The organism is Pseudomonas xantholysinigenes (assembly GCF_014268885.2).
GTDB classification, from domain to species: Bacteria; Pseudomonadota; Gammaproteobacteria; order Pseudomonadales; family Pseudomonadaceae; genus Aquipseudomonas; species Aquipseudomonas xantholysinigenes.
Window position 1 is genome coordinate 1,151,966 of the sequence record NZ_CP077095.1, and the last position, 56,739, is coordinate 1,208,704.

Consider the following 56,739-nt stretch of genomic DNA (forward strand, 5'->3'; position numbering starts at 1 on the left):
CCAGGCCAGTCGCTGGAAGCCATGGTGCATGCCCTGGCGCATGAATCGGGTGTGGCGATCGCCGCCGACAGCCGTCTGTTGGCAGGGCGCAGCGCGCCGGCCCTGCACGGCCGCTACACCGTGCTGCAGGCCCTGCGCCTGCTATTGGCCGGCAGCGAGCTGGTGGCGGTGGAGGAGAATGGCGTGATCATCCTGCGCGGCCCCGGCGATGACGGTGCGCTGACCCTGGGCGCGACCACGGTCAATGCCGCCGGCTTCAACAGCGACCTGCCGGAGAGCTATAGCGGTGGCCAGGTGGCCCGCGGCGCGCGCGTCGGCATGCTCGGCAACCGCGACCTCATGGATACCCCGTTCAGCGTCACCGCCTACACCGCCAAGACCATCGAGAACCAGCAGAGCGGCACGGTCGGCGCAGTGTTGCGCAATGACCCGTCGATCCGTTTCAGCACCGGTGAAGGGCATGCCTACGAGAACTTCATGATCCGTGGCTACGCCCTGGACTCCACCGAACTGGCGTTGGGCGGCCTGTACGGCCTGGCTCCCGATGGCCACGTGCCGACCGAATTCCTCGAGCGGGTCGAGGTACTCAAGGGCCCGGGCGCGCTGCTCAATGGCATGGCGCCCAACGGCGGTGTGGGCGGGGTGGTCAACCTGGTGCCCAAGCGCGCCGGCGAGGCGCCGTTGACCCGGCTGACCACCAGCTATGTGTCCGACGGCTATGTGGCCGAGCACATCGATATTGGCCGGCGTTTCGCCGATGGCCGTTTCGGCGTGCGCTTCAACGGCGTGTACGGCAGTGGCGACACCGGCGTGAACGAGCAGTCCAAGGACCGGACCCTGGCGTCATTGGGGCTGGACTATCGGGGCGACGATTTCAAGCTCGAGCTGGACGCCTACGAAAGCCATGAAACGCTCGACAATGGCAGCCCGATGATGGCCGGTTTCTCCAAGCTCAAGCAGGTCACCCGGGCGCCTAAACCCGACACCAACATCCTCGAAGGCATCCACGCCAAGCAGATCAGCAAGGCCGTGGTGGTGCGTGGCGAGTACCAGCTGGATGACAACTGGAGCGCCTACGCCAGCGTCGGCGGCGCACGCACCCGCTACGACGGTTTCCTCAACGGCACCCGGGTGGTGGTGACCAAGGCCGATGGCACCGCCTCTGGCGAAACCTACAACCAGGCCGGCTACACCCACAGCCTGTCCACCGAGGCCGGTTTGCGTGGCAACTTCATGACCGGTCCGGTCAGCCACCAGCTAGTGCTCAGCACCACGCTGCTGCACCAGGACATCGGGCGCGCGCCGACCGTGACCGGCAAGGAATACACCACCAATATCTATCATCCGGGCAAGGCGATCATCGCCGCCGACCACGGCAGCAGCACCAAGACCGGCGACAACACCCTGTCGAGCTTCGCCGTGGCCGATACTTTGGGCTTTCTCGACGAGCGCGTGCTGTTGACCTTGGGCGTGCGCGCGCAACGGGTGCGACAGAAGCTGAGCAAGCCCTCCTATGACGAGCGCAAGCTGACTCCGGCCCTGGGCATCGTGCTCAAGCCTTGGGACGCGCCAGTGTCGCTATATGCCAACTACATCGAGGGCCTGACTCAGGGGGGCATTGTCACCGACGTGAATGCGGCCAACCATGACGAACAGTTCGCGCCCTATGTCGCGAAGCAGATGGAAGCCGGGGTGAAGTGGGACCTGGGTGATTTCACCCATACCTTGGCGCTGTTCCAGATCGAAAAGCCGAGCATGATCTACGACAAGCCCAGCAATCGTTACAGCGACGACGGCGAGCAGCGTAACCGTGGCGTGGAGTGGAGCATGTTCGGCGAAGTCACCCCCAGCGTGCGCCTGCTCGGTGGCGTGACCTACACCCGGGCGGTGCTGACCAAGACTGCTAGTGGCGCGATGGATGGCAACACCGCCCGTGGGGTGCCGGCCTGGTCGGCCAACCTGGGGGCCGAGTGGGACCTGCCGTGGGTCCAGGGCCTGACCTTGACCGCGCTGGGCATTCACAGCAGTTCCCAGTACCTCGACTCCGCCAACGATCTGAAGATTCCGCAGTGGACTCGCTACGACCTCGGTGCGCGTTATGCCACTCGCGTGCTGAGCAAGGACGTGACCCTGCGCGCCAGCCTGGAGAACGTCGAGAACCGCGCCTATTGGGCCGGGGTGTTCAACGACGGTTACGCCACCGTCAGCGAGCCGCGCACCCTCAAGCTTTCCGCCAGCATCGACTTCTGAGGTGAACATGCGAACACTCAAGCGCTTTAGCAGTGTCCTGGCCCTGGTTGCCTGGGCCTCAATCCCGGCGCTGGCCAGCGACGGCAGTACCTTGACCATAGGGCAAGCGGTCGAAGGCCAGGCCAGCAACGCCAGCCGACCCGCCTGGCAGTTGCCCCTCAAGGCGGGCGACCTGGTTCGCGGCAAGGTGGATGGCGATATCAGCCTGCGCCTGCTCGATGGCAAGGGTAATCCCCTGCGCTTGTTGATCGACGGCATGGACCTGCCCCGCGACTTCCTGTTTGTCGCCGATCGAACCGGTGATTTTGCCGTACGTGCCGAACCGCTGCCGACTCGGCCAGAGGCACGCTTCGTCTTGCGTCTGGAACAGGTCGTGTCGCAGGCCGAACAAGCTCGCCCAGCCGAGCCATTGCGCAGCCCGGCATTGCGGGCGTTGGCGCAACAACTGGCGTCGGGCGCGGGCACCGAGGCGTTCTGGAAGGCACGGGCCGAGGCCGGCACGCCGATGGTCGAGGCTGTGCCCGGGCAGCCCGGGCAGCGCTTGGTGACCTTCCTCTGGCGTGGCGCGCGGGAGAACGTGCGGGTATTCGGGGCGCCAACGGGCAATCATGAACCGTTGCTGCGACTCGCCCAGAGCGATGTCTGGTACCGCAGCTTCGAGGTGCCGGCGAGCAGCCGCCTCAGCTACCAGATGGCGCCCGATGTGCCGGCCTCGGATGACCGCCGGATGATCCTGGCCACCACTCGCCGCGACCCACTCAATCCGAAGGGTTTCGCCGATGCCAGCGGCGATCCGTGGTTGTCGCGTTCACGTCTGGAGTTGCCGGATGCCGCGCCGCAACCATGGGTTGCACGCCGCGACGATGTGGCGCGCGGCAGCGTCGAGCGCAAGCGCCTGGCCAGTGTGCTATTGGGCAATGAACGGGATATCTATCTCTATCGTCCCGCCGGCTGGCGTGCCGGCAAGGCGGACCAGGCCGTGATGGTGTTGTTCGACGCCCATGCCTACACCCGCCAGGTACCGACGCCGACGATGCTCGACAACCTGATCGCCGATGGCCTGATACCGCCTACCGCGGCGATCATCATTGCCAACCCCAGCGGGGCCAGCCGCGAGCGCGAGCTGCCACCCAACCCGATGTTCGCCCGTTTCATGGCCGAGGAGCTGATGCCCTGGGCCGCGGCGCAGGGCGTGGCGGCGCCGGCGGCGCGCACGGTGGTGGCTGGCTCCAGCTATGGCGGCCTGGCATCGGCCTACCTGGGGCTCAGGCACCCTGAACTGTTTGGCAATGTGCTGAGCATGTCGGGTTCGTATTGGTGGCCGCTGACCGGTGATGAACCCGGCTGGTTGACCCGCGAGTACGTCAAGGCACCACGCCAGCCGCTGCGGTTCTATCTGCAATCCGGGTTGTTCGAAGGGCCGAAGATCGTCGACACCAACCGCCACCTGCGCGATGTGCTGTTGGCCAAGGGCTACCCCGTGGAACAGGTGGAGTTCCCGGCGGGGCATGACTACCTGCAATGGCGGGGCAGCCTGCCTTGTGGGTTGATCAGCCTGCTCGGCCGCGGCACCAAGGCCGTGGCGCAGGCGTGCGTACCGCAGGGTTAGGTGCCTTGATCAGGAAAGGCGTGGGTCAGTGGGCGAGTGCCTTGAGCACGTGGTCAGGGTCGTTGTGAATGGCACGCAGCAACGCCTTGGCTGGCCCGGTAGGCTCCCGGCGCCCCTGTTCCCAATTGCGCAGGGTCGCTACCTGAACATCGATCATTTCGGCAAAGCGCGTCTGGGACAACCCGGTCGCCTTGCGGATGTTTTTGACCTGCAGGGCGTCGATCTCGAACTGGCGGGCGGGTTGGCGCCGGCCATGGACGATGGCGTCCATCTGCTCCACGCTTTCCATCAGTTCGTCGAAGAGGCGATTCATGGTTGGCTCCAGTGTGCGATGACGGCTTTCAGTGCTTTGCGTTGCTCGGCATTGAGGTCGGGTTGTTCGTTCTTGGGGTAGATGTAGAGCATTGCAATGTGCGATGCGGATACGAAGTGGTAATAGATCACCCGGGCGCCACCCCGTTTGCCGTGCCCCTTCGCGGCGATGCGGATCTTGCGCAGGCCACCGGTGCCTTCGATCGTATCGCCCGCATCGGGGCACATCAGCAGACGGACCTGCAGCAACCGGTAGCTCTCATCGTCGAGCAGTTCCTGGACGCGTTTGGTGAAGATGGCCGTTTCGGTGAAGAGCATAGCACTGTATACGCCATTGGCGCAGCTTTTCGTCGGGACAAAGCTACGGAGGAAAATGAGGCCTCAGGCTACCCGCTGGGCTTTTGCCGGTGGTGTCATTCTCCTCAACAGAGGGCGTAGTCCCTTTCCCTTACTGCTCTTTCAGCGCCTGGCGGCTTCTGTTGCGCCATACCCGATACGCCCGAATCCCCGCGCGCACCGAGCCGAACAGCAGCTTGTCTTCCATCTCCCGGGCCATCCCCGAGCGCACCAGCATGCGCAGGAAGGTGCCACGGGCGCGGGCAATGGCGAAGTGGATGCCCTGGGCGGCGAGGGTATCGCGTACCTCGCGCAGGGCGGCGATGCCACTGACATCGATACTGGTCACCGCCTCGGCGTCGAACAGCACCACCTGGGTCTGCTCGCTGCCTTGCACGGCGTCGAGCAGGCGCATCTTGAAGTAGTCGGCATTGAAGAACAGGATCGCGTCGTCGAAGCGATACACCAGCAGCCCTGGCACGGTGCGCGCCTCCTTGTGCTGGCGCACGTCCACCTGCCCCTCGACGCCTGGCATCCAGCCAAGCACCGCGTCGGTGGGCTGGTAGATGCTGTACAACAGACGCAGGATGGCTAGGGTCACGGCGAACACGATGCCCGGCAGCACACCCAGGCCGAGCACGCCGACGGTGGTCAGCAGGCACAGCCAGAACTCGAAGCGGCTGAGGCGACGGATTGTCTTGAGCGACTTGACGTCGATCAGCCCCCAGCCGGCCATCAGTAGCACGGCGCCCAGCGCCGCCTGGGGAATCCAGGCCATGGGCGCGGTGAAGAACAGCAGGATCAGCGCGATCACCAGCGCGGCGATGATGCCCACCAGCTGGCTCTTGCCACCGACCATGTCGTTGACCGCGGTGCGCGAGTCGGCGCCGCTGATGGCGAAGCCTTGGGAGATGCCAGCGGCCAGGTTGCTCACGCCGAGGGCGACGAATTCATGGTTGGCGTTGATCGCATAGCCATGGCGGGCGGCGAAGCTGCGGGCGGTGAGCATGGCGCTGCAAAAACTGATGGTGGCGATACCCAGGGCGTCGCGCAGCAGGCTCTTGGTTTCCGCCAGGGTGCTCTGCGGCCAGGCCAGCTCGGGGATACCAGCCGGCACCGGGCCGAGGATCGCCACGCCGAAGCGGTCAAGGCCGAACAGCCCGGCCAGGGCGGTGAACACCACCACGGTGACCAGCGCTGCCGGTAGCCGCGGGTGACGCCGGGGCAGCCAGATCAGCAGGCCGAGCGCGGCCAGGCCGATGACCAGGGTCAGCCAGTGGATCTCGCCCAGGCGTTGGAGGAAATTGACCAGGCTGAGGATGAATCCGTCGCCTTCGATCGTGAACCCCACCACCTTCGACAATTGCCCGGCGATCAGGCTCAGGCCGATGCCGTTGAGGTAACCGATCAGGATCGGCCGGGAGAAGAAGCTGGCGATAAAGCCCGCCCGTGCCACCCCGGCGGCGATCAGCATCGCCCCCACCAGCACGGTGACGATCACCGACAGTTCGGCGATGCGCTGTGGATCGCCCATGGCCAGTGGCGCCACGGCGCCGCCGATCATGGCACAGGTGGCGGCATCAGGGCCGACCATCAATTGGCGCGAACTGCCGATCAGGGCGTAGACCATCATTGGCAGCACGCAGGCGTACAGGCCGTATTGCGGTGGCAGGCCGACGATCTGTGCATAGGCGATGGCGATGGGGATCTGGATCGCGGCCACTGACAGCCCGGCCTGCACGTCGGCATGGAACCATTCGCGGCGGTAGTGCAGCAGGTTGGCCAGGCCCGGTAGCCAGCGAGAAAGAAACATGCGCAGTCCTTTGGAAATGTTTCGGGAAGCTTAGGTGTATGCGCCGACAGCCGCTGCGCGTGCACGGCGATTCTGGCGCAGGCCAGGCGGGATGGCCATGGGCCAGGTCAATGAAAGGTTGTGGTGGTGGGAGCAACTGTCTTGCTCAACTGATAAAGCCAGCGCGGTCGCTGTGGGAGCGGCTTCAGCCACGAAGCAAGCGACGCGGTGTTCACGGGAGAGCCTGCTCTCATAGGGATCGCGCCAGATTGAGCAATACTGTTGCGCTCACGTCGATGAACGCATCCTGATCGCACAATGAACAAGGCCCGACTAGCGTATGCGCCAGTCGGGCCTTGTGCGTGGATTCGGGATGTTGCCGGAAGCTCGACGGATGCAGCGGATTGTCCGGAGCAAAATTGGAGCGGGTAGAGGGAATCGAACCCTCAACTAAAGCTTGGGAAGCTTTCGTTTTGCCACTAAACTATACCCGCTTCGGCGCTCGACTTTTTACCATAACCCCCCTCGAATTAGAAGCCCGAGGTTATAAAAAGCCTGTCGGCGGCCCGCAGCCTGTGGGTAGAGGAGGGCTACAGGTCGCCGATGCGCTCAGATTGCCAGTGCATGTTGCCCCTGTACCGGTGTGTAGCGTTGGCGGACCTCGCGCACGGTCGGCTTGAGGAAGCCGAGCATGGCGCTGCGGGTGTCCTCGCAGGCGGCCTTGTGTTCCATGTCGAGGAAGTGGCCGGCGTCGCGGATCACGCTGAACTGGCTACGTCCCACATGTTGGCTGAACTGGCGAGCATCCTCGACGGTGGTGTACTCGTCGCGGTCGCCGTTGATGAACAGCACCGGGATGGCGATGTTGCGCGCCGCCCGCAATGCCCGTTCCAGGTCATGTTCGAGCACCTGATTGATGTGGAAGTGCATCTGCGCGTACTCGTGGCTGTCGAGGCTGCTGACGTGCCGGTAGTTGAAGCGCTTGAACAGCGACGGCAGGTGCTTGCCGATGGTGTCGTTGACCAGGTTGCCGACCTGGTAGCGATCGCAGGCGGCCAGGTATTGGCAGCCTCGCTCCAGGTAGTCGCGCATCGGCTCGTTGATCACCGGCGAGAACGAGCTGACGATGGCCTTCTTCACCAGCCGTGGCTGGTGCGCCAGCGCCAGCAGGGTGCAGGCGCCCCCCCAGGAGAACGACATCACATGGTCGGCATGGAAGTGCTCGATCAGTTCGAGGAGGATGTGCGCCTCGGTCTCCTTGGTGAGCAGCCGCTCGTGGCGGTTGTGCGGCTTGGACTTGCCGGCATAGGGCTGGTCGTACAGCACCACGTTGAACTGCGGGTGCAGGTTGCGCACGGTCTGCGCGAACGATGCCGTGGTCGCCAGCGAGCCATTGATCAGGATGATTGTCTTTTCGGCGCCTTGGGCGCGATGGAACTCCGTGTAAACCCGGTACTGCCCTTGGATATCAAGTACAGCGATTTCTGGCCTCATGTCATCGACTCCTGGCGCAAAAAGGGTATTCGCGTCACCTAGGGTGCACGTTCTTTATGACAGGTAGGCATTTGCCTGGAAGAGAAACCGGTGGGCCCTGGTGTCGATCCTTGACGCGTTTGTCGACGGTAATTGTTGTGGCGGGCGATTGCCGTGCCCCAGAGCATCGAGACCCCGGGTGGCCGGCAAGGGCGTCTTGGACTGCGGTTGTGACCGATTGGTCACATGCGGACCGACGAGTTAGCAGTCAAGCAGCGGCGGCGGGATCGCGCAAGTGCCGCTCAGAGGATCTTTTGCCAGAAAGCGCCGAACGGTTTGGGTGCCGTGCGCGCGCAGACAGGCTCCTCGCAGGAGCCGCTGGATCAAACAGCGGCGATTTCCGCCGAACTCAAGGCCCTGAACTCACCGGGAGCCAATGCTGGGTCCAACTCGATCGGCCCCATGCGCTCTCGGTGCAGCCCTACCACTTTGTTCTGGAAGTACCCGAACATCCGCTTGACCTGGTGGTATCGCCCTTCGACGATCGCCAACCTGGCCTCGCGGGGAGCGAGGATGTCCAGTTGGGCGGGCAGGGTGGTGAGGTCTTCGAAGGCGAAATAGAAGCCCTCACGGAACTTGTCGACATAATGCGTGCCGATTTCGTCCTCGGTCTGTACCCGGTAGACCTTCGGCAACTTCGTGCGCGGCTGGGTCAGGCGCCGCGACCACTGCCCGTCGTTGGTCAGGATCATCAGCCCGGTGGTGTTGTAGTCCAGGCGCCCGGCGATATGCAGGTCGTCACGCAACTCAGCTGGCAGCAAGTCGAGGACAGTCTGGTGTTGCGGATCCTGGGTGGCGCTGACACACCCCGTGGGTTTGTGCAGCATCAGGTAGCGCGGCGGGCGGCCGGCCTGGTGCAGTTGTTCGTCGACTTCGACGCGGCTGAACTCACGGACCTCGTGCAGCGGGTCGGCCACCACTGCACCGTCCACCCGCACGCGGCGCTGGATCAGCAGCAGGCGTACTTGTTGGCGGTTGTAGCAGGGCAGGTTGCCGAGGAATCGGTCGAGGCGCATGCAGGCGAGTCGTTGAAGAGCGGCGTGCAGTCTAGCGGATCGCAGGTCGCGATGCTGCCTTGAGTTGCGCGTCCACCTGCGCGCAGCGCGGGCACAGGCAGGCTTGGTCGCGCAATTCGGCGGGCAACGCCTGAAGGATTGCCGGGTCGATGCTCACGCTGAAGCACCAGCAGCCTTGGGTGGCGCTACCTGGATCGGCCAGGCCACACTGGTTCAAGGCGCCGCAGGCGGGGCAATGGCGAGGGTCGGGCATGATCGGTTCCAGGCGTCGGGCTGCTCAGTATATCGGAGCGCATTGCAGGGGCGCGCCGGGTAGGACGAGCTGTTTCAATTTGTTGCGAAAATCGCACCGAACCCCGACGGCGTTGTCTGATCCTGTGTCGATGAACGCATTGTCGTCGACGCCCGCCAGCGCCGCTGTGCCGGGCATCCTCGCGGTCCAGGAGGCCGCCATGTACCTTCGAATCCTGCTCATTGTCCTGCTGGGCCTGCTGACATCCGCCTGCGCTCCGTACTATGCGGGCGGTGGCTATTATCGCAGCGACTACTACACCACCGATCGCTACGTGTACCCCGGTTACTATCGTCAAGACCGTTACTACGTGGCGCCACAGCCGCGTTACTACTACCAGCCCGCGCCGCGCTACTACCGGCCGTACCCTGCGCCTGGCATGCAGCCGCGCTGGCATGGCAACCCACGCTACGACTACGGTAATCGCCAGCGCTACGACTACGGTGGTGACCGCAACCGCAACGATTACCGCCATGACACCCGCGATGGCCGCGGGGATCGTTGGCATTCGAACCGGCAGGGTAACCAGAGAGGCAACTCCAACTGGCAGCATTGATGGCCGCCGGTAGCGGGCTCCCTCGCGCGAAGCTGCTTGCTTGAAGTCAGTCCAGCTCCGCCAGCGGGTGGCGCCCCTCCCATACCTTGGTGAAGTGTGCCGCGACCACCGCCGATGGCACTTGCGCCACATCCGGCCAATGCCAGTGCGGTGTGTTGTCCTTGTCCAGCAACCGCGCGCGCACCCCTTCGCTGAACTCCGGATGTCGGCAGCAGTTCAGGCTCATCGTGTATTCCATCTGGAACACCTGGGCCAACGAAAGGTAGCGCGCACGGTGGATCTGTTCCCACACCAGGTGCGCGGTCAGCGGGCAACCTTCGTGCAGGCGCTGGCCCGCCGCCGCCAATAGCGGGTCAGGGTGCCTGGCCAGGCCTGCCAGCGCACGCCAGGCCGCCACCGGGTCGGCTACGTCGAGCACCTCATCGATCACTGTCCGCCGTGCCAGCCATTGGCCTTCGGGCAGTTCTGCGCAAGCGCGGTGCTGTTCGGCCTTGAGCAAGCTGTTGAGCTGTAGCGCGGTCTGCTCCTGCCAGTTCAATTGCAGCAGTTCTTCGATCAGTGCCTCTTGCTGATACTCGCCCAGGAAGCGATCGGCCAGCCCCAGGTCCAGGGCATCGCGGGCATTGATTGTTGCGCCGGTCAGGCCGAGGAACAGGCCGAGCTTGCCGGGCAGGCGGGCGAGAAACCAGCTGGCGCCGACATCCGGGTACAGGCCGATGCTGATTTCCGGCATGGCCAGGCGGCTGCTGGGGGTGACGATGCGCGCCGCGGCGCCTTGCAACAGCCCCATGCCGCCGCCCAGCACATGGCCGTGGCCCCAGCACAGCAGCGGCTTGGGGTAGGTATGCAGGCGATGGTCCAGGCGATACTCGCTGGCGAAGAAGCTGGCGGCCAATGGCGGTACGCTGCCGGGGTGCTCACGGCAGGCCTGCACCAACGCCCGCACATCGCCCCCGGCACAGAAGGCCTTGGGCCCATTGCCGCGCAGCAGCACGCAGACGATGCCTGGGTCTTGCGCCCAGGCCTGCAACTGCTCGTCGAGCACCTCGATCATTGGCAGGGTCAGGGCGTTGAGCGCCTTGGCCGCATCCAGGGTGGCGATGCCGATACGGGCTCCGTCGGCACCAGTGAGTACCTCGCAGTGAATGGACATGGGCTACCTCGCGCAGGTCATCCCACCAGTATGGCTGCCTGGCGCGAAGCTGCCGGTCGCCGGTCGGATCGATTGACAAGCCGGCGCAGCTTTCCTAGTGTCGCGCCACTTTGCTATTGGATGCCCCCATGACCGACGACGATCGCATCAAACTCGAGCCCAGCTGGAAAGCCGCGCTGCGCGCCGAGTTCGACCAGCCCTACATGCACCAGCTACGTGAGTTCCTGCGGGCCGAACATGCCGCCGGCAAGGAGATCTACCCGCCGGGGCCGCTGATCTTCAATGCCCTGAACTCCACGCCGCTGGACCAGGTCAAGGTGGTCATCCTCGGCCAGGACCCCTACCACGGCCCGGGCCAGGCCCATGGCCTGTGTTTCTCGGTGCAGCCTGGCATCCCTACGCCGCCATCGCTGGTCAATATCTACAAGGAGTTGCAGCGCGACCTCAACCTGCCGATCCCTGCTCATGGATACCTGCAAAGCTGGGCCGAGCAGGGCGTGTTGTTGCTCAACACCACCATGACCGTGGAGCGCGCCAATGCCGCGTCCCACGCGAAAAAAGGCTGGGAGTTCTTCACCGACCGGATCATCCAGGTGGTCAGCGAACAGTGCCCGAACGTGGTGTTCCTGCTGTGGGGCGCCCATGCGCAGAGCAAGCAGAAGCTGATCGACGCCAGCAAGCACCTGGTGCTCAAGTCGGTGCATCCGTCGCCGTTGTCGGCCTACCGTGGGTTCTTTGGTTGCGGACATTTCAGCCGCACCAACAGCTTCTTGCAGCAACGCGGGATGGCGCCGATCGATTGGGCGTTGCCGCCGCTGTGATTGGCTGGGGGCGTCTTCGCGGGTAAACCCGCTCCCACTGAGAATGCGCTGCCTTTCAGGGCCAGCGCTGTACCGGTGGGAGCGGGTTTACCCGCGAAGAAGCCAGCACATCATGACTGGCTGGCATTCCAGCGCCGGAACAACGGCTCGGCCAGGAACAGCACGAACAACAATCGCATGACTTGCAACGCCGTCACCAACGGCACCGACAGTTGCAGCGTCTCTGCCGTCAGGCTCATCTCGGCGATGCCGCCTGGCATCATCCCCAAGGTCAACGAGCGCAGGTCAAGTTGCGTGAGCAGGCTCAACGCCCACGCCGCGCCTGCGGCGATCAGCATGCACAACCCCGTGGCCAGCAAGGTGCGGCCGAGGAACGACGGCGCGCGGCGGAAGAATGCCCGGTTGAAGTGGCAGGCCAGGCCGCTGCCGATCAACCATTGGCCAATCTGGCTGGCGCCATTGGGCAGGCCGATCTGCAGATTGCCGGCAAGGCTTATCGTGGCGGCCACCAACAACGGCCCGAACAGCCACGGATTGGGTTGGCGCAGGCGTTGCCAGATCAGCGCCACCACAACGCCCAGCGGCGCGATCAAGGCCAGCCAGCCCCAACTGACACTGCCGGTGTGATTCAGCGGCATGCCATCGCCCAGCAGAAACTTGAACAGCGCCGGCACGCACAGTACAACCGCCAGCACCCGCAAGCTCTGCGCTGCGGCCACCTGGCTGAGGACCGCGCCGTTGCGTGCGCCCAGGTTGACCATCTCTCCCGAGCCGCCCGGCATGCTGGCGAAAAATGCCGTGGCGCGGTCCTCGCCAGTGCGCCGCAGCAACCACACGCTGATCACGCTGGACAGCGTGGTGAACAGTGCGCCGAAGAAGATCAGGGCAAAGTGGTCGGCGACCTGCTCGATCACCGCCGGGGTGAAATGCAGGCCGATACCGATGCCGATGATCCATTGGCCGCACTTGCGGCCGTTGGGTATTTCCGGCAACAACCAGGGCGTCAGGCAGCGCACCAGGATGATCGCCAGCAACGAGCCGACCATCCAGGGCAAGGGCCAGCCAACCTTGCTGGCGAGAAACCCGCCCGCAAGGCCGACCAGCCCGGTGGCCCAGAACAGCGGAACCGACCGATCAGGCATCGGCCACGGCCCGGCGTTGCTGGACCCGTTTGCGCCAGATACGCAGCAGCGGCAGGCTCAGCATGCACACCACCAGCACCCACACACCCATGCTGATCGGGCTCGACCAGAGGATGCCCAGCTCGCCATTGGAGATCGACAGCGCACGGCGCAGGTTCTGCTCCATCAGCCCACCGAGGATGAACCCGAGCAGGATTGGCGACAGCGGGAAGTCCAGCTTGCGCAGGATGTAGCCCATGATGCCGATGCCGACCATCAGGAACAGGTCGAAGGTGGTGGCATGCACGGCGTACACGCCGATCGCGGTGATGATCGCGATCACCGGCACCAGCGCCCAGTTCGGCACGGCGAGGATGCGGGTGAAGATGCGGATCATCGGGATGTTCAGGATCACCAGCATGATGTTGGCGATGAACAGCGAGGCGATCAGGCCCCAGACGATGTCCGGCTGCTGTTCGAACAGCAGCGGGCCGGGGGTGATGTTGTACAGGGTCAGCGCGCCGATCATCACCGCGGTGGTGCCCGAGCCGGGGACGCCGAGGGTCAGCATCGGCACCAGGGCGCCGCAGCAGGAAGCGCCGATGGCGGTTTCCGGGGCAGCCAGGCCACGGGCGTCGCCCTTGCCGAAGTTGCCCTTGTCGCCGGCCATGCGTTTTTCGGTCATGTAGGCCACGGCGCTGGCCAGGGTCGCGCCGGCACCGGGCAGCACGCCCATGAAGAAGCCGAGCAGGCCGCAGCGGATGTTGACGAAGAACACCGAGGCCGCTTCCTTGAAGTTGAACAGCATGCGCCCGGTGGCCTTGACCGCGATATGGCCGTGGTGGGTCTTTTCCAGCAGCAGGAGGATCTCGCTGATGGAGAACAGACCCAGCACCAGCACCACGAACTGGATGCCATCGGCCAGGTGCACGCTGTCACCGGTGAAGCGGTACACGCCGCTGTTGGCATCGATGCCCACCGCCGACAGGAACAGGCCGATCAGCGCGGCGATGAAGGTCTTCAGCGGCTTGTCGCCGGCCATGCCGCCAAGGGCGACGATGGCGAACACCATCAGCACGAAGTACTCCGCCGGGCCGAAGGCGATCGCCCATTTCGCCAGCAGCGGGGCGAACAGCACCATGCCGCAGGTGGCGATCAGGGCGCCGATGAACGAGCTCCAGGCCGACAGCGACAGGGCCACGCCGGCCAGGCCCTGGCGCGCCATGGGGTAGCCGTCGAGGGTGGTCATCACGGTGGAGGCTTCGCCGGGGATGTTCAGCAGGATCGAGCTGATGCGCCCGCCATACTCGCAGCCCAGGTACACGGCGGCCAGCAGGATCAGCGCCGACTCCGGCGGCAGGCCGAGGGCGAAGGCGATGGGGATCAGCAGGGCCACGCCGTTGATCGGGCCCAGGCCTGGCAGCAGGCCGACCACGGTGCCGATCAGGGTGCCGGTCAGGGCGGTGACCAGGTTGTACGGGCTCAGGGCGACGCCGAAGCCCTGGCCGAGGTAGCTCAAGGTATCCATGTGTCAGTTCTCCAGTACGTCGAGCAGGCCGAGGGGTAGGGGCACGTCCATCACGCGGTCGAACAGCCAGTAGAGGAAAATGCTCATGCCGATCACCACGATGGCGCTGTGCAGCCAGCGGCCGCCGTACAGGCGCGCCATGGGCACGCCCACCAGCGCCGCGCTGAGGATGAAGCCCAGGGTTTCGAAGGTGGCGGCGAAGACGAGCAGCAGGCCAACGCAGGCGGCGATCTTGATCAGGGTTTCGCGGTCCAGTTCCGGTTCGTCGTCCTTGCGCACGATGGGCGTGGGGCGGATCGCCAGGTAGAGCAAGCCCAGGCCCATCAGCCCGAGCATCAGCAGCGGGTAGGCGCGCGGGCCCACCGGTTCATAGGAAAACGCGGCCTGGTAGGGCCAGGCCATGACGGCCAGGGCGGCGCATACCGCCAGCAGGGCCAGGGCGAAGAGGCGTTGCAGGATCATGGGGGAATCCTCATGGTTCATCGGCATGACACGGCCCCTGTAGGAGCGGCCTCGTGTCGCGAAAGGACTGCACAGCAGCCCCGGCACTTCATGCTGCGAAGCTGAAATCCTGGGGCCGCTGCGCAGCCCTTTCGCGACACGAGGCCGCTCCTACAGGGATCGTGGGAGGCTTACTGGATCAGCCCGAATTCCCGGGCCAGCATCTTGTAGTCCGCCACTTGCTTCTTCACATAGCCATCGAGCTCTTCACCGGTCATGGCGAACGGGAACAGTTCGCGCTGGTCACGCAGCTTGGCGAAGTCCTCGGAGGCCAGCAGCTTGTCGAACGAAGCCTTCCACCAGGCGTAGTCCTCGTCGCTGACCTTCGGCCCCAGATAGAAACCGCGCACCACTGGCCAGACGATGTCGTAGCCCTGCTCCTTGGCGGTGGGGATGTCTTTCATTTCTGGCTCGTCCAGGCGCTTGTCGGAGAACACCGCGAGGATGCGCATGCTGCCGCTCTGGATGTGCGGCATGGAGTCGGAAATGTCGGTGGAACCCACCTGGATGTGCCCGCCGAGCAACGCCGTGGCGATCTCGCCACCGCCTTCCAGGGCTACGTAGCGCAAGTCGCGCGGGTTGATGCCGGCGGCCTTGGCGATCAGCGCGGTCTGCATCCAGTCCTGGCTGCCGACGGTGCCACCCGAGCCGATCACCACCTTGCTCGGGTCTTTCTTCAGTGCCGCCACCAGGTCGTCGAGAGTCTTGTAGGGCGAGTCGCTTTTCACCGCGATGGCGCCGTAGCTGGTACCGACCGCCGCCAGCCATTTCACCGCGTTCTCATCGAAGCGGCCGAACTTGCCCTGGGCCAGGTTCAGCAGCGAGCCGCTGGACCAGGCCACCAGGGTACCGGCGTCGCCCGGTCGCTGGGCGACCACGGCGTTGTAGGCGACCGCGCCAACACCGCCGGGCATGTAGGTCACCCGCATCGGCTTGCTGAGGATCTTCTCGTTGACCAGGGCGCTTTGCACCAGCTTGCAGGTCAGGTCGAAACCGCCGCCGGGCGAGGCCGGGGCGATGCATTCGGGGCGTTTCGGTTCCGCGGCCAGGGCGTTGCCGGCCAACAGCAGGCAACCGGTGGCGAGGACGAGGCGGCGCAGTGAAAAGGTCATCGTCTAACTCCGTGAGCGTTGTTGTTATGGGGTACCGCTAATGGCTTACCACAGGGCCACGCTGTAGCTCACCAGCAGCCGCACCTCGTCCGCGTCGCGGGCGAAGTTGGAGCGGAAGGTGGCGTTGCGTAGGCGCACGGCGACGTTTTTCAACGGGCCGCTTTGTACCACGTACTTCAGTTCGGTGTTGCGTTCCCACTCCTTGCCCTCGCCACCGGCGGCGCGGCTGACGTTGTCGCCGCTGAGGTAGCGGGTCATGAAGGTCAGTCCGGGGATGCCCAGGGCGGCGAAGTTGTAGTCGTAGCGCGCTTGCCAGGAGCGCTCGTCGGCGCCTGCGAAGTCGTTGATCTGGACGAAGTTGACCAGGTAGGGGTCGGCGCCGTCGATGTAGGGGAAGGCGCTGTCGCCGGACAGCTGCTGCCAGGCGCCGCTGAGCTTGTGCCCGCCCAGGCTGTAGCTGAGCATGCCGTTGAAGGTGGTGTTGTCGATGCGCCCGGCCTTGGCCGCGCCGGCATCGTCGCTCAGCGCCAGGCGCAGGTCGGCGCCGAAGGTGCCCGGGCCCCAGGGCTGGCTGGCGACCAGGCCGATGAAATGCTGGCGATAGATGTCGTCGAGCTGGGCGAAGTGATAGCTGCCGGTGATGCGGTCGGTGAACTGGTAATCCAGGCCACCGGTATCGAAGTGGTCGGCGCTGAACGTGCCGCCGAAACGGCCGTTCTTGTTGTTCAGGGCCAGGTCTTCCCAGTTGGTGTCGTTGCGGTCCTTGGCCTTTTCCAGGCGCGCGCCGGTGAAGGTCAGGCCCTTGATCTCCTTCGAGGTGACCAGGCCGCCTTCGAAGGTCTGCGGCAGGATGCGCCCGTCGTTGGGCTGCAGGGTGGGCAGTTCGGGGATCAGCGTGCCGATCTTGAGTTCGGTCTGCGAGACCTTGACCTTGCCGGTCAGGCCGAGCTTGGAATATTCGTCGGCGGCCTTGCCGTTGTCGTGGGTCGGCAGCAGGCCGGTGTCGGTGCGGTCGGGGCTGGAGTCGAGCTTGATGCCGAGCATGCCCAGTGCGTCCAGGCCAAAGCCCACGGTGCCTTCGGTGTAGCCCGACTCGAAGTTGAGCATGAAGCCCTGGGCCCATTCATCGCGCTTGGATTGCTGCTTGCTGGTACCGTCGCGGAAGTCGCGGTTGAAGTACATGTTGCGGGTTTCGAAGGTAGCCGTGCTGTCTTCGAAGAAGGCGGCCTGGCTCATGGGCGCGACACCGGCAAGGGCGAAGGCGCTGGCGAGGGCGGAAGGTCGGGCGGCGAACGAACGGGTAGGCGCGAACGCCTGCGGCTGCATGGACAGCATCGTCGGTGACTCCATTTATTGTTCTTATGTGTTGCACCTTGCTGGTGCTTTTGCCGGCGCGCGGGGCGACCGTGGTGCGATGCTAGGCAACCAACCTTTCGCTAACCTTTCAGCGTGAAAGGTTTCCCGCGAGGGCTTCACAGGCCCCGCCACGGCGGTACACTCCGCGCAAAAAGCCCATGCCGGGCAGGGAGAATCCGATGCGAGTGTTGCTGGTCGAAGACCACCTGCAACTGGCTGAAAGCGTGGCCCAGGCGCTCAAGAGCCAGGGCCTGACCGTGGATGTGCTGCACGATGGCATCGCCGCCGACCTGGCGTTGGCCTGCGAGGATTACGCCGTGGCGGTGCTGGATGTGGGCCTGCCGCGGCTGGATGGCTTCGAGGTGCTGGCGCGCCTGCGTGGGCGCGGCAAGACCCTGCCGGTGCTGATGCTGACCGCGCGCAGCGATGTGAAGGACCGCGTGCATGGCCTGAACCTTGGCGCCGACGATTACCTGGCCAAGCCCTTCGAGCTGACCGAGCTGGAGGCGCGGGTCAAGGCGCTGCTGCGTCGCAGCGTGCTCGGTGGCGAGCGTCAGCAGCGCTGCGGGCCGCTGGTCTATGACCTGGATACCCGGCGCTTCAGTCTCGAGGATGCGCCGCTGACCCTGACCCAGCGCGAACAGAGCGTGCTCGAGGCGCTGATCGCCCGCCCGGGGCGAGTGATGAGCAAGGAGCAACTGGCCGCCCAGGTGTTCGGCCTGGACGAGGAAGCCAGCCCCGACGCCATCGAGATCTATATCCACCGTCTGCGCAAGAAGCTCGATGGGCACCCAGTGCACATCGTCACCTTCCGCGGCCTGGGCTACTTGCTCGAGCACCGCGATGCGTGACAACGGCAGCCTGCGCGGGCGCTTGCTCGGCAACCTGGCGCTACTGTTGGTGGTGCTGATGCTGGCCAGCGGCCTGAGTGCCTACTGGAATGGCCGCGAGGCTGCCGACACCGCCTACGATCGCACCCTGCTGGCGTCGGCGCGGACCATCGCCGCCGGCCTGTCACAGCGCGACGGCACCCTCAGCGCCGATGTGCCTTATGTGGCCCTGGACACCTTTGCCTACGACAGCGCCGGACGTATCTACTACCAGGTGCTGGATATCCACCAGAAGCTGATCTCCGGCTACGAGCACCTGCCGCCGCCCCCGCCGGGCACGCCGCGCACCGACGATTACCCGGCCCTGGCTCGTTTCTACAACGCCACCTACCTGGGTCAGGATGTGCGCGTGGTCAGCCTGCTCAAGGCGGTCAGCGAGCCAAACATGAATGGCATGGCCGAGATTCGCGTGGCCGAGACCGAGGAGGCGCGGGTGCGCATGGCCCGTGGCTTGATGGCCGACACGCTGCTGCGCCTGGGCATGCTGGCGCTCGGCGCGTTGGTGATGGTGTGGTTCGCGGTCAGCGCCGCGTTGCGCCCGCTGGAGCGTCTGCGCACGGCGGTGGAGGAGCGCCAGCCGGACGACCTGCGCGCCTTGCCGGTGGTGCAGGTACAGCGCGAACTGGGGCCATTGGTGCGGGCCCTGAATCACTTCACCGAACGCTTGCGTGGCCAGTTCGAGCGCCAGGCGCAATTCATTGCCGATGCCGCCCATGAGCTGCGCACGCCGTTGGCCGCGCTCAAGGCCAGGGTCGAGTTGGGCCTGCGCTCGCGGGAGCCTGAGGAGTGGCGCAGGACCCTGGAGGCCGCCGCCCAGGGCACCGACCGCCTGACTCACCTGGCCAACCAGTTGCTGTCGCTGGCGCGGGTGGAAAACGGTGCCCGGGCCATCGCCGAAGGCGGCGCCCAGCGCCTGGATCTGAGCCAGCTGGCCCGCGAGCTGGGCATGGCCATGGCACCGCTGGCCCATGCACGTGGCGTGGCCTTGGCGCTGGAGGCCGAGGCGCCGGTGTGGCTCAAGGGCGAACCGACCCTGCTCAACGAGTTGCTCAGCAACCTGGTGGACAATGCCTTGGCGCACACGCCGCCCGGTGGCGATGTGATCCTGCGGGTGCTGGCGCCGGCAGTGCTCGAGGTCGAGGACGACGGGCCGGGGATTCCCCAGGATGAGCGCGAGCGGGTATTCGAACGTTTCTATCGACGCAGTGCGCAGGGCAGTGGGCTGGGCCTGGCGATCGTCGGCGAGATCTGCCGGGCGCACCTGGCACAGATCAGCCTGCATGATGGCGAGCGAGGCGGCTTGAAGGTTCGGGTCAGCTTCATTGGCGAACAGGCATGACCCTGGTTGCACCTGGCATTCTTGCCAGCTAGGCAGCTTCGCCTGACCAGCGGATGATCGCCACGCCGATGGAGAAAAGGACAGGGCGTATGCGCACCGCGCTAGGACGAATGCTGCGGGACTCGATCATGCTGGCTTCGGTCGGGCTGGTGTTGGTGGGCTGCATGGTGCGCCAAGACCAACCACCGACCGAAGACCCATTCTATTTCGTTGATGCCGAAGCGCTTGCTCTGGGTGAGCACGGTCGTCCGCTCAGGTACAGGCCGATCGCCCCGCCAGCGGGCCTGGAGGGCGCGGGGCAAAATACACTGATCATCTACAAATCCAGCAAGGACGATGCCCAGGGCACGCCAGTGGCGGTTTCTGCCATCCTGGCGTTGCCCAAGGGCGAGCCAGGCCCTGGCGGCTGGCCTGTGATCGCCTGGGCGCACGGGACCGTGGGCAGCGCCGATAAGTGCGCGCCGTCCATGGACAAGGCCGAGGATCCCGGCAGCGAGCCGTTGCGCCTGCACCAAGTCATCAACCGTTCACCGCACCCCATGCTCAACGCCTTTCTGGAGGCTGGATATGCCGTGGTCATGAGCGATTACGAGGGGCTTGGGACGGCAGGGCCGCATCCCTACCTGGATGGTGTTTCGCAAGCCCGGTCCATCCTGGATGCGGTGCGTGCCGCCCGCCAGTTGTCCATGGGCGAGCACGGCCAGGCGCGGTTGTCCACGCGTGTTGCCATCGTTGGCCATTCCCAGGGTGGTCAGGCTGCGTTGTTTGCCGCTCATCAGCAACCGGGCTGGACGCCTGAGCTGCACTTGGTCGGCGTCGCGGCAATTGCGCCGGCGTCGAAGCTGGAGATGTTGCAATACCTGCCTTCCGTGGCGGAGGACGACGCAGAGGCCAGGGCCAGCATGCCTTTTCTGGTACTGGTGATCCAAGGCGCGCTGCGTGCGCAGCCAGCGCTTGATCTCGACAGGATTTTCACCGCCAGGGGCAAGAGTATCTATCAACAGAGCGCCGATAGTCTGTGCCGAACCGAGCTGAGTGAGTCAGTCTGGGTTCAGCCGGGGCAGGGATTGTTCAGCGAAAAAATTCTGACGGTGCTGGATGCGCCGCTACGAGCGATGCATCCGAACCTGAAGATCGAGGCGCCGATTCGGCTGGCCCAGGCGGAACACGACAGCCGGGTCAGTGTCGGCAACACCCGGGAGCTGAAAGACCAGCTGAACGCTACCAATCAGGGCGATACCCCCGGTGTGCCGGTGTGCTACGAGGAATATGCCACGGTCGAAGCTGCCGATGATCCCCGTCTTGGCGATCACTTCGGCATTCTGAAGACCGACATCGCGCCGATGACCCGCTGGCTTGGGGAGCGCTTGCGCGGTGCGCCGCCGCGTGTCTGTGGTGTCGGCGAACAGGCGCGGGTTCAGCGCAACAGGCTGCGTGCGTCCAGCAATTCGGCGATATCCAGTTCGGTGCCATAGGGCAGCCCCAGGTGCCGATAGGCCGGCACTGCCGCCAGCGGCCGGCTGCGCCCGCGCTGGCTGATGCAGCGGGCGATCTGCACGATATCGATGTAGTCGATCTGGTCGGTGCGCCGGTCAAGGTCCTGCACCTGGCCGGGCAGGGTGATCAACTGCTCGGGAAATTCCCAGGCGCTGAGGATCTTGTCGCCCAGCACCGGCTGGATCTGCTCGATCACGTAGTGCAGGCAGACCGGGTCCGAGAGCAGCTCGTTATGTTCTTCGGCATAGATCAGCACTGGCAGGGCGCCGATCTGGTGCACCAGGCCGCCAAGGGTGGCCTGGTCGGGCTTGAGCTGGGTGTAGCGGCGGCACAGTTCATAGCTGATGCCCGCGACTTCCAGGCTGTTGGCCCAGATATCCCGTAACTTTTGTTCGACAGCCGGCGCCCGGGCATGGAAGATCTGCTCGATCACCAAGCCGATGGCCAGGTTGCAACTGTAGTTGATGCCCAGGCGGGTGATGGCCGTATGCAGGTCGGTGACTTCGACGGCGGCGCGCATCAGTGGGCTGTTGACCACCTTGATCAGGCGTGCCGACAGGGCCGCGTCGCGGCCGATCACCTTGCTCAGCGCGGATACGCTGATATCGCTGTCCTCGGCGGCTTCGCGGATGCTCAGGGCGACTTCCGGCAGGGTCGGCAGGACCAGGTCGTCCTTGTCGATGGCGGCGAGCAATTGCGCCTGGACCATTTCGGCCAGCTTGTTCATGAACGTCTCTACGGCAATGGTGGTGCGGCCCCGCCGTCATGGCGGGGCGGGCTGGTCAGCGCTGGATTTCCCGGTCGCGGTCCAGTTCGTAAGGCAAGTCGAGCAGTTGCAGGCGCGGGCCTTCCAGGCTGCCCAGGTGCAGGTTGTCATCGGCTACCGCCTCGGCGCTGAGCACCGCCAGCAGTTCGACGGCGTCGCCGGTGCTGGCGCCGAACACCACCTCGCCGACCGAGGAACCATGGGTCGGCGAGAAGATCTCGGCGCCCGGCTGGGGTACCGCTGTCTCGGCCAGCGCCAGGCGATACTGACGACGCTTGAGCTTGCCTAGGTACTGCATGCGCGCGACGATTTCCTGGCCGGTATAGCAGCCTTTCTTGAAGCTCACGCCGTCGACGGCCTGCAGGTTGATCATCTGCGGGATGAACAGCTCGCGCGTCGGGCCCATGACCTGGCCGATGCCGGCGCGCACCTGGCCGAGCAGCCAGTCGTTGAGCGTGCCCTCGGGCAGCGTGGCGGCCAGTTTCTCGTGCACCGCGGCAGCCTGGTCGGCAGGCACCCACAGTTCGACCCGACCGGCCGAGGCACGGACGGCAATCAGCCCATCATGACGGACGGTCGCGCCGGCCTCTTCCGCCACGCACAGGTTCAGCGCCTGCAGGGCGGCATCGCCCTGCTGCAGGCCGAAACGTGCCCAGGCGGCGCTGTCGTCGGTCAGCGTGGCCTTGGAGAACACCGCGTACTTCTTCAGGTCGGCCAACTGCGCCTCGAGCAGTTCGCTGGCCATGGCCAGCAGGTAGCCGTTGCCCTCGGGCAGGATGCGGAAACTCGACTGCATGCGGCCCTTGACCATGCAGCGGGCGCCAAGGCCGGCATGCTGGTCGCTGAGGTAATTGAGGTTGCAGGTCAGCTGGCCCTGCAGGAACTTGCCGGCGTCGGAGCCGCGGACGGCGAGGATGCCCTCATGGGAGAGGGAACAGAAGAAAGCGGAATCGGCCATGGGTCATCGCGGTAGCTAGAGACTGGCGGCCATCATAGAACGCCAGTAACAAAATAGGTAGGTGACTAGACCAACGCCTTGTGCCGCTTCGTACGCCGCGCGGTATACTGCGCGCCCACTCGAGGAGGGCCCCATGGTCGAACAAACTGAACTCAACCGGCTTTTCTGGCACAGCCGCCGTGGCATGCTGGAACTGGACGTGCTGCTGGTACCCTTCACCCAGGAAGTCTATCCGAGCCTGAGCGAAGCCGACCGCGAGCTGTACCGTCGCCTGCTGGCCTGTGAAGACCAGGACATGTTCGGCTGGTTCATGGAGCGCACCGAGTCGGAAGATCCGGAGCTGCAGCGGATGGTCCGCATCATCCTGGACCGTGTCCAGCCCAAGTGAAGTATTCGAGTGCCGTTGGCAGGGCTCGCGCCTGCTGCTGACGGCCTACCTTGCCGGCCAGGTGCTGGCGCTGTTGACGCTCGCTGTCGTCGCCTTGCCGGTCTGGCTGTGCGGCTTGTTGGTGATCGCTTGTCTGGCCCACGCCTGTTGGGTCGTTCCCCGTCGAATTCTGTTGACCCATCCCCAGGCCATTACCGGCTTGCGCCGAGACCCGCGTGGTTGGTGCCTTTACAGCCGCGCGGTGGGATGGCAGCCGGTAAGGTTGTGTCGTGACAGTGTGGCGCTGCCGGGGCTGGTGGTGTTGCGCTTCGTGCGCAAGGGGCGGTGGTGGAGCGAAGGGCAGTGCATCCCGGGGGATGCACTGGGGCATGAGCAGCATCGGCGCTTGCGGGTGCGGCTGAAATTCAGCCGGCGGCGTTGGGCCGAAGTGCCGGGGTGATGCGTCACCGCGGAGCCTGTTTCGCCAGCAAGGCTGGCGCCTACAGGGTGGGGGTGAGGACGGTGTCCACGGCTTCGGGCAGCATGCCTGGATAATCCAGGGTGTAATGCAACCCTCGGCTCTCCTTGCGCTGCATCGCCGAGCGGATCATCAATTCGGCCACCTGGGCCAGGTTGCGCAGCTCGATCAGGTCGCGGCTGACCTTGTAGTTGCTATAGAACTCGTCGATTTCGTCCAGCAGCAACCTCACTCGGTGCTCAGCGCGCTGCAGGCGTTTGCTGGTGCGCACGATGCCGACATAGTCCCACATGAATCGCCGTAGTTCGTCCCAGTTGTGCGCGATGATCACATCTTCGTCCGAGTCGGTGACCTGGCTCGCATCCCAGCAGGGCAGGGCGCGGGGCATGTTGACTTCACCAAGGTGCGCCTCGATGTCAGCGGCGGCGGCGCGGCCATACACAAAGCATTCGAGCAACGAGTTGCTGGCCATGCGGTTGGCGCCATGCAGGCCGGTAAAGCTGGTTTCGCCAATGGCGTACAAGCCGGGCACATCGGTGTGGCCGCGCTCGTCGACCATCACTCCGCCACAGGTGTAGTGGGCGGCGGGCACCACCGGGATCGGTTGGCGGGTGATGTCGATACCGAAGGTCAGGCAGCGCTCGTAGACCGTGGGGAAGTGGCTCTTGATGAAGTCGGCGGGCTTGTGGCTGATGTCCAGGTACACGCAGTCCACGCCCAGGCGCTTCATCTCGTGGTCGATGGCGCGGGCGACGATATCCCGTGGCGCCAGTTCCTCGCGAGGGTCGAAGCGCGGCATGAAACGCTCGCCATTGGGTAGGCGCAGCAGCGCGCCCTCGCCGCGCAGGGCCTCGGTGATCAGGAAGCTCTTGGCTTGCGGGTGGTACAGGCAGGTCGGGTGGAACTGGTTGAACTCAAGGTTGGCCACTCGACAGCCGGCACGCCAGGCCATGGCGATGCCGTCGCCGCAGGCCCCATCGGGGTTGCTGGTATAGAGGTAGACCTTGGCCGCGCCGCCAGTGGCCAGCACGGTGAAGCGAGCGCCGAAGGTGTCGACCTCGCCGCTGTTGCGGTTCAGCACATAGGCGCCCAGACAGCGTTCGCCGTCCAGGCCCAGGCGCCGCTCGGTAATCAGGTCGACCGCCACGTGTTGCTCCAGCAGTTCGATGTTCGGACGCTGGCGTGCCTGGTCGAGCAGGGTCTTGAAGATCGCCGCGCCAGTGGCGTCGGCGGCGTGGATGATGCGCCGGTGGCTGTGGCCGCCTTCGCGGGTGAGGTGGAATTCGAAACCGCCATCGTCGACGCTGTAGTGCTCGTCACGAGTGAACGGCACGCCCTGTTCGATCAGCCACTGGATGGCCTCGCGGCTGTGCTCGACGGTATAGCGCACGGCGTCTTCATGGCACAGACCGCCACCGGCGTTGAGGGTGTCCTCGACATGGGACTGCACGGTGTCGGTGTCGTCGAGCACCGCGGCGACGCCGCCCTGGGCCCAGAAGGTTGAACCGTTGGCCAGGTCGCCCTTGCTCAGCACGGCGATGCGCAGATGGCCGGGGAGGTTCAGTGCCAGGCTGAGACCGGCGGCACCACTGCCGATCACCAGGACATCATGTTGGAATTGTTGGCTCATGTCGGGACACTAGTAATCTTTGGAGGGGGCACGGCACAATAGTCGCGCGCAGATGGCACTGTGAAACTATCGTGAAAGCAGACCGGGATGCCTTTATAGCAGCCCCAGGTGCCTGATTTCCAATGGCGCTTGCGCGCGTGGCGACGATCTTTGTGGGAACTTTCCGATACCCCGGGAAATCCTATGAAGGCTGCCCGTACCTCACAGTTTGCCGAGGCGATGCAGGGCGGCAGCTCTATCTTGGGCTGACACCTGCGTACATGTAGACCAGATTATCGACGCAGCCGGCAGCGACCGCGCTGCGTCTTCCGTGCGAGCCGACCAAGGGCCGCAGGAAACTTGCTTGGAGGGGAGAACTTTTGCGCAAAGCCCGAGTCTATGGTTGCAAGCCTGAACGATGGCTGTTGCAACGCTCCTTCGAGACCACTGAGGAGTGTTCATGCTAACCCAGGAAGAGGATCAGCAGCTTGTCGAGCGCGTGCAGCGCGGCGACAGGCGAGCGTTCGATCTGTTGGTGCTGAAGTACCAGCACAAGATTCTCGGGTTGATCGTGCGTTTTGTCCACGACACCCATGAAGCGCAGGACGTGGCGCAGGAAGCCTTCATCAAGGCATACCGGGCGCTTGGGAATTTTCGCGGTGACAGTGCGTTCTACACCTGGCTGTACCGCATCGCCATCAACACGGCGAAGAACTACCTGGTATCCCGTGGAAGACGGCCACCAGACAGCGATGTGAGCTCCGAGGATGCGGAGTTTTACGACGGCGATCATGGTCTCAAGGATCTCGAGTCCCCAGAGCGCGCGTTGTTGCGGGATGAAATCGAAGGCACTGTCCATCGCACCATCCAGCAACTGCCGGAAGACCTGCGTACAGCATTGACGCTGCGCGAGTTCGATGGACTGAGTTACGAAGACATTGCCAGTGTCATGCAATGTCCGGTGGGTACCGTGCGCTCTCGAATCTTCCGCGCTCGGGAGGCCATAGACAAAGCCCTGCAACCGTTGTTGCAGGAAACCTGAGACAGCGGCGATAGCCAAGAGAGGAACCGCCATGAGTCGTGAAGCTTTGCAGGAATCGCTGTCCGCGGTGATGGATAACGAAGCGGACGAACTTGAACTGCGTCGCGTGCTGAATGCCGTCGACGACGCCGAAACCCGTGCCACCTGGTCGCGTTACCAGGTCGCGCGTGCCGCCATGCACAAGGAGCTGCTGCTGCCCAAGCTGGATATCGCCTCGGCGGTGTCCGCGGCGCTGGCTGACGAGGCCGTGCCGGCCAAGGTCAAGCAGGGTCCTTGGCGCAGCATTGGCCGCCTGGCCGTGGCCGCTTCGGTGACCGTTGCCGTGCTGGCCGGTGTGCGCTTCTACAACCAGGACGAGATCACGGGTGTCGAACTGGCCGCCCAGCAGCCTGCCCAGCAGGGGCTGAGCATGCCGCAGGCACAAGGCCCAGCCGTTTTGGCCGGCTATAGTGAAAGCAACGAGCAACCGACCGGGCCGATGGCCAACGGTGTGCTGCAGAACCAGGCCGGCTGGGATCAGCGTCTGCCAGGTTATCTGCGCCAGCACGCCCAGGAGTCCGCGCTGAAGGGCAACGAGACCGCGCTGCCTTACGCCCGCGCCGCCAGCCTGGAAAACCGCTAAGTAAGGAGGATCATGCGCGCGCTACCTCTCCTGTCGCTGCTGCTTGGCAGCAGCTTGACGGTGCAGGCACTGGCGGCCAACTCCTCGCCTGAGGCGAGCGAGTGGCTGAACAAGCTGGCACGGGCCGAACAGGCGCAGAGCTACCAAGGCGCCTTCGTCTACGAACGCAATGGCAGCTTTTCAACCCACGATATCTGGCATCGCGTCCAGGATGGCAAGGTCAGCGAGCGCTTGTTGCAGCTCGACGGCTCGGCCCAGGAAATCGTGCGGGTGGATGGCAAGGTGCAATGCGTCAGCGGCGACCTGGTCAGCGGTGTGGGCACGCCCCCCGACTCTGCGCCACGTGTGCTCGATCCCCTGAAACTGATGAGCTGGTACGACCTCAGCGTGGCAGGCAAGTCACGCGTCGCCGGGCGCGATGCGGTGATTGTCACGCTGACCCCGCGCGACCAGCATCGCTATGCCTTCGAAATGCACCTGGATCGCCGTACCGGCCTGCCATTGCGCTCGTTGATGCTCAACGACAAGGGGCAGCTGCTCGAGCGCTTCCAGATGACCCGCCTGGATACCGACACCCCGCCGACCGACGCCGACCTCAGCGCCAGCGCCGCCTGCAAACCGGTGGAGCGGGTCGCCCCGAGTACAACCGAAGCTGTTGCCGGCTGGCGTTCGGACTGGCTGCCACCGGGGTTCGAATTGGTCAACAGCTCGGTGCGTCGCGACCCTGCGCGCAAGAGCACGGTCAGCAGCCTGATGTACGACGATGGCCTGGCCCGGTTCTCGGTTTTCCTCGAGCCGATCGGCGGCGATGCCGGTACCGATACCCGTGCCCAGTTGGGGCCGACAGTGGCGGTTTCGCGCCACCTGAATACCCCCAAGGGCAAGGTGATGGTCACCGTGGTCGGCGAAATCCCGTTGGGTACCGCCGAGCGCGTGGCCCTGTCGATGCGGGCCCAGGATGCCCAGGCACGGCAATGATGGCTCGGCTCCTGACAGCTCTTGTTACACAGAGCTGACATGAAATTCAGGCATTGTCATTTGCAATCCTGCCGCAAATTTTCTATAGGTCAGGCTTCTCGGAGTCTGGCCTTTCCTGCGTCTGCGGGAACCTTACTGCTAACTACGCTCGTTGTGACGGGAGCCGTATGTCAATACCACGCTTGAAAACCTACCTATCGATGTTCGCCGCCGTGCTCATGCTCGGCCAGGTGCTCAGTGCCCAGGCCGAGGAGTCCCTGCCGGACTTCACCACCCTGGTCGAGCAGGCCTCGCCGGCGGTGGTCAACATCAGTACCAAGCAGAAGCTGCCGGACCGCCGCGTCGCCGCCGGGCAGATGCCCGACCTCGAAGGCCTGCCGCCGATGTTCCGCGAGTTCTTCGAGCGCAACATGCCACAGCAGCCGCGCTCGCCCCGTGGCGACCGTCAGCGTGAGGCCCAGTCGCTGGGTTCGGGCTTCATCATTTCCAGTGACGGCTATGTGCTGACCAACAACCATGTGGTCGCCGATGCCGACGAAATCATCGTCCGCCTGTCCGACCGCAGCGAGCTGCAGGCCAAGCTGGTTGGCACCGATCCGCGTACCGACGTGGCCCTGCTCAAGGTCGAAGGCAAGAACCTGCCGACGGTCAAACTGGGCGATTCCGAGAAGCTCAAGGTCGGTGAATGGGTACTGGCCATCGGCTCGCCGTTTGGCTTCGACCATTCGGTGACCAAGGGCATCGTCAGTGCCAAGGGCCGCACCCTGCCCAACGACACCTACGTGCCGTTCATCCAGACCGACGTGGCTATCAACCCAGGTAACTCCGGTGGCCCGCTGTTCAACATGAAAGGCGAGGTGGTGGGCATCAACTCGCAGATCTTCACCCGTTCCGGTGGCTTCATGGGCCTGTCGTTCGCCATCCCGATCGATGTGGCGATTGATGTGTCGAACCAGCTGAAGAAAGACGGCAAGGTCAGCCGCGGCTGGCTGGGCGTGGTGATCCAGGAGGTCAACAAGGACCTGGCCGAGTCGTTCGGCCTGGACAAGCCGGCCGGCGCGCTGGTGGCCCAGGTGCTGGAAGACGGCCCGGCGGCCAAGGGCGGCCTGCAGGTGGGCGATGTGATCCTGAGCATGAATGGCCAGCCGATCGTCATGTCCGCCGACCTGCCGCACCTGGTGGGCAGCCTCAAGGATGGCGCCAAGGCCAAGCTGGAGATCATCCGCAACGGCAAGCGCCAAAACCTCGACATCACCATTGGTGCGTTGCCTGAGGAAGATGCCGACATCGGCACCGGTGGCCAGGGCGGCGCCGAGCGCAGCAGCAACCGCCTGGGTGTTTCGGTGACCGACCTGAGCGCCGAGCAGAAGAAATCCCTGGAACTCAAGGGCGGCGTGGTCATCAAGGAAGTTCAGGATGGGCCGGCGGCGCTGATCGGCCTGCGTCCGGGCGATGTCATCAGCCACCTGAACAACCAGGCGATCGTCTCGGCCAAGCAGTTCACCGAAATCGCCAAGGAGTTGCCGAAGAACCGTTCGGTGTCCATGCGCGTGCTGCGTCAAGGGCGCGCCAGCTTCATCACCTTCAAACTGGCTGAATAAGCGCGTTGATCGGTAGGAAAAGGGCAGCTTCGGCTGCCTTTTTTCATGAGATTTCACAATTCTTTGTAGGAGCGGCCTTGTGTCGCGACCGGGCGCGCAGCGGCCGCAGAACGTCGCTACTGCTCGCAAGGTGCAGCGTACGCAGAAAATTTCGACCGCTGCGCGCCCGATCGCGGCACAAGGCCGCTCCTGCAGTGCGTAAGTGCCGCCGATAGAGGAATCTCCCATATCCCTCCGGCTTGAGGTACAATTCCCGGCTATTTTTCGGCGGGCGTCCGGCTCGCAGCCTTTTCGAGTGTTGACCCGTGAGTGATTTGAGTCATATCCGCAATTTCTCCATCATCGCCCACATCGACCATGGCAAGTCGACGCTGGCCGACCGTTTCATCCAGATGTGCGGTGGCCTGTCGGCGCGCGAAATGGAGGCCCAGGTCCTCGACTCCATGGACCTGGAGCGCGAACGCGGCATCACCATCAAGGCCCACAGCGTCACGCTCAACTACAAGGCGCAGGACGGCAAGGTCTACCAGCTGAATTTCATCGACACCCCCGGCCACGTCGACTTCACCTACGAAGTCTCGCGCTCGCTGGCGGCCTGTGAAGGCGCGCTGCTGGTGGTCGACGCCGGCCAAGGCGTCGAGGCCCAGTCCGTGGCCAACTGCTATACCGCCATCGAGCAGGGCCTGGAAGTCATGCCGGTCCTCAACAAGATGGACCTGCCCCAGGCCGACCCCGACCGCGTCAAGGACGAGATCGAGAAGATCATCGGCATCGACGCCACCGACGCCGTGGCCTGTAGCGCCAAGAGCGGCATGGGCGTGGACGAGGTGCTCGAGCGCCTGGTGCAGACCATTCCCGCGCCAGAGGGCGATATCGACGCGCCGCTGCAGGCGCTGATCATCGATTCCTGGTTCGACAACTACCTGGGCGTGGTCTCGCTGGTGCGTGTGCGCCATGGCCGCGTCAAGAAAGGCGACAAGATCCTGGTCAAGTCCACCGGCAAGGTGCACTTGGTCGACAGCGTCGGTGTGTTCACCCCGAAACACACCCAGACCGCTGATCTGAAAGCCGGTGAAGTAGGCTTCATCATCGCCAGCATCAAGGACATCCATGGCGCGCCGGTGGGCGACACCCTGACCCTGTCCAACACGCCTGAAGTCGAAGTGCTGCCGGGCTTCAAGAAGATCCAGCCGCAGGTCTACGCCGGCCTGTTCCCGGTCAGTTCCGACGACTTCGAGGACTTCCGCGACGCCCTGCAGAAGCTGACCCTGAACGATTCGTCGCTGCAATACATGCCGGAAAGCTCCGATGCCCTGGGCTTCGGCTTCCGCTGCGGCTTCCTCGGCATGCTGCACATGGAGATCATCCAGGAGCGCCTGGAGCGCGAATACGACCTGGACCTGATCACCACCGCACCTAGCGTGATCTACGAGCTCGAGCTCAAGACCGGCGAAACCATCGTCGTTGACAACCCGTCGAAGCTGCCGGACGTCTCGGCGGTCGCCGACTTCCGCGAGCCGATCGTCACCGCGACCATCCTGGTGCCGCAGGAGCACCTGGGCAACGTCATCACCCTGTGCATCGAGAAGCGTGGCGTGCAGCGCGACATGCAGTTCCTCGGCAGCCAGGTGCAGGTGCGCTACGACATGCCGATGAACGAGGTGGTGCTGGACTTCTTCGACCGCCTCAAGTCGACCAGCCGCGGCTACGCGTCGCTGGACTATCATTTCGACCGCTACCAGTCGGCCAACCTGGTCAAGCTGGACGTGTTGATCAACGGCGACAAGGTCGATGCCCTGGCCTTGATCGTGCACCGCGACAACGCGGCCTACAAAGGCCGTGCGTTGACCGAGAAGATGAAGGAACTGATCCCTCGGCAGATGTTCGACGTGGCGATCCAGGCAGCCATTGGCGGCCAGATCATCGCGCGGACGACCGTCAAGGCGCTCAGAAAGAACGTACTGGCCAAGTGCTACGGTGGTGACGTCAGCCGTAAGAAGAAACTGCTGGAGAAGCAGAAGGCCGGTAAGAAACGCATGAAACAGGTGGGCAACGTGGAAATTCCACAGGAAGCCTTCCTCGCCGTGCTCAGGTTGGATAGCTAGGTCCTATGTCGCTAAATTTCCCGCTGTTGCTCGTCATCGCCGTTGCCGTCTGCGGTCTGTTGGGTCTGCTCGACCTGCTGTTCCTGGCCCCGCGCCGGCGCGCGGCGATCGCCAACTACCAGGGCAGCGTCAGCCAGCCCGAACTGGCCGTGGTCGAACGCCTGAACAAGGAGCCGTTGCTGGTTGAATACGGCAAGTCGTTCTTCCCGGTGCTGTTCATCGTGCTGGTGTTGCGCTCGTTCCTGGTAGAGCCGTTCCAGATCCCCTCGGGTTCGATGAAACCGACGCTGGAAGTGGGCGATTTCATCCTGGTGAACAAGTTCTCCTACGGCATTCGCCTGCCGGTGATCGACAAGAAGGTCATCGAGGTCGGTGACCCGCAGCGCGGCGATGTGATGGTGTTCCGCTACCCCAGCGACCCGAACGTCAACTACATCAAGCGTGTGGTCGGCCTGCCGGGCGACGTGATCCGCTACACCAGCGACAAGCGCCTGTACGTCAATGGCCAGGCGATCGCCGAGCAGTTGGTCGGCAGCGAGCCGGGCACGCTGGGCAGCGCCGAGTTGTACAAGGAGAAACTCGGCGAGGCCGAGCACCTGATCCGCAAGGAAATGACCCGCTACCGCATGCCGCCGGACCAGCAATGGACCGTGCCGGCTGGTCACTACTTCATGATGGGTGACAACCGCGACAACTCCAACGACAGCCGTTTCTGGGACGATCCGAACATTCCCAAGGAACTGCACGGCATGGTTCCGGACCGGAACATCGTCGGCAAGGCGTTCGCGGTCTGGATGAGCTGGCCAGAGCCGAAACTCAGCCACTTCCCGAACCTGTCGCGGGTCGGGCTGATCAATTGAGTAACGACGGCGCTGTCCACGGACGGCGCCGCTTGCATTTATGACATAGGCTGTGTTCTCAGGGAGCGAGGGCTTTCGCCGTTGCCGGCGCAGGACCACAGTCAAACCGTCTTTCAGGATGTTGATTTGAACAACGCGTTGAACATTGCCGGGGTGGCTCCATGAGTGCTTCCCTCGATCGCCTGGAGCGCAAGCTCGGCTACACCTTCAAGAACCAGGACCAGATGCTGCTGGCCCTGACCCATCGCAGCTATGCCGGGCGCAATAACGAGCGCCTGGAATTCCTCGGCGATGCCATCCTCAATTTCGTGGTCGGCGAAGCGCTGTTCGAGCGCTTCCCGCAGGCCCGCGAGGGCCAGTTGTCGCGCCTGCGCGCCCGCCTGGTCAAGGGCGAGACCCTGGCCCGGCTGGCCCGCGGCTTCGATTTGGGCGAATACCTGCGCCTGGGCTCGGGCGAACTCAAGAGCGGCGGTTTCCGTCGCGAGTCGATCCTCGCCGACGCCCTCGAGGCGCTGATCGGCGCGATTTACCAGGACGCCGACATGCAGACCGCCCGCGAGCGCATCCTCGCCTGGCTGACCGACGAATTCGACGGCTTGACGCTGGTCGATACCAACAAAGACCCCAAGACCCGCCTGCAGGAGTTCCTGCAGTCGCGTGCCTGTGAGCTGCCGCGCTATGAAGTGGTGGATATCCAGGGCGAACCGCACTGCCGGACTTTCTTCGTCGAATGCGAAGTGGTCCTGCTGAACAAGAAAAGCCGTGGCCAGGGCGTCAGCCGGCGTATCGCCGAGCAGGTCGCCGCCGCCGCCGCATTGATCGCCCTGGGCGTGGAGAATGGCAATGACTGAGAACACTTCGACCCGCTGCGGCTATGTCGCCATCGTCGGTCGCCCCAACGTGGGCAAGTCCACGCTGCTCAACCACATCCTCGGGCAGAAGCTGGCGATTACCTCGCGCAAGCCGCAGACCACCCGCCACAACATGCTTGGCATCAAGACCGAGGGTGACGTGCAGGCGATCTACGTCGACACCCCCGGCATGCACAAGGCCAACGACAAGGCCCTGAACCGCTACATGAACCGCAATGCCTCGGCGGCCCTGAAGGACGTCGACGTGGTGATCTTCGTGGTCGACCGCACCAAGTGGACCGACGAGGATCAACTGGTGCTCGAGCGTGTGCAGTACGTGACCGGCCCGCTGATCATTGCGGTCAACAAGACCGACCGCATGGAAGAGAAGGCCGAGCTGATCCCGCACCTGCAATGGCTGCAGGAACAACTGCCGAATGCCGAAGTGATGCCGATTTCCGCGCAGCAGGGGCATAACCTCGAAGCCTTGGAAGCGCAGATCGCCAAGCACCTGCCGGAAAACGAGCACTTCTTCCCCGAAGACCAGATCACCGACCGCAGCAGCCGCTTCCTCGCCGCCGAACTGGTGCGCGAGAAGATCATGCGCCAGCTCGGCGCCGAGCTGCCGTACCAGATCACCGTGGAAATCGAGGAATTCAAGCAGCAGGGTCACGTGCTGCACATCCACGCGCTGATCCTGGTCGAGCGTGACGGGCAGAAGAAGATCATCATTGGCGACAAGGGCGAGCGTATCAAGCGCATCGGTTCCGAGGCGCGCAAGGACATGGAAGTGCTGTTCGACTCCAAGGTCATGCTCAACCTGTGGGTGAAGGTCAAGGGTGGCTGGTCCGACGACGAGCGCGCGCTGCGTTCGCTGGGTTACGGCGACCTGTAACAGTTCTTGATACAACCGGCGTTCCCTGTGGGAGCGGGCTTGCCCGCGAATGCGATGGTGGATTCACCGACGCTTTCGCGGGCAAGCCCGCTCCCACAGGTGTTTCTGGCATAGAGTGACTCATCATGGACCAACCCACCCCTCAACCCGCCTACGTCCTGCACAGCCGTGCCTACAAGGAAACCAGCGCGCTGGTGGACTTTCTCACGCCCCAAGGGCGGGTACGGGCGGTGTTGCGTCGGGCGCGGGGCAAGGGCGGTAGCCTGGTCAGGCCATTCGTGCCGCTTGAGGTGGAGCTGCGCGGGCGCGGCGAGCTGAAGAACGTCGGCCGCCTGGACAGCTCCGGCATTGCCGTCTGGCTGCATGGCGACGCACTGTTCAGCGGGCTTTACCTCAACGAGCTGTTGATGCGCCTGCTGCCCGCCGAGGCGCCGCATCCGGCGCTGTTCGAGCACTACACCTTGACCCTCCAGGCCCTGGCCGCGGGGCGTCCATTGGAGCCGCTGCTGCGCTCCTTCGAATGGCGCCTGCTGGACGAGCTGGGCTATGCCTTCGCCCTGGATCATGACGTCAATGATGCCCCGGTGGTCGTCGATGGCCTTTACCGGCTGCAGGTGGACGCTGGCCTGGAGCGGGTCGAGCTGTTTCAGCCAGGCTTGTTCCAAGGCGCCGAGCTGCTGGCCCTGGCCCAGGCCGACTGGGACGCCCCTGGCGCCTTGCTCGCGGCCAAGCGCCTGATGCGCCAGGCCTTGGCCGTGCATCTGGGGCCCAAGCCACTGGTCAGTCGGGAACTGTTTCGCAAGCGCTGAGCACGACGTATGCTGTGGCCCTCAATCTTCAGGAGTGCCCCTTCGTGACTCACAGCAACCGCATGCTTCTCGGCGTCAACATCGACCACGTGGCGACCCTGCGCCAGGCCCGGGGCACCCGCTATCCGGACCCGGTCAAGGCCGCGCTGGACGCCGAGGAAGCGGGTGCCGACGGCATTACCGTGCACCTGCGCGAAGACCGCCGGCACATCCAGGAGCGCGACGTGCTGCTGCTCAAGGATGTGCTGCAGACCCGCATGAACTTCGAAATGGGTGTCACCGAAGAGATGATGGTCTTCGCCGAGAGGATTCGTCCGGCGCATATCTGCCTGGTGCCGGAAACCCGTCAGGAGCTGACCACCGAAGGCGGCCTCGATGTGGCCGGCCAGGAAGCGCGGATCAAGGCGGCGGTCGAGCGCCTGTCGCGCACCGGTGCCGAAGTGTCGCTGTTCATCGATGCCGACGAGCGGCAGATCGAGGCCTCGCACCGCGTCGGCGCCCCGGCCATCGAGCTGCACACCGGGCGTTATGCCGATGCTCAGACGCCGGCCGAGGTGGCCGAGGAGCTCCAGCGCATCGTCGATGGCGTGGCGTTCGGTGTTGGCCAGGGGCTGATCGTCAATGCCGGCCATGGCCTGCACTACCACAACGTCGAGGCCGTCGCCGCGATCAAGGGCATCAACGAACTGAACATCGGCCACGCGCTGGTGGCCCATGCGTTGTTCGTCGGCTTCAAGGCGGCGGTGGCCGAGATGAAGGCGCTGATCGTCGCCGCTTCGCGCTGATCATCGATGGGCAGTGCCGGACTCTTCGCGGGTAAACCCGCTCCCACAGGTAGCACACAGGCCTTGAGACTGGTGAGTTCCCTGTGGGAGGCGAAGAGGCCGGTGTTGCCCGCGCATCATTCGGCCTGGAACACCAGGGTGAAGCGGGTCGGCCCTTCGGTCTGGCTGGATACTTCGACTCGCCCTCCATGCAGTTGCATGATCGACTTGACGATCGCCAGCCCCAGCCCGGTCCCGCCCTCCAGCCGTGAACGTCCGGCGCCTGCCCGGTAAAAGCGCTCGAACAGGTGTGGCAGGTGCGCCTGGCCAATCCCCGCGCCTTGGTTTTCTACCCACACGGCGATTTCGTTGCCCTGGCGCTCGATACCCACGGCCACCGGCTTGCCCTGCGGCCCATGGCGGATTGCATTGCTCAACAGGTTCGACAGCGCGCGCTGGAACATCAAGCGGTCCGCCAGCGCCGTGCCCCAGCCCTGCAAGTGCAAGGAAATCCCCTTGAGCTCGGCGCTGAACGCGAACAGTTCGCTGACCCGCGCCACTTCGTCGGCCAGCGTCACCGGCACCAGCGCCACCTGGGTCTGTGGCTGGCTGACCTGGGCGAGGAACAGCATGTCGTTGATGATGCGGTTGAGCCGAGTCAGCTCCTCGACGCTGTCTTCCAGTGCTTCGCGGTATTTGTCGCCATCGCGTTCGCGGGCCAGGGTAACCTGGGCCTTGCCCATCAGGTTGCCGATCGGCGTACGCAGCTCATGGGCCAGGTCGTCGGAAAACTGCGACAGCTGGCGCACGCCCTGATCGAGGCGGTCGAGCATCACATTGATGGCCCGGGCCAGCTCGGCCAGCTCCACTGGCAGGCCACTGTCGGGCAGGCGGTGTGCCAGGTCCTGGGCCGAGACTTGCCCGGCGATCCGGCGAAAGTGCCGCAGTGGTCGCAGGCCGCGTTGCACCAGCTTCCAGGCGGCGATGCCGATCAGCAGCAGCAACAGCGGCAGGGCCAGCAAGGTCGAGTGCAGGTAGGCCTGCAACAGGCTGTTGTCGTCGCTGCGATTGAGCGACATCAGGACCTTGACCGGGGTGTCGTCGCGCAGGCGCATCAGACGGCTGGCGGTGAGGATCTGGTTGTCCTCGCCGTCGCGCCAGGCGTGAAAGGTCAGCCGGTTGTCGGCTTCCAGGCTCAGCAAGTGTTGCGACGGCAACGCCGGACCAAGGCTAAGCAGGGCTGGATGGCGGCCGTTGACCGCCAGCACGCTGAGGCTGAGGTTGTCATGGCCCATGACCAGGTCGAGCAGCGGGTGGGCGCGGGCGCTCAGGTCGTCGCTGCGCAGGTCGACCCGCAGGTTGTGCTCGACCTGCTGCATCTTGCGCGCCAGGTCCTTGCGTGCGCGGCTGTCCAGTTCGTGGTCGAGGGCGAATACCGCCAGGGTGGCGAGCAGCAGCACCAGCGCGGCGCCCAGCAGGGTGACGGTCAGGCCCAGGCGCAGCGACAGGCTCGCGCGTTTCACACGCGGGCCTCGAGCACATAGCCGACACCGCGCAAGGTGTGGATCAGCTTGTCCTCGAACGGGTCGTCGATCTTCGCCCGCAGGCGGCGGATCGACACCTCCACCACATTGGTGTCGCAGTCGAAGTTCATGTCCCACACCAGCGAGATGATCTGTGTGCGCGACAGCACCTCGCCGCTCTGGCGCATCAGCAGGTGCAGCAGGGCGAATTCCTTGGCGGTCAGGTCGATGCGCTGGCCGCCGCGCCAGGCCCGATGGCGGCCGGGGTCGAGCTCGAGGTCAGCGACTTTCAGCGTGTTGGGTTGCAGGCGTTGGTCGTTGCGCCGCAGCAGGCTGCGGATGCGCGCCAGCAGCTCGGGGAACTCGAAGGGCTTGAGCAGGTAGTCGTCGGCGCCCAGGTCCAGGCCCTTGACCCGATCGGCCAGGCGACCGTGGGCGGTGAGCATCATGATCCGCGTGGAGGACTCGGCGCGCAGGCGTTGCAGTACGCTCCAGCCGTCCAGCTCGGGCAGGTTGACGTCGAGGATCACCAGGTCGTAGGGCTGCTGGCGGGCCAGGTGCAGGCCGTCGGTGCCGGTATGGGCGCAATCGACCACGTAGCCGTTCTCGCGCAGGCCTTGCTGCAGGTAGTCGGCGGTGCGGGGTTCGTCCTCGATGATCAGTAGGCGCATGCTCGGGCTCGGTTCGATGAAAGGGGGCGATTCTCGACCCTGTAGTGACATCAGGGTCAAGCGGCGAGAATGTTACTGGATGCGAATGGGCAAACGGTGGGGATTGCCGATTTGTAATGTACGGGTCATCTGAATGACAGGGCCGCCGCGTTCGCCAGCCAGGCTGACCTTGCAGCACTGTAATGTCTGGCTCACCTTGTCGTTAGCTGCGCCTTGTCATGCTGGCCCTGTCGATACGGTTATCACGAGGCAAGCACGATGAACCTGAGCAAATACCTGCTGCTGGCGATCCTCGCCCTGGGCAGCACCAGCGTTTTCGCCGAGGGTGGCGCCGAGCGCTCCAAGCAGTTCTGGCAAGCGTTCCGCGACGATCAGGCACGCCTGCATGGCGACAAGCAGCAAGCGCTGGCCGAGCGCGAGCGCAAGGCCGAAGAGAAGGCCCGCGAGGTGGCCAAGGATTGAGTCACACCCCTGCGCCGCGACAGCTCCACGGCGCAGGTGGCTTCGGGCGCCCCTGCGGGCGCCTTTTTTATTTGCGCGCCAGCAGCGTGGCGCGGCGCGGTGCCGGCAGGCCTTCGATGGTCTTGGCGTGGTCGGCGGGGTCGAGGAAATCGCCGAGGGACTGGTAGCGCATCCACTCGGTGCTGCGTTGTTCCTCGACGCTGGTGACGCTGACATCGACGCAGCGCACATCGCTGAAGCCGGCGCGGCGCAACCAGCGTTCCAGCGCCGGCACCGAGGGCAGGAACCACACATTGCGCATCTGCGCGTAGCGGTCTTCGGGCACCAGCACCTGGTTTTCGTCACCTTCGATCACCAGGGTCTCCAGCACCAGCTCGCCGCCCTTGACCAAGCAGTCCTTGAGCGCCAGCAGGTGCTCGATGGGCGAGCGACGGTGGTAGAACACGCCCATGGAGAACACCGTGTCGAAGCCTTCGAGGTTGGCTGGCAGCTCTTCCAGGGCGAACGGCAGGTGCCAGGCCGGCAGCTCAGGCAGGTACTGCTGTACCGCCTGGAACTGGCAGAAGAACAGCCAGTTGGGGTCGACACCGATGACCATGTCGGCGCCGGCGCCGAGCATGCGCCACTGGTAGTAGCCATTGCCGCAACCGACATCGAGCACGCGCTTGCCCTTGAGGTCCAGGTGCGGGCCAACCCGCGACCATTTCCAGTCCGAGCGCCATTCGGTGTCGACATGCACGCCGAACAGCTCGAACGGGCCCTTGCGCCAGGGCGACAGGCCCATCAGCGCCTGGCGTACCTGCGCGCGGGTGGCGTCGTCGCAGGCGCAGTCCAGGCGCAGGCCATCGACCAGGTCGATCTCGCTGGGCGTCAGGCGTGGTAGCGCCTCGAGGGCGCCGCGCCAGCGATCTAGGTCACCGTGGCCCTTTTCCAGCTTGGCGTCGAGTTGCGCCTGCAGGCCCAGGGACCAGGTGGCAAGGGGCGTGCCCGCCAGGCGGCGGACGAGGGGAGACAGATCGATCATGGCAGGGCTATCAGCGAGGCGAAGTTGAGGCATTGGAACCAGGGCACCACTTTGGAGAACCCGGCGGCGCGCAGGCGCTGCTGGTGGGTTTCCAGGGTGTCGGGCTTCATCACGTGCTCGATGGCGCTGCGTTTCTGGGCGATTTCCAGTTCGCTGTAGCCATTGGCGCGCTTGAAGTCCAAGTGCAGGTCGTTGAGCAGTTGCTGTTGCTGGTCGTCGGCGAAGCGCAGCTTTTCCGAGAGGATCAGCGCGCCACCGGGCAACAGGGCCTGGCGGATGCGCCCGAGCAGTTCGAGACGTTGTTCGGGGGCGATGAACTGCAGGGTGAAATTCATCGCCACCACCGAAGCCGGCTCGAAGGGCAGGCTGAGGATGTCGGCTTCGACCACCTGCACCGGTAGCAACTCCTGGAACATCGAGTCCTGGGCGGTGAGGTACTGGCGGCAGCGCTCGACCATGGCCGCGGAGTTGTCCACCGCGATCACCCGGCAGCCGTCGCTGCGCACGTGGCGGCGCAGGGCCTGGCTCACCGCGCCCAGCGAGGCGCCGAGGTCGTACAGCGCCGAATGCGGTTGGGCGAAGCGCGCGGCCAGCACGCCAAGGTTCTCGACGATGGTCGGGTAACCGGGCACCGAGCGCTTGATCATGTCCGGGAAGACCTGCACCACATCTTCGTTGAAGACGAAGTCGGGCACCTGCTCCAGGGGTTGGGCGAATAGGCGGTCGGGTTGTTTGCTCACGGTGGGTCCAGGCGGCTGGCAATCTACAGGGGCGGCATTCTAGCCAAACCGCGGCCTGCTTGCATGACTCGCTGACCGGCGCCGCCGACTCACTTCACCTGGATGGCGCAATCGAAGGTCTGCACCGGGCGCACTTCCGGGGCCCAGGGCTGCTGGTAGACCAGGATCAGGTGGCCCTCGCCCGCGGCCTTGGCCTGGAAGCGCCAGGTGGACAGCCCGCCGCTGCCGACGATGCCGGCTTGCTCCGGGGAGCTGTACACCTCGGGGCCGAGGCTGCGCAGGATTTCCGAGGCGGGGTTTTGCACCAGCCAGCGGTAGCCGGTGGTGGGGTTGCTGGGCAGGGTGAGGGTCATGCTTTGGCCGACGACCAGGCGCTTGGGGCATTCGCTTTCGCCGTCGAGTTCGACGGTGCGTTGCGGCTGCTGGGCGCAGGCGGCGAGCAGGGCAAGGCTCAGGGGAACGAGTAGACGAGGGGCGGACATGGTGGCTCCTGAGGCTGAAGTGGCCTGAGGATAACCGATGCAGATGGAAGTTTGTGATGGCAGTGTTGGCGTCTCATTGCCATGCACGATCCCTGTAGGAGCGGCCTTGCGTCGCGAAAGGGGGGCGAAGCACCCCCAGGGTCTCTGGCCTACTTTGAGATAGCCGGGGCCGCTGTGCGGCCCTATCGCGACACAAGGCCGCTCCTACAGTGGCCCGGCTGGGCGGTCAGAACAGCACTTTCGCCACGTCGGCAAAGCGCTTGGCGAAATGCACGGTCAAGCCGTCCTTCAGGTACTCGGGCAGCTCGGTGAAGTCACCACGGTTGGCCTCCGGCAGGATCAGCTCGAAGATCTTCTGCCGCCGCGCGGCGATCACTTTCTCGCGCACCCCGCCAATCGGCAGCACCTGGCCGGTCAGGGTCAGCTCGCCGGTCATGGCCACGCCTTTCTTCGGCGCCTGGTCACGGGCCAGGGACAGCAGGGCGCTGGCCATGGTTACCCCGGCGCTGGGGCCGTCCTTGGGCGTGGCGCCCTCGGGTACGTGCAGGTGAATGAAGGCCTCGTTGAAGTAACCCGGCGTGCCGCCGAACTGCTTGAGGTTCGAGCTGATGTAGCTGTAGGCGATCTCCGCCGATTCCTTCATCACATCCCCCAACTGCCCGGTGAGCTTGAGGCCGCGGTTCAGGCTGTGGATGTGCGTGGCCTCGATCGGCAGGGTTGCGCCACCCATGCTGGTCCAGGCCAGCCCGGTGATCACGCCCTTGCCGGCCAGCACCTGTTCGCTGCGGAACACCGGCATGCCCAGGGCGGGCTCGAGGTCCTTGGCGGCGATCTTGAGCTTGGCGTCGGGGTCCTCCAGCAGCTTAACCACCGACTTGCGCACCAGCTTGCCCAGCTGTTTCTCCAGCTGGCGCACCCCGGCTTCGCGGGCGTAACCCTCGATCACCGCGCGCAGGGCGGCGTCGTTGATGCTCAGGCTGGTCTTGGCCACGCCGGCCTTGTCCAGCTGCTTGGGCCACAGGTGGCGCTTGGCGATGGCCAGCTTCTCTTCGGTGATGTAGCCGGACAGGCGAATCACTTCCATGCGGTCGAGCAAGGGGCCTGGGATCGAGTCGAGGGTGTTGGCGGTGCAGACGAACAGCACCTTGGACAGGTCCAGGCGCAGGTCCAGGTAGTGGTCGAGGAAGTCGACGTTCTGCTCAGGGTCGAGGGTTTCCAGCAGTGCCGAGGCGGGGTCGCCCTGGTAGCTCTGGCCCATCTTGTCGATCTCGTCGAGCATGATCACCGGGTTCATCACCTCGACCTCCTTCAGCGCCTGCACCAGCTTGCCTGGTTGGGCGCCGATGTAGGTGCGGCGGTGGCCCTTGATCTCGGCCTCGTCGCGCATGCCGCCGACGCTGAAGCGGTAGAACGGCCGGCCGAGGGACTCGGCGATGGATTTGCCGATGCTGGTCTTGCCCACTCCGGGCGGGCCCACCAGCAGCACGATCGAGCCGCTGATCTCGCCTTTCCAGGCGCCGACGGCGAGGAATTCGAGGATGCGTTCCTTGATGTCGTCGAGGCCGGCGTGGTGGCGGTCGAGCACCTTGCGCGCGTGCTTGAGGTCGAGCTTGTCCTTGCCGTACACGCCCCAGGGCAGGGCGGTGGCCCAGTCCAGGTAGTTGCGGGTGACGGCGTACTCCGGCGAGCCGGTCTCGAGGATGGCCAGCTTGCCCAGCTCTTCGTCGATGCGTTTTTGCGCCTGCTCGGGCAGGGTCTTGCCTTGCAGGCGCTGCTCGAACTGCTCGAGGTCGGCGCTGCGGTCGTCCTTGGTCAGGCCGAGTTCCTGCTGGATGACCTTGAGTTGTTCCTTGAGGAAGAACTCGCGCTGATGTTCGCCGATCTGTCGGTTAACTTCCGCGGAAATTTCATTCTGCAGGCGTGCGACCTCGACTTCCTTGCGCAGCATCGGCAGGACTTTTTCCATGCGCTTGAGCATGGGCACACAGTCGAGCACTTCCTGCAGCTGGTTGCCGGTGGCGGAGGTCAGGGCGGCGGCGAAGTCGGTCAGTGGCGATGGATCGTTGGGGCTGAAGCGATTGAGATAGTTCTTCAGCTCTTCGCTGTACAGGGGGTTGAGCGGTAGCAGTTCCTTGATCGCATTGATCAGCGCCATGCCATAGGCCTTCACCTCGTCGGTGGGCTCGGCGGGCTGGCGCGGGTACTCGACCTCGACCAGGTACGGCGGGCGATGGTGCTTGAGCCAGGTGCGTATACGCACCCGGGTCAGGCCCTGGGCGACGAACTGCAGCTTGCCGCCTTCGCGGCTGGCGTGGTGCACCTTCACCAGGGTGCCGTACTCGGGCAGGGCATTGGTGTCGAAGTGGCGGTGGTCTTCCGGCGGGGTGTCCATGAAGAACAAGGCCAAGGAGTGATGCGGGGTCTTGGCGACCAGGTCGAGGGTTTCGGCCCAGGGTTCTTCGTTGACGATCACCGGCAGCACTTGCGCGGGGAAGAATGGGCGGTTGTGGATCGGGATCACGTAGACCTTGTCCGGCAGTTGCTGGCCGGGCAGGGCGAGGTGGTGGCCGGGTTCGGCCGCTGGATCGAGGTGTTCGACTTCGCTGTGGTCGTCGGGGTGTTCCGGGAAATCCTGCTGGTCGCTCATGGGGCACCTGCGTGAATGGCTATGGTGCTTAGATGGGGCGGGGGAGGATGGGTTTCAAGCATTGAGCTTCGAGCCACAAGCTTCAAGCTGCAAGCTGCAAGAGAAAAGCGCGACCGGACTGGTTCGACGTTCTCTTGCAGCTTGAGGCTTGCAGCTTGCAGCTTGAGGCTTACTCAGCCAATTTGTAAGCGATGATGTAGTCGCCCATCTTGGTGCCCAGCGAGCCATGGCCGCCGGCGGTCACCAGCACGTACTGCTTGCCATCCTTGCCGGTGTAGCTCATCGGCGTGGCCTGGCCACCAGCGGGCAGGCGGCCTTTCCACAGCTCCTTGCCGTTGCTGGTGTCGTAGGCGCGCAGGTACTGGTCCAGGGTGCCGCTGAGGAAGCCCACGCCACCGGCGGTGACCATCGAACCGCCCATGCTCGGCACGCCCACCGGCATGCCGATCGGCACCGGGGTGCTGTCACGGGTGGTGCCGTTCTTGTGCTTCCACACGACCTTGTTGGTGAACAGGTCGATGGCCGCCACATAGCCCCAGGCTGGCGCCTGGCATGGGATGCCGATCGGCGACATGAACGGGTGCATGGTCACTGCGTACGGCGCGCCGGTGTTCGGCTGCACGCCGCTGGTCTCGCTTTCGCGCTTGCTGCCTTCAGCGACCTGCTCGCGAGGGATCATCTTCGACACGAAGGCCATGTAGTTCGGCGAAGTGAACAGCAGCTGGCGCACCGGGTCGACCGATACGCTGCCCCAGTTGAACACGCCGACGTTACCCGGGTAGATCAGGCTGCCCTGCTCGGATGGTGGGGTGTACTGGCCTTCGTAGCGCAGGCTGCGGAACTGGATGCGGCAGAGCATCTGGTCGAACGGCGTGGCGCCCCACATGGCCTGTTCGGTCAGCTCTGGGCCGAGCAGGTTGAGGTCGGAGCGGGCCTGGGTTGGCGCGGTGTGGTCACCTTTGACCGCGCCCTGCGGGACCGGAATCTCGCGGATCGGCACGATCGGCGTGCCGTCGCGACGATCGAGCACGTACAGGCTGCCCTGCTTGGTCGGCACGATGACCGCCGGCTTGACGCCGTCGTCGGTCTTCAGGTGGACCAGGGTCGGCTGGCTGCCGACGTCCATGTCCCACAGGTCGTGGTGGGTGAACTGGTAGTTCCAGCGCGCCTTGCCGGTGGCCAGGTCGAGGGCGACGATGCCGGCGCTGTACTTCTCCGCGCCCGGGGTGCGGTCGGCGCCCCACTGGTCCGGGGTCTGGTTGCCCAGCGGCAGGTAGATCATGCCGAGGTCTTCGTCGACGCTGGCGATCGACCACATGTTGGCCGAGTTGCGGCTGTACTGCTTGCCGTCGGCCAGGGGCTTGGTGTCGTCCGGGTTGTTGCTGTCCCAGTTCCACACCAGGTGGCCGTCGTGCACGTCGTAGGCGCGGATCACGCCCGAGGGCTCGTTGGTCGACTCGTTGTCGGTGACATGGCCGCCGATGATCACCAGGTCACGGGTGATCGCCGCTGGCGAGGTGGAATAGTAGCCACCGGCGGTGAACGGGCCGATGCCACGGGTCAGATCGATCACGCCCTGGTTGGCGAAGCCTTCGCAGACCTTGCCGGTGTCGGCGTTGATGGCGATCAGGCGGGCGTCGGCGGTGGGCAGGTAGAGGCGGCGTGGGCACGCCTGGGCCACGGCCTGGCCAGCGTCGGTGATCTTCGGCGCGGGACTGCCATCACGGCTGACGTAGTTGTTCTCGTCATAGTACGAGACACCGCGGCAGGTCATGTGGGCGAAGCCCTTGAAGGTGCCCACCGGGCTCTTGACCTGCGGGTCGAAGCGCCAGATTTCGGCGCCGGTGTCCGGGTCCAGGGCCAGCACCTTGCTGTGGGCGGTGCAGGCGTAGAGCATGCCGTTGACCTTCAGCGGGGTGTTCTGGTTGGTCAGCTCCACCGGGTCGTTTTCGGTCGGCAGGTCACCGGTGCGGATGCGCCAGGCTTCTTCCAGGCGGTAGGCGTTCTGTGGGGTGATCTGGCGCAGCGGCGAGTAGCGGTCACCATGCTCGGTGCGGCCGTAGGCCTGCCATTCGCCGTCGGGCATCGACGGCGCGGCGCTGGCCATCTCGCTGCTGTCGCGGCCCAGTTCGCCGAACACTTCGCCCGGGTGAGTGAACTGGCTGCCCACGGCGCTGGCGCCGGAGGCGACCACGGCGACGCTGAGCAGCGCGGTGTTGATTTTCGCGGCCGGGCCTACCAGCGGGCGACGCGCCCACGGCAGCAGCAGGACCACGCCGATGGCGAACCAGATGGCCAGGCGTGGCACCAGTTGCCACCAGTCCAGGCCGACTTCCAGCAGCGCCCAGACCGTGCTGCCCAGCAGCACCAGGCCGTACAGGCCCAGGGCGATGCGACGCATGGCCAGCAGCAGGATGCCGGACAGGGCGAAGCCGATACCGGCGATCAGGTAGTAAAGCGAACCACCCAGCTGGCTCAGCTTGATGCCGCCGGCCAGCAGGGCCAGGCCCATCAGCAGCAGCAACACGCCCATCAGGCGCGGTAGCCAGCGGGTTCCATTCTTGGCACCGTCAGTGCTCATCGTCTGTTCTCCGTCGTATGGAAGGGTTGGGTTAGAAACTGCTCTGGATCTTCAAGCCGCCGATCAACGCATCGTCGACCCGCGACACCCCGCCTGGGTGGCGGATGTACTGCAGGTTCGGGCGCACGGTGAGCCAGTTGGCCAGGTGGATGCCGTAATAGAGTTCGGCGCTGTATTCGGTGTCTTGCACCGGCAGGTAGCCGGGATTGTCGTAGTCGTCCAGCTGGGCGACCTGGTTGTGCAGGCGGGCGTTCTTGCGATAGCCAGGGTTGACGTGCACGCGGGCCAGGGCGAAACCGATGTCGTCCTTGGCGCGGGCGTCGAAGGGCCCCTTGTAAACCAAACCGGCCTGAACATAGTTGTCGATGGCATTGGTCTTCTTGTCGTGCACCGTGGCATTGGCGAACAGGCTCAGGCCGCGCGACTGGTCGGAGGCCTGCGCAGTCACCTGCTGCTGGGCGCCGAGCCACATGCCGTGCTTGCTGGAGCTGCTGCGGTAGGCGGCGCCACTGATGGCGGCCGGCTGGCCGTTGCTGTCCTTGAGAACATCTTGTGCCTTGGCATTACTGTAGTAGTAGCCGGCGCGATATTCCCCTTTCAGGTCATTGATCCGTGGGCTCCACACCAGTTCCACCGGCATCACCGCGCCCTGGGTGCCGCTGCCGCTGAGCTTGAAGCCGTTGCCGCTCTCCAGGTTGGAGGGGTTCTGTTCGAACACGCCGACCTGGGCATAGAGCTGGTCGTTGAGGTTGTAGCGCACGCGCAGGGCCCATTGGCTGACCGGCCAGTTGTACCAGATGCCACCGACCCAGTTGCCTACCTGCGAGCCGCAGAACGCCAGGTTCTGGAAGTCGCAGGGGAAGCTGTTGAAGTCCTCGCCTTCGCCGAAACGGCCGAATTTCACGTCCAGCGCGCCGTCGAAGTATTTCTGCTTGATCCACATCTGGGTCAGCCGCCACGTCTCACCACGGCCCCAGACTTCCTGGGCCGAGGTGAAGCCGCCAACCCGAGGGTCGTTGATGCGGTCGTTGCTGATGTTGTCGCCGTGGCGCTCGGTGACGGTGAGCTGGAACTCGGTGTCGTGCCAGCCGAGGATCTTCTGCAGGTCCATGTTTACGCCGAAGGTGAACTGGTCGCTGTAGCGCGCGGCGCGGTCGTGGCTGTAGCCACCGTGCAGGTTGCTGCCCATCTCGCCGGTGTAGCCGAGGGTGAAGTCGTAGCCTTTTTCCAGCAGTTCACTGCGGGTGCCGCCCCAGTCGCCGAACATCCACGGCGAGTCCTTGGCGAACATCTCGTGGGCGCTGGTGGTGGGGGCAAGGCCGCCGAGCAGGGTGGCGAGGGCGAGGCCGGTGTAACGGGTGTTGGGCAGTTGCAACATGAGATAGCGCTATCTTTTGATTGTTGAGTAAACGGCAAGCGCAATGAAGCGCGGGTCTTCAAGGGAAGACGGCTGCGAAGGGTGGAAAGTGAAGCGATTCAGCTTGCGGCGGGGAGGATATAGGGGAAGTTGTAAGAAAAAAAGACAAAATGTCGCAGGGGATTGTTGCTGATGGGGTAACAGTCAACGTCCCCATCGTGGGGCAAGCCCGCTCCCATGGTGGGAGCAACTGTCTTGCCTGGATCTTTCAATCTGGCACGCCCACTGTGGGAGCGGGCTTGCCCGCGAACACCGGCGTAGCCGGTGCCAGACCCCGCGTTGCTTGTTTCGCGGCGGTTCGGCGCCCCGATAAACCCGCTCCCACAGGTATGGGGCTGACTTGAGCCTTGCACGGACGCTGTGGGAACAGCTGTCTTGCTCGGATTTCTCAAGCCGGCGCGCCCCTTGTGGGAGCGGGCTTGACCCGCGATGACGTCAGAACGAGGTGCGCAAACCGACCTGCACACTGCGCCCCGGCGCCGGCGCGATATCGCGCAGGATCGAGCTGGCATAGCGCACCGTCTGGTCGGTGAGGTTCTCGCCGCGCACGAACGCCAGCCACTCGCTGTGGCCGATGTCGAAGCGGTAGCCGACGCTTGCCCCCAGGGTGGTGTAGCCATCGGTGCTGGTCTCGTTGGCCGGCTTGCGGTGCTGCGAGGCGGCATGCTGCACGTCGACCCGCGCCTGCCAACGGTCCAGCGTCCACACCAGGCCACTGTTCAGGCGTAGCGGGGCGATGCGCGGCAGCGGCTCGCCGCTGTCGAGGTTCTTGGCCCGGGTGTAGTCGCCGGACAGTTCCAGGGCGAAGCTGCCGTAGCGGTTTTCCAGCAACTGCCAGCGGTCCTGCGCCTCGATGCCATAGAAGCGCGCCCGCACGCCCTGGTAGGCGTACTCGGGGATGTCGCCGTGCTCATGGTCATGATCATGGTCATGATCGTGATCATCGTGGTCGTGATCGTGGCCCTCGCGTAGGTTGCCGGTGCCGATCAGGCCGATGTAGTTGCGAAAGTGGCTGTAGAACACGCCGACGCTGCCCTTGTGCGTGCCGTTGTCGAAGCGCAGGGCCAGGTCGGTGGAGATGGCCTTTTCCTTGTTCAGGTTCGGGTCGCCGATCTCGTAGGCACCGGTGGCCACGTGGGCGCCGTTGGCGTACAGCTCGTAGAAGGTCGGGGCGCGTTCGGTGTAGCCGAGGTTGGCGGCCAGCGACCACACTGGGTCGAGTTGGTACACGGCGCCGGATGACAGGCTGAAGGCGTTGAAGCTGCTGGCGCTGTCGGCGCCGGCGAAGGTTGCGTTGCCCTTGGCGTCAGGGTCGACTCGGGTGTGCTCCAGGCGCGCGCCCAGGCTCAGGTTCAGGCGCTCGGTGGCCTGCCATTGCTCGAGCAGGAACAGCGCCAGGCTGTCGGTGTCGGTGTGCGGGACGAAGGCTTCTTCACCCAGGGCGGAAAACTCGTTGCGACTGACCTGGGCGCCGATCACGCCCTCCACTGGGCCCAGCGGCTGGTGACGCGCCTCGATACGGGCTTCGTAGCCTTTGTTCTTGAAGGTGGTGTGCACCTCGCCGCTTTCGATTTCACGGTGCTGGTAGTCGGTGTAGCCGGCATCGATCTTGACCGAGCTGAACGGGCCATCGAGGTCGCGCAATTCCGAGGCGAAGCCATAGTGGTCCTGTTGCATGTCCAGGCGCACGCCGGGTTCGGCCACCGAACCGTAGTTGCTGTCGTAGCGGCTGTAGGACAGGCCAGCATAGCCGTGATCCCAGTGGTAGGCGCCGCCGATGGCACCGCCGTCCTGGCGGCCGTCGCTGTTTTCCAGGCGGTGCTTGCCGCCGGGCTCGTCGGCGTCGCGCACCTTCGAGCTGCGCGCATAGCCGGGGATGCGCAGGTCGTTGAATTGGCGGCTGTTGGCGTCCAGGTGCAGGGCGAAGGCGCCGTTGCCGGCTTCCAGCTTGCCGGCGCTGCTGCGTGTGGTGTCGGCGCCGCCGTAGCGCAGTTCACCGGCACCGTGGATTCCCTCGATGGGCGAGTCGGGGATGCGGTTGTCGAAGGTATTGACCACGCCACCAATGGCGTTGCCGCCATACAGCAGCGCGGCCGGGCCACGGACGATCTCGACCCGCTCGACGGTGACCGGGTCCAGCGGCACTGCATGATCATAGGACAGCGACGAAGCATCGAGTGCACCGACGCCATTGCGCAGGATGCGAATGCGATCGCCGTCCAGGCCGCGAATCACTGGGCGGCTGGCGCCGGGGCCGAACCAGGTGGAGGCGACGCCGGGTTGCTTGTTGAGGGTTTCACCGAGGCTGCCTTGCTGTTGCTGCAGCAGGGCATCGCCTTCGAGCACGGTACTGGGCGCGGCCAGCTGGGCGTTGCCCAGAGGGTTGGCGGTGATTACCTGGGGTTGTAGTTCGACGGCCTGGCTGGGAGAGGAGGCCAGCCAGAGCGCGACGGCGAGGGGCGAGAGGTGAAGCGGCATGTGACGCATGGGGAAGTGGCGTTCCTTGGCAGTAATTTTGTGCTGTTACAATATAACATTTCTATTTCAGCACAAGCGATTCGGCATTGGCCAGTACTTTCATGGGCGGGTATCGCTCCTGCAGGCCGCTACAACACAGGCCATCGATGCCACTCCCCCACTACACTCGTGTAAGGTGCGCACCTTCCCGAACCTGGAGCATTGGCATGAGCACGGCCCAACACAACGCGCTGCACGGCAAGACCCTCGAGCAAATCCTCACCGAGCTGGTGGCGCACTATCAGTGGCAGGGCCTGGCCGAGCGCATCGATATCCGTTGCTTCAAGAGCGACCCGACCATCAAGTCGAGCCTGACTTTTCTGCGCAAAACCCCTTGGGCCAGGGAAAAGGTCGAGCAGTTGTACGTGAAGCTGCAGCGCAAAGGCTGATGCCACGCCGCCCCTGGCTAACCCTGGCCGCGCTCCTTGGCTGGGCGGGGTTGGCGATCCAGCTGTACCTGGTGCTGCTGGCGCGCTGGCAGGAACAGGCCAGCCTGATCGGCGGGCTGGTCAACCTGTTCTGCTTTTTCACGGTCTTGACCAACACCCTGGTGGCGACGGTATTGAGCCAGGCCGCGTTTGGTCGTGAATCGGCGGCGCGGCGCTGGTTTCTATCTCCAGCGATCAGTGGTTGTGTCACCGCCAGCATCGTCTTGGTGGCCCTGGCGTACAGCCTGCTGTTGCGTCACCTGTGGCAGCCCCAGGGCTGGCAATGGCTGGCGGACGAACTGCTGCACGACGTGATGCCGCTGGTGTTCGTCCTGTACTGGTGGCTGGAGGTGCCCAAGGGGCGATTGCGGCTGTGGCACCTGGCGGCATGGGCGTTGTACCCGACGTTGTATTTCGCCTTCGTGCTGTTGCGCGGGCATGAGATCGGGATCTATCCCTATCCGTTCGTTGACGTGGCACGGCTGGGCTATGGGCAGGTGCTGGTGAACGCGCTGGCGGTACTGGCAGGGTTCTGGGGGATTGGGCTGCTACTGCTGGGCTTGGACCGCTGGCGAACACGGGCATAGCCCGTGCCATGCACCGTGTCGCTTGCTTCGCGGGTAAACCCGCTCCCACAGGTATAGGGCTGGGCCTGCCGCAGTCATTTTGGAAGCAGCTGCCTGGCTTGTATTTCTCAATCTGGCGCGATCCCTGTGGGAGCGGGCTTGCCGGCGAACCGGCGTAGCCGGTGTCATGCACGCGCTTCCACAGGTTTGGACGTCAGGCGTAATCACTCGTCTTCTGGAGTACCGTCGGCACGCCAGTAGGCGACCGCTTTCAACGCATCTTCCTGGATGCCTTTCTCCAGCAGCAATGCCTTGGCCTGGCGGGTCAGGCCTTTTTCCAGCGCTACCCAGCCATACAGGCGGCCTTGGGGCAGCGCCAGGTTGCGCACCAGATCCAGCACATCTTCCTTGTGCCGGCGCACCCAGATCACCTCGACCTGCGCCTTGCTTGCCAGCGCCTGGCGCTCCTGCTCGTCCTCGATCTGGATCACCGCCAGTACCTGGCGGCCCGCCGGCAGCTCCTCGAGGCGCCGGGCAATGGCCGGAATCGCCGTTTCATCGCCGATCAGCAGGTAGCTGTCGAAGATATCCGGCACCACCATCGAGGCCCGCGGGCCGGCGATGTCCAGGGTCTGGCCCGGCGCGGCCTGGGCTGCCCAGGTGGAGGCGGGGCCATCGCCGTGCAGGACGAAATCGATATCCAGTTCGTTGTTTTTCAGGTCGATGCGCCGTGGCGTGTACTCGCGCATGGTTGGCCGGGCGCCGCCGTCGCGGCCCAGGTTACGGGCATCGATTGCCTTTTGCTCTTCTGCGTTACAGGCGAACAGCACTTTGACATGGTCGTCGCTGCCGACGCTGGTGAAACCGGCCAGCTCCGCGCCACCGAGGGTAATGCGGCGCATGCGCGGGGTGATGTCGGTGACCCGCAGCACATCGAGGCGGCGCTGGCGGATTTCGTGGTTGACGCGGTGGATGCTGTCACTCATGGGGTGTCTTCCTTAACAGGTACAGGTGCGGCCGGCCCGGAGGCGATGGCCTTGGCGGTGTCGTTGAGCAGGGTGCGGACCCGCTCGATCTCATCGGCGGTCCAGCGCCCGCTGTGCATCTGCAGGGCGTGGCGCAGGTTGCCGACGGCTTCATGGATTTGTGGCGGTCGCTCATGGCCGCGCAGGGCACGCTTGCTGACTTCGAGGCGCATGCGCACGCCGTCCAGCGCCACCGCCTGGTCGGCCAGCGCGGCGCGGCCGATGTCGGTGATGGTGTAGAGGCGCTTGCTGCCTTGGGTGGTGCCGGTGATCTGCTCGGCTTCCTCGAGGTAGCTGAGGGTCGGGTAGATCACCCCAGGGCTGGGGCTGTAGCTGCCGTCGAAGAGGCTTTCGATCTGGCGGATCAGGTCGTAGCCGTGGCCGGGTTGCTCGGCGAGCATCGACAGCATCAGCAGTTTCAGGTCACCCGGGGCGAATACCCGTGGGCCGCGCTCGCCACGACCGTGGTCGCGTTCACCACGGCCGTGGCGGCGCTCGTGAAAATCATGGGAGGCATGGTCACGCATGATGCAGGGCTCCTTGTGGTGAGATATATCGTGAGATATTACTCAAGATATATCGCAATACAAGCCCTTAAATACGAATTATTACTATCTGATTAGTCGATCGGTCGTCACTCTCAAGGTTGTGAAGCTACCTGCGGCACTTTGCAGGCATTGGGATTGCCCGGTTCCAGATAGGGCATGAGGATCGGCGCCATGCCCTTGAGCACTTGCACTGGCAGCGCCGAGGTGAACTTGAAGGCTTCGGCCGAACGCCCTGGGACGAACGCCGTCAGGGTGCCGAAATGGTTGTCGCCGAGGAAGAACACGAAGGTGGCGGTGCGGTTCAGCGAGCGTGAACCGATCAGCCGGCCGCCGGCACCGAAGCTTTCGATGCGGTTGTCGCCGGTGCCGGTCTTGCCGCCCATCACCAGCGGGGTGCCATCGTGCAGCTTGAAGCTGCCAGAGATACGCCGCGCGGTACCGGCATCGACCACCTGCGACATGGCGCCCTTGAGCGCCCGTGCCACTTCCACCGGGAGAATTCGCTGGCCACGGTCAGGGTCGCTGGTCAGTTGGGTCTCGTAGGGCGTGCCCTGGGCGAAGTGCAGGGTGTCGATACGCAGGGTCGGCAGGCGCACACCGTCGTTCTGGATGATCCCCACCAGCTCGGACAGGGCGGCGGGGCGGTCGCCGGAACTGCCGATGGCGGTGGCCAGCGACGGCACCAGGTGGTCGAACGGGTAGCCGACGCGCTTCCAGCGCTGGTGGATGTCGGTGAAGGCCTCGATCTCGACCATGGTGCGGATGCGGCTGTCGCGGGCGCCCTGATGGCGGCTCTTGAACAGCCAGCCGTAGACCTCCTGGCGCTCGAAGCGGCTGGCGTTGAGGGTGTCCTTGAGCGAGGCGCCGGGATTTTTCAGCAGGTAGCCGAGCATCCACAGGTCAAGCGGGTGGACCTTGGCGATGTAGCCCTGGTCGGGCAGGTCGTACTTGCCAGGGCCATAGGCGTCGTACATTTCCACCAGGCGGCCATCGGTGAGCTTGGCCATGACCAGCTTGTCGCCCTTGCTGTGGGCGCGGACGAAGGCGTTGAAGGTTTCCTGGCTGGCCTCGGGGAACAGGTAGCGATGTACCGCGGCCAGGCGTTGCGGGGTGACGCGCAGGCTGTCGAGGAAGGTGTCCAGGCGCTGTTGCGAAGTCTTGCGCTGGTACTTCTTCCAGAACCGCATCATGTAGTTGGTGCCTTCGCGGTCGGCGAAGCGTGACAGGTACTCCTGGCGCCGTGGGTCGCTGTCGTCCTTGAGCAGCGGCTCGCGGTTGAACGGCTGCTGGTAGGTGACATAGCGCACGATATCGCGCATCAGGCGGATGAACGGCAGGTTGATCGACTCGCGCAGGGCGTCCTTGAGGGTCGGGTTGCGGCCGTTGTCTTCCTTGCGGAAGTTGTTGAACACGTGCATGCCGCCGCCGGTGAAGAACGCCTCGCCGGTGTTGGCCGAATACTTGCGCTCCAGCGCTGCGTCGAGCATGGCGTCGAGGCTCTGGTTCTTGCTGTTGAGGGCCAGCCATTCCAGCGACCACTGGGTGATGCGGTCGAGCTCGGCCACCGGCACCTGCTTCAGCTCGGCGGCGGGTTTGCCGGCGTACTTGTCGTGCAGCTCGGCGATGATCTCCAGGTAGGTGGTGAGCACTCGCAACTTGGCGGTGGAGCCGAGCTCCAGCTTGCTGCCCTCGTTGATGTCGAAGGGCTGGTTGGTGCTGTCGGTCTGCACTCGAACCCGCGAGCCGTCGGCGGTGCGCTCGAACAGGGTGAAGCTGTAGCTCACTTGGTCGGTGGTCTTGGCGGTGAGCAGGCGTTCGCCGATCAGGCCGATCTGCGCGGCGAACACCGGATCGGCGAGGTTTTTCAGATACTGGCTGACCTGCACCTGGAGGTCGGCTTGCAGGGTGCTGGTGGCGGACAGGTCGAGGCGGTCGAGGTCGTACAAGGGGCGGTTGAGCATGGCCGCCAGGCGGTTGCGGGCCAGGCTGATGCCTTTGTTGGTGATGATCGGCACGATGGTCGGCTGCGCCACCCAGTCGCGGTACACCGCCTTGCTGGCCAAGGCGGCGGCGGCCAGCGGCTGGTCGATGATGGCGTTGGCCGCCAGCACGCGAATGTGCGCATCGGTAAGCTCCGCCAGCTCGATGCGGCCCTTGGACAGGTAGTGCGAAGGGCGGCGCTGGGCGATCATCAACGACAGCACCTGGCGCAGGGCCAGGCCTCGCTCGGCCAGGCTCTTTTCATCATTGGCGGTGGCGTTGAGCGCCTGGTTGACCTGGTCGAAATCGGCGCCATACCAGACCCGCAGCCCTTCGGCCATGCCGTGCACCTCGCCGTGCCCGGGCACCGCCGACAGCGGCACGCTGTTGAGGTAGTCGCGCACGATGCGCTCGCGCGCCTCGGTGGTATCAGGACCACCCTGGTAGGCGCGCACGCTGGCGGAGATCATCTGGCGGATCTTCTCGGCGCCGGAAACGGTCAGCCCGTCCGGCGAGTGGCGGTATTTTTCCAATTGGGTGGCCAGGGTGCTGCCACCGGCGGATTGCCCCGGCAGGGCAAGGTACTTGGCTATCTGGCTGTAGGCGGCCTTGGCGAAGCGTGGCCAGTCCACTGCGGGGTTGTTCTGCGGGTCTTTCGGGTCGAGCAGTTCGCGGTTCTCGATGAACAGCAGGCTGTTGACCATCACCGGCGGGATCGCGGCGAAATTCGGATACAGGTGCTGTGGGTAGTTGTACTGGTACAAAGTGTCGCCACGGCAGTCGGTGATCGACAGGCCAGCCTGGATCTTCTCGACGTAGGGCACGAACAGGCCGTGCTCGACATAGTTCATCAGCGCCGGCGAGAAGCGCACCTGCTGGGTGATCAGGTAGTCGCGCTTGAGCAGTCGCGGCAGGAACTCGCCCAGGGCGCTGTAGCCCAGGCGCTTGTCGAACGGGCCTTCGCCGGGGTAGACGATCGCGTCGCTGGGGCCGGGCTCCAGGGCATAGGTAAGGGTGCCGGCCAGGCGGCTGAACTCGCGGGACTGCACGCGCGAGGTCTGGATTTCGTCATAGGCGGCAAAGCCCACGGCGACGATGGCCAGCACCAGGATCAGCAGGATCAGGCGCCACCACAGCCGACGCTGACGTGGGGTCTTGGGCAAGGGGGCTTCAGCCTGAGGTGCTTTGGGTGCTTCCGTTCTGGTTGGTTCCGATTGCCACAGTGCGCCCATAGTCTTGAGTCCGGCCAGGTGTTTTCGCGTTACTTGTCTGAAGCTTAGACGGTGGCCGGGTTTGGTGAAAAATTTGTAGGAGGCATCGGATTGCTTCGTAAAAACATGCGCCTTTGGTGCGACTTCCATTCTGCGGCAATGTTGTTAAGGTAGCTGCCCCATTCCTGTGCGTGGGCGGAACAGGGCCGAAATGCCCCTCCGTAGCGAGGCGTTTGGCCGAGAATTCTCGCCAAATTTCCTGCTGTATATAGTGAAAAGCCCTACAGGTGCCTTCCTATACTGCTCGACCCCTTCGCCCTGCCGGTGCCCCGAGCCCCGGTGGACAGGTTGGCCCACAAGGCCGCCTGGCGTGACGACGCCCCGCCTATCGGCCGGGCCGGTGCTGCACGAAGGTCAAATCCAATAACAAAATGAGGTTGTATTGCTATGCCCGTCGGCAACCACCCTGCCCATGGCGAGTCCGCCCAAGGCGGCCCGCTCAAGCGCGAGCTGGGCGAACGGCACATCCGTTTGATGGCCCTTGGCGCCTGTATCGGCGTCGGCCTGTTCCTCGGTTCGGCCAAGGCCATCGAAATGGCCGGCCCCGCCATCATGCTGTCCTACATCATCGGTGGCCTGGCCATCCTGGTGATCATGCGCGCCCTCGGCGAGATGGCCGTGCACAACCCGGTCGCAGGCTCCTTCAGCCGCTACGCGCAAGACTACCTCGGCCCGCTGGCGGGCTTTCTCACGGGCTGGAACTACTGGTTCCTGTGGCTGGTGACCTGCGTTGCCGAAATCACCGCAGTGGCCATCTACATGGGCATCTGGTTCCCCGATGTGCCGCGCTGGATCTGGGCGCTGATGGCCCTGGGCAGCATGGGCGCGATCAACCTGATCGCGGTCAAGGCGTTCGGCGAGTTCGAGTTCTGGTTCGCCCTGATCAAGATCGTCACCATCATTGCCATGGTGCTCGGCGGCATCGGCATCATCGCTTTCGGCTTCGGTAACGACGGCGTGGCCATGGGTATCTCCAACCTGTGGAGCAACGGCGGCTTCATGCCCAACGGCGTGACCGGCGTGCTGATGTCGCTACAGATGGTGATGTTCGCCTACCTGGGCGTGGAAATGATCGGCCTGACCGCCGGTGAGGCACGCAACCCGCAGAAGACCATCCCGCAAGCCATCGGCTCGGTGT

The 56,739-nt window shown here is 64.7% G+C and carries 50 protein-coding genes and 1 tRNA gene (2 of these 51 only partly in view); 23 read left to right on the top strand and 28 right to left on the bottom strand.

From position 1 onward, the window contains the following. Positions 1-2,250: the 3' portion of a TonB-dependent receptor gene (locus HU772_RS05295; RefSeq protein ID WP_186659238.1), read on the top strand. Its footprint begins 114 nt before the window's first position; only the last 2,250 of its 2,364 coding nucleotides appear in the window; its start codon lies off the left edge, out of view; the stop codon is at positions 2,248-2,250. Between the two features lie 7 nt (positions 2,251-2,257). Then, positions 2,258-3,859, top strand: a complete 1,602-nt coding sequence (locus tag HU772_RS05300; protein ID WP_186659236.1) for an alpha/beta hydrolase-fold protein — start codon at positions 2,258-2,260, stop codon at positions 3,857-3,859. 25 nt (positions 3,860-3,884) lie between these two features. Here the strand turns inward: HU772_RS05300 and nadS are convergent, their stop codons facing one another. The 7 genes from nadS to HU772_RS05335 form a co-directional block, all read right to left on the bottom strand. Further along, positions 3,885-4,172: a NadS family protein gene (nadS, locus tag HU772_RS05305; protein WP_186659233.1), complete on the bottom strand. Its 288-nt coding sequence runs from the start codon at positions 4,170-4,172 to the stop codon at positions 3,885-3,887. After that, positions 4,169-4,489, bottom strand: a complete 321-nt coding sequence (locus HU772_RS05310) for a type II toxin-antitoxin system RelE/ParE family toxin (protein ID WP_186659230.1) — start codon at positions 4,487-4,489, stop codon at positions 4,169-4,171. Before HU772_RS05310 ends, nadS begins: the two co-directional genes overlap by 4 nt. A 130-nt stretch (positions 4,490-4,619) precedes the next feature. Further along, on the bottom strand, positions 4,620-6,320 hold the full coding sequence (locus HU772_RS05315; protein ID WP_186659227.1) for a SulP family inorganic anion transporter: 1,701 nt from the start codon (positions 6,318-6,320) through the stop codon (positions 4,620-4,622). Positions 6,321-6,719: 399 nt separating this feature from the next. Beyond that, a tRNA-Gly gene (locus tag HU772_RS05320) sits at positions 6,720-6,793 on the bottom strand. Positions 6,794-6,908: 115 nt separating this feature from the next. Continuing rightward, a complete protein-coding gene (locus tag HU772_RS05325; protein ID WP_186659224.1) occupies positions 6,909-7,793 on the bottom strand; it encodes an alpha/beta fold hydrolase in 885 nt (294 codons plus the stop codon). Positions 7,794-8,155: 362 nt separating this feature from the next. Continuing rightward, positions 8,156-8,848 carry a 16S rRNA pseudouridine(516) synthase gene (locus HU772_RS05330; RefSeq protein ID WP_186659221.1) on the bottom strand — a complete coding sequence of 231 codons (693 nt, stop codon included), beginning with the start codon at positions 8,846-8,848 and terminating at the stop codon, positions 8,156-8,158. 31 nt (positions 8,849-8,879) lie between these two features. Continuing rightward, on the bottom strand, positions 8,880-9,101 hold the full coding sequence (locus tag HU772_RS05335) for a cysteine-rich CWC family protein (protein WP_186659218.1): 222 nt from the start codon (positions 9,099-9,101) through the stop codon (positions 8,880-8,882). A 199-nt stretch (positions 9,102-9,300) separates the two neighbouring features. Here HU772_RS05335 and HU772_RS05340 point away from each other — a divergent pair, with 199 nt between their 5' ends. After that, a complete protein-coding gene (locus tag HU772_RS05340; protein WP_186659215.1) occupies positions 9,301-9,696 on the top strand; it encodes a hypothetical protein in 396 nt (131 codons plus the stop codon). A 46-nt stretch (positions 9,697-9,742) separates the two neighbouring features. On the opposite strand, the gene dspII is transcribed toward HU772_RS05340, so the two are convergent. Next, the gene (gene dspII, locus HU772_RS05345) at positions 9,743-10,849 is read right to left on the bottom strand and encodes an enoyl-CoA hydratase/isomerase DspII (protein WP_186659213.1); all 1,107 of its coding nucleotides are present in this window, start codon (positions 10,847-10,849) and stop codon (positions 9,743-9,745) included. A 128-nt stretch (positions 10,850-10,977) separates the two neighbouring features. Here dspII and ung point away from each other — a divergent pair, with 128 nt between their 5' ends. Continuing rightward, the gene (gene ung, locus HU772_RS05350) at positions 10,978-11,670 is read left to right on the top strand and encodes a uracil-DNA glycosylase (RefSeq protein ID WP_186659210.1); all 693 of its coding nucleotides are present in this window, start codon (positions 10,978-10,980) and stop codon (positions 11,668-11,670) included. Between the two features lie 110 nt (positions 11,671-11,780). Here the strand turns inward: ung and HU772_RS05355 are convergent, their stop codons facing one another. The 5 genes from HU772_RS05355 to HU772_RS05375 all read right to left on the bottom strand — a co-directional run bounded on the left by HU772_RS05355 (position 11,781) and on the right by HU772_RS05375 (position 17,267). Continuing rightward, positions 11,781-12,812, bottom strand: coding sequence for an AbrB family transcriptional regulator (locus HU772_RS05355; protein ID WP_186659208.1), 1,032 nt, complete (start codon positions 12,810-12,812; stop codon positions 11,781-11,783). Then, positions 12,805-14,319: a tripartite tricarboxylate transporter permease gene (locus HU772_RS05360; protein ID WP_186659205.1), complete on the bottom strand. Its 1,515-nt coding sequence runs from the start codon at positions 14,317-14,319 to the stop codon at positions 12,805-12,807. The genes HU772_RS05355 and HU772_RS05360 overlap by 8 nt, the downstream gene beginning before the upstream one ends. Positions 14,320-14,322: 3 nt before the next feature. Continuing rightward, positions 14,323-14,781 (bottom strand): tripartite tricarboxylate transporter TctB family protein, encoded by a 459-nt coding sequence (locus tag HU772_RS05365; protein WP_186659203.1) that lies wholly within the window; start codon positions 14,779-14,781, stop codon positions 14,323-14,325. Positions 14,782-14,951: 170 nt separating this feature from the next. After that, positions 14,952-15,932 carry a Bug family tripartite tricarboxylate transporter substrate binding protein gene (locus HU772_RS05370; protein ID WP_186659200.1) on the bottom strand — a complete coding sequence of 327 codons (981 nt, stop codon included), beginning with the start codon at positions 15,930-15,932 and terminating at the stop codon, positions 14,952-14,954. Positions 15,933-15,977: 45 nt separating this feature from the next. Further along, positions 15,978-17,267: an OprD family porin gene (locus HU772_RS05375; RefSeq protein ID WP_186659197.1), complete on the bottom strand. Its 1,290-nt coding sequence runs from the start codon at positions 17,265-17,267 to the stop codon at positions 15,978-15,980. A 200-nt stretch (positions 17,268-17,467) separates the two neighbouring features. Between HU772_RS05375 and HU772_RS05380 the strand changes: the two genes are divergently transcribed. From HU772_RS05380 to HU772_RS05390, 3 genes are all read left to right on the top strand, one after another. Next, positions 17,468-18,139, top strand: a complete 672-nt coding sequence (locus tag HU772_RS05380) for a response regulator (RefSeq protein WP_186659194.1) — start codon at positions 17,468-17,470, stop codon at positions 18,137-18,139. Beyond that, positions 18,132-19,517 (top strand): sensor histidine kinase, encoded by a 1,386-nt coding sequence (locus tag HU772_RS05385; RefSeq protein ID WP_186659191.1) that lies wholly within the window; start codon positions 18,132-18,134, stop codon positions 19,515-19,517. The genes HU772_RS05380 and HU772_RS05385 overlap by 8 nt, the downstream gene beginning before the upstream one ends. A gap of 89 nt (positions 19,518-19,606) precedes the next feature. After that, positions 19,607-20,992 (top strand): lipase family protein, encoded by a 1,386-nt coding sequence (locus HU772_RS05390; RefSeq protein ID WP_186659188.1) that lies wholly within the window; start codon positions 19,607-19,609, stop codon positions 20,990-20,992. Here HU772_RS05390 and HU772_RS05395 read toward each other — a convergent pair. Both HU772_RS05395 and ygfZ read right to left on the bottom strand, forming a co-directional pair. Further along, positions 20,935-21,741: an HDOD domain-containing protein gene (locus HU772_RS05395; RefSeq protein WP_186659185.1), complete on the bottom strand. Its 807-nt coding sequence runs from the start codon at positions 21,739-21,741 to the stop codon at positions 20,935-20,937. The two genes, HU772_RS05390 and HU772_RS05395, sit on opposite strands and share 58 nt — an antisense overlap. 55 nt (positions 21,742-21,796) lie before the next feature. Then, the gene (gene ygfZ / locus HU772_RS05400; RefSeq protein WP_186659182.1) at positions 21,797-22,738 is read right to left on the bottom strand and encodes a CAF17-like 4Fe-4S cluster assembly/insertion protein YgfZ; all 942 of its coding nucleotides are present in this window, start codon (positions 22,736-22,738) and stop codon (positions 21,797-21,799) included. 133 nt (positions 22,739-22,871) lie between these two features. On the opposite strand from ygfZ, the gene HU772_RS05405 reads away from it, so the two are divergent. Further along, positions 22,872-23,126: an FAD assembly factor SdhE gene (locus HU772_RS05405; RefSeq protein ID WP_186659179.1), complete on the top strand. Its 255-nt coding sequence runs from the start codon at positions 22,872-22,874 to the stop codon at positions 23,124-23,126. Continuing rightward, entirely contained in the window at positions 23,110-23,565 is a 456-nt protein-coding gene (locus tag HU772_RS05410; protein WP_186659176.1) for a protein YgfX, read from the top strand. Before HU772_RS05405 ends, HU772_RS05410 begins: the two co-directional genes overlap by 17 nt. 40 nt (positions 23,566-23,605) lie before the next feature. Here the strand turns inward: HU772_RS05410 and nadB are convergent, their stop codons facing one another. Then, the gene (gene nadB, locus HU772_RS05415; protein WP_186659173.1) at positions 23,606-25,213 is read right to left on the bottom strand and encodes an L-aspartate oxidase; all 1,608 of its coding nucleotides are present in this window, start codon (positions 25,211-25,213) and stop codon (positions 23,606-23,608) included. Positions 25,214-25,652: 439 nt separating this feature from the next. On the opposite strand from nadB, the gene rpoE reads away from it, so the two are divergent. From rpoE to pdxJ, 10 genes are all read left to right on the top strand, one after another. Further along, on the top strand, positions 25,653-26,234 hold the full coding sequence (gene rpoE, locus HU772_RS05420) for an RNA polymerase sigma factor RpoE/AlgU (protein WP_010220971.1): 582 nt from the start codon (positions 25,653-25,655) through the stop codon (positions 26,232-26,234). A 31-nt stretch (positions 26,235-26,265) separates the two neighbouring features. Next, positions 26,266-26,856: a sigma-E factor negative regulatory protein gene (locus HU772_RS05425; RefSeq protein WP_186659170.1), complete on the top strand. Its 591-nt coding sequence runs from the start codon at positions 26,266-26,268 to the stop codon at positions 26,854-26,856. Positions 26,857-26,868: 12 nt separating this feature from the next. Then, positions 26,869-27,834: a MucB/RseB C-terminal domain-containing protein gene (locus tag HU772_RS05430; RefSeq protein WP_186659167.1), complete on the top strand. Its 966-nt coding sequence runs from the start codon at positions 26,869-26,871 to the stop codon at positions 27,832-27,834. A gap of 200 nt (positions 27,835-28,034) precedes the next feature. Next, the gene (locus HU772_RS05435; protein ID WP_437182425.1) at positions 28,035-29,435 is read left to right on the top strand and encodes a DegQ family serine endoprotease; all 1,401 of its coding nucleotides are present in this window, start codon (positions 28,035-28,037) and stop codon (positions 29,433-29,435) included. A 305-nt stretch (positions 29,436-29,740) separates the two neighbouring features. Further along, positions 29,741-31,540 carry a translation elongation factor 4 gene (gene lepA / locus HU772_RS05440; RefSeq protein WP_186659162.1) on the top strand — a complete coding sequence of 600 codons (1,800 nt, stop codon included), beginning with the start codon at positions 29,741-29,743 and terminating at the stop codon, positions 31,538-31,540. A gap of 5 nt (positions 31,541-31,545) precedes the next feature. Then, a complete protein-coding gene (gene lepB / locus HU772_RS05445; protein WP_186659160.1) occupies positions 31,546-32,400 on the top strand; it encodes a signal peptidase I in 855 nt (284 codons plus the stop codon). Positions 32,401-32,561: 161 nt separating this feature from the next. Next, positions 32,562-33,251, top strand: coding sequence for a ribonuclease III (rnc, locus tag HU772_RS05450; protein WP_186659157.1), 690 nt, complete (start codon positions 32,562-32,564; stop codon positions 33,249-33,251). After that, on the top strand, positions 33,244-34,146 hold the full coding sequence (gene era, locus HU772_RS05455; RefSeq protein WP_028690122.1) for a GTPase Era: 903 nt from the start codon (positions 33,244-33,246) through the stop codon (positions 34,144-34,146). The genes rnc and era overlap by 8 nt, the downstream gene beginning before the upstream one ends. Positions 34,147-34,271: 125 nt before the next feature. Then, positions 34,272-34,955, top strand: coding sequence for a DNA repair protein RecO (gene recO, locus HU772_RS05460; RefSeq protein WP_186659154.1), 684 nt, complete (start codon positions 34,272-34,274; stop codon positions 34,953-34,955). Positions 34,956-35,017: 62 nt separating this feature from the next. Then, positions 35,018-35,740: a pyridoxine 5'-phosphate synthase gene (gene pdxJ / locus HU772_RS05465; protein ID WP_189664981.1), complete on the top strand. Its 723-nt coding sequence runs from the start codon at positions 35,018-35,020 to the stop codon at positions 35,738-35,740. A 116-nt stretch (positions 35,741-35,856) separates the two neighbouring features. Here pdxJ and HU772_RS05470 read toward each other — a convergent pair whose 3' ends face one another. Then, the gene (locus HU772_RS05470; protein ID WP_186659149.1) at positions 35,857-37,242 is read right to left on the bottom strand and encodes a heavy metal sensor histidine kinase; all 1,386 of its coding nucleotides are present in this window, start codon (positions 37,240-37,242) and stop codon (positions 35,857-35,859) included. Further along, the gene (locus HU772_RS05475; RefSeq protein ID WP_186659146.1) at positions 37,239-37,913 is read right to left on the bottom strand and encodes a heavy metal response regulator transcription factor; all 675 of its coding nucleotides are present in this window, start codon (positions 37,911-37,913) and stop codon (positions 37,239-37,241) included. The genes HU772_RS05470 and HU772_RS05475 overlap by 4 nt, the downstream gene beginning before the upstream one ends. 258 nt (positions 37,914-38,171) lie before the next feature. Here HU772_RS05475 and HU772_RS05480 point away from each other — a divergent pair, with 258 nt between their 5' ends. After that, positions 38,172-38,375, top strand: coding sequence for a hypothetical protein (locus HU772_RS05480; protein WP_186659143.1), 204 nt, complete (start codon positions 38,172-38,174; stop codon positions 38,373-38,375). 67 nt (positions 38,376-38,442) lie between these two features. On the opposite strand, the gene cmoB is transcribed toward HU772_RS05480, so the two are convergent. The 7 genes from cmoB to HU772_RS05515 all read right to left on the bottom strand — a co-directional run bounded on the left by cmoB (position 38,443) and on the right by HU772_RS05515 (position 49,753). Next, on the bottom strand, positions 38,443-39,399 hold the full coding sequence (cmoB, locus tag HU772_RS05485) for a tRNA 5-methoxyuridine(34)/uridine 5-oxyacetic acid(34) synthase CmoB (protein WP_186659140.1): 957 nt from the start codon (positions 39,397-39,399) through the stop codon (positions 38,443-38,445). Continuing rightward, the gene (gene cmoA, locus HU772_RS05490) at positions 39,396-40,139 is read right to left on the bottom strand and encodes a carboxy-S-adenosyl-L-methionine synthase CmoA (RefSeq protein ID WP_186659138.1); all 744 of its coding nucleotides are present in this window, start codon (positions 40,137-40,139) and stop codon (positions 39,396-39,398) included. The genes cmoB and cmoA overlap by 4 nt, the downstream gene beginning before the upstream one ends. A gap of 89 nt (positions 40,140-40,228) precedes the next feature. Then, positions 40,229-40,621: a protease inhibitor I42 family protein gene (locus HU772_RS05495; protein WP_186659135.1), complete on the bottom strand. Its 393-nt coding sequence runs from the start codon at positions 40,619-40,621 to the stop codon at positions 40,229-40,231. 226 nt (positions 40,622-40,847) lie between these two features. Further along, a complete protein-coding gene (lon, locus tag HU772_RS05500) occupies positions 40,848-43,268 on the bottom strand; it encodes an endopeptidase La (protein WP_186659133.1) in 2,421 nt (806 codons plus the stop codon). A gap of 169 nt (positions 43,269-43,437) precedes the next feature. Beyond that, entirely contained in the window at positions 43,438-45,849 is a 2,412-nt protein-coding gene (locus tag HU772_RS05505; RefSeq protein WP_186659130.1) for a glucose/quinate/shikimate family membrane-bound PQQ-dependent dehydrogenase, read from the bottom strand. Positions 45,850-45,880: 31 nt separating this feature from the next. Continuing rightward, complete coding sequence (locus tag HU772_RS05510) at positions 45,881-47,227, bottom strand: carbohydrate porin (protein ID WP_186659127.1); 1,347 nt, start codon at positions 47,225-47,227, stop codon at positions 45,881-45,883. A gap of 474 nt (positions 47,228-47,701) precedes the next feature. Then, positions 47,702-49,753: a TonB-dependent receptor gene (locus HU772_RS05515; RefSeq protein ID WP_186659125.1), complete on the bottom strand. Its 2,052-nt coding sequence runs from the start codon at positions 49,751-49,753 to the stop codon at positions 47,702-47,704. A 197-nt stretch (positions 49,754-49,950) separates the two neighbouring features. On the opposite strand from HU772_RS05515, the gene HU772_RS05520 reads away from it, so the two are divergent. Both HU772_RS05520 and HU772_RS05525 read left to right on the top strand, forming a co-directional pair. Beyond that, positions 49,951-50,172, top strand: a complete 222-nt coding sequence (locus HU772_RS05520; RefSeq protein WP_011532490.1) for a VF530 family protein — start codon at positions 49,951-49,953, stop codon at positions 50,170-50,172. Next, a complete protein-coding gene (locus HU772_RS05525; protein ID WP_186659122.1) occupies positions 50,172-50,798 on the top strand; it encodes a Pr6Pr family membrane protein in 627 nt (208 codons plus the stop codon). Before HU772_RS05520 ends, HU772_RS05525 begins: the two co-directional genes overlap by 1 nt. A gap of 203 nt (positions 50,799-51,001) precedes the next feature. Here the strand turns inward: HU772_RS05525 and HU772_RS05530 are convergent, their stop codons facing one another. The 3 genes from HU772_RS05530 to HU772_RS05540 form a co-directional block, all read right to left on the bottom strand. Further along, the gene (locus HU772_RS05530) at positions 51,002-51,763 is read right to left on the bottom strand and encodes a siderophore-interacting protein (RefSeq protein WP_186659120.1); all 762 of its coding nucleotides are present in this window, start codon (positions 51,761-51,763) and stop codon (positions 51,002-51,004) included. Beyond that, a complete protein-coding gene (locus tag HU772_RS05535; RefSeq protein WP_186659117.1) occupies positions 51,760-52,329 on the bottom strand; it encodes a PadR family transcriptional regulator in 570 nt (189 codons plus the stop codon). The genes HU772_RS05530 and HU772_RS05535 overlap by 4 nt, the downstream gene beginning before the upstream one ends. Positions 52,330-52,442: 113 nt before the next feature. Further along, positions 52,443-55,562 (bottom strand): transglycosylase domain-containing protein, encoded by a 3,120-nt coding sequence (locus tag HU772_RS05540; RefSeq protein ID WP_186659115.1) that lies wholly within the window; start codon positions 55,560-55,562, stop codon positions 52,443-52,445. A gap of 426 nt (positions 55,563-55,988) precedes the next feature. Here HU772_RS05540 and HU772_RS05545 point away from each other — a divergent pair, with 426 nt between their 5' ends. Then, positions 55,989-56,739: the 5' portion of an amino acid permease gene (locus HU772_RS05545; RefSeq protein ID WP_186659112.1), read on the top strand. 665 nt of this gene lie beyond the right edge of the window; only the first 751 of its 1,416 coding nucleotides appear in the window; its start codon is at positions 55,989-55,991; its stop codon lies off the right edge, out of view.

Excerpts from the sequence above, each read along its gene's own strand:
- HU772_RS05300 (WP_186659236.1), top strand. The coding sequence starts at position 2,258 with ATGCGAACACTCAAGCGCTTTAGCAGTGTCCTGGCCCTGGTTGCCTGG.
- nadS (WP_186659233.1), bottom strand. The coding sequence starts at position 4,172 with ATGAATCGCCTCTTCGACGAACTGATGGAAAGCGTGGAGCAGATGGAC.
- HU772_RS05310 (WP_186659230.1), bottom strand. The coding sequence starts at position 4,489 with ATGCTCTTCACCGAAACGGCCATCTTCACCAAACGCGTCCAGGAACTG.
- HU772_RS05315 (WP_186659227.1), bottom strand. The coding sequence starts at position 6,320 with ATGTTTCTTTCTCGCTGGCTACCGGGCCTGGCCAACCTGCTGCACTAC.
- HU772_RS05325 (WP_186659224.1), bottom strand. The coding sequence starts at position 7,793 with ATGAGGCCAGAAATCGCTGTACTTGATATCCAAGGGCAGTACCGGGTT.
- HU772_RS05330 (WP_186659221.1), bottom strand. The coding sequence starts at position 8,848 with ATGCGCCTCGACCGATTCCTCGGCAACCTGCCCTGCTACAACCGCCAA.
- HU772_RS05335 (WP_186659218.1), bottom strand. The coding sequence starts at position 9,101 with ATGCCCGACCCTCGCCATTGCCCCGCCTGCGGCGCCTTGAACCAGTGT.
- HU772_RS05340 (WP_186659215.1), top strand. The coding sequence starts at position 9,301 with ATGTACCTTCGAATCCTGCTCATTGTCCTGCTGGGCCTGCTGACATCC.
- dspII (WP_186659213.1), bottom strand. The coding sequence starts at position 10,849 with ATGTCCATTCACTGCGAGGTACTCACTGGTGCCGACGGAGCCCGTATC.
- ung (WP_186659210.1), top strand. The coding sequence starts at position 10,978 with ATGACCGACGACGATCGCATCAAACTCGAGCCCAGCTGGAAAGCCGCG.
- HU772_RS05355 (WP_186659208.1), bottom strand. The coding sequence starts at position 12,812 with ATGCCTGATCGGTCGGTTCCGCTGTTCTGGGCCACCGGGCTGGTCGGC.
- HU772_RS05360 (WP_186659205.1), bottom strand. The coding sequence starts at position 14,319 with ATGGATACCTTGAGCTACCTCGGCCAGGGCTTCGGCGTCGCCCTGAGC.
- HU772_RS05365 (WP_186659203.1), bottom strand. The coding sequence starts at position 14,781 with ATGATCCTGCAACGCCTCTTCGCCCTGGCCCTGCTGGCGGTATGCGCC.
- HU772_RS05370 (WP_186659200.1), bottom strand. The coding sequence starts at position 15,932 with ATGACCTTTTCACTGCGCCGCCTCGTCCTCGCCACCGGTTGCCTGCTG.
- HU772_RS05375 (WP_186659197.1), bottom strand. The coding sequence starts at position 17,267 with ATGCTGTCCATGCAGCCGCAGGCGTTCGCGCCTACCCGTTCGTTCGCC.
- HU772_RS05380 (WP_186659194.1), top strand. The coding sequence starts at position 17,468 with ATGCGAGTGTTGCTGGTCGAAGACCACCTGCAACTGGCTGAAAGCGTG.
- HU772_RS05385 (WP_186659191.1), top strand. The coding sequence starts at position 18,132 with ATGCGTGACAACGGCAGCCTGCGCGGGCGCTTGCTCGGCAACCTGGCG.
- HU772_RS05390 (WP_186659188.1), top strand. The coding sequence starts at position 19,607 with ATGCGCACCGCGCTAGGACGAATGCTGCGGGACTCGATCATGCTGGCT.
- HU772_RS05395 (WP_186659185.1), bottom strand. The coding sequence starts at position 21,741 with ATGAACAAGCTGGCCGAAATGGTCCAGGCGCAATTGCTCGCCGCCATC.
- ygfZ (WP_186659182.1), bottom strand. The coding sequence starts at position 22,738 with ATGGCCGATTCCGCTTTCTTCTGTTCCCTCTCCCATGAGGGCATCCTC.
- HU772_RS05405 (WP_186659179.1), top strand. The coding sequence starts at position 22,872 with ATGGTCGAACAAACTGAACTCAACCGGCTTTTCTGGCACAGCCGCCGT.
- nadB (WP_186659173.1), bottom strand. The coding sequence starts at position 25,213 with ATGAGCCAACAATTCCAACATGATGTCCTGGTGATCGGCAGTGGTGCC.
- rpoE (WP_010220971.1), top strand. The coding sequence starts at position 25,653 with ATGCTAACCCAGGAAGAGGATCAGCAGCTTGTCGAGCGCGTGCAGCGC.
- HU772_RS05425 (WP_186659170.1), top strand. The coding sequence starts at position 26,266 with ATGAGTCGTGAAGCTTTGCAGGAATCGCTGTCCGCGGTGATGGATAAC.
- HU772_RS05430 (WP_186659167.1), top strand. The coding sequence starts at position 26,869 with ATGCGCGCGCTACCTCTCCTGTCGCTGCTGCTTGGCAGCAGCTTGACG.
- HU772_RS05435 (WP_437182425.1), top strand. The coding sequence starts at position 28,035 with ATGTTCGCCGCCGTGCTCATGCTCGGCCAGGTGCTCAGTGCCCAGGCC.
- lepB (WP_186659160.1), top strand. The coding sequence starts at position 31,546 with ATGTCGCTAAATTTCCCGCTGTTGCTCGTCATCGCCGTTGCCGTCTGC.
- rnc (WP_186659157.1), top strand. The coding sequence starts at position 32,562 with ATGAGTGCTTCCCTCGATCGCCTGGAGCGCAAGCTCGGCTACACCTTC.
- era (WP_028690122.1), top strand. The coding sequence starts at position 33,244 with ATGACTGAGAACACTTCGACCCGCTGCGGCTATGTCGCCATCGTCGGT.
- recO (WP_186659154.1), top strand. The coding sequence starts at position 34,272 with ATGGACCAACCCACCCCTCAACCCGCCTACGTCCTGCACAGCCGTGCC.
- pdxJ (WP_189664981.1), top strand. The coding sequence starts at position 35,018 with ATGCTTCTCGGCGTCAACATCGACCACGTGGCGACCCTGCGCCAGGCC.
- HU772_RS05475 (WP_186659146.1), bottom strand. The coding sequence starts at position 37,913 with ATGCGCCTACTGATCATCGAGGACGAACCCCGCACCGCCGACTACCTG.
- HU772_RS05480 (WP_186659143.1), top strand. The coding sequence starts at position 38,172 with ATGAACCTGAGCAAATACCTGCTGCTGGCGATCCTCGCCCTGGGCAGC.
- cmoB (WP_186659140.1), bottom strand. The coding sequence starts at position 39,399 with ATGATCGATCTGTCTCCCCTCGTCCGCCGCCTGGCGGGCACGCCCCTT.
- HU772_RS05495 (WP_186659135.1), bottom strand. The coding sequence starts at position 40,621 with ATGTCCGCCCCTCGTCTACTCGTTCCCCTGAGCCTTGCCCTGCTCGCC.
- lon (WP_186659133.1), bottom strand. The coding sequence starts at position 43,268 with ATGAGCGACCAGCAGGATTTCCCGGAACACCCCGACGACCACAGCGAA.
- HU772_RS05505 (WP_186659130.1), bottom strand. The coding sequence starts at position 45,849 with ATGAGCACTGACGGTGCCAAGAATGGAACCCGCTGGCTACCGCGCCTG.
- HU772_RS05510 (WP_186659127.1), bottom strand. The coding sequence starts at position 47,227 with ATGTTGCAACTGCCCAACACCCGTTACACCGGCCTCGCCCTCGCCACC.
- HU772_RS05515 (WP_186659125.1), bottom strand. The coding sequence starts at position 49,753 with ATGCGTCACATGCCGCTTCACCTCTCGCCCCTCGCCGTCGCGCTCTGG.
- HU772_RS05520 (WP_011532490.1), top strand. The coding sequence starts at position 49,951 with ATGAGCACGGCCCAACACAACGCGCTGCACGGCAAGACCCTCGAGCAA.
- HU772_RS05525 (WP_186659122.1), top strand. The coding sequence starts at position 50,172 with ATGCCACGCCGCCCCTGGCTAACCCTGGCCGCGCTCCTTGGCTGGGCG.
- HU772_RS05530 (WP_186659120.1), bottom strand. The coding sequence starts at position 51,763 with ATGAGTGACAGCATCCACCGCGTCAACCACGAAATCCGCCAGCGCCGC.
- HU772_RS05535 (WP_186659117.1), bottom strand. The coding sequence starts at position 52,329 with ATGCGTGACCATGCCTCCCATGATTTTCACGAGCGCCGCCACGGCCGT.
- HU772_RS05540 (WP_186659115.1), bottom strand. The coding sequence starts at position 55,562 with ATGGGCGCACTGTGGCAATCGGAACCAACCAGAACGGAAGCACCCAAA.